Annotated in this window: 53 protein-coding genes and 1 pseudogene (1 of these 54 cut by a window edge); 30 read left to right on the top strand and 24 right to left on the bottom strand. The window is 68.9% G+C overall.

What is annotated here, in order from left to right; translation table 11 throughout:
• Positions 1 to 52 carry the end of a hypothetical protein gene (locus AC1RS9_RS05740; protein ID WP_473957784.1) on the top strand. 629 nt of this gene lie to the left of the window's left edge, so the window shows 52 of its 681 coding nt (coding positions 630-681); the start codon falls outside the window, past its left edge; the stop codon is at positions 50 to 52.
• Positions 53 to 114: 62 nt separating this feature from the next.
• On the opposite strand, the gene AC1RS9_RS05735 is transcribed toward AC1RS9_RS05740, so the two are convergent.
• The 3 genes from AC1RS9_RS05735 to AC1RS9_RS05725 form a co-directional block, all read right to left on the bottom strand.
• Positions 115 to 987: an SDR family NAD(P)-dependent oxidoreductase gene (locus AC1RS9_RS05735; RefSeq protein ID WP_473957782.1), complete on the bottom strand. Its 873-nt coding sequence runs from the start codon at positions 985 to 987 to the stop codon at positions 115 to 117.
• Positions 988 to 1,053: 66 nt separating this feature from the next.
• Complete coding sequence (locus AC1RS9_RS05730; RefSeq protein ID WP_312294364.1) at positions 1,054 to 1,803, bottom strand: class I SAM-dependent methyltransferase; 750 nt, start codon at positions 1,801 to 1,803, stop codon at positions 1,054 to 1,056.
• A gap of 138 nt (positions 1,804 to 1,941) precedes the next feature.
• Positions 1,942 to 5,301 carry a DEAD/DEAH box helicase gene (locus AC1RS9_RS05725; RefSeq protein ID WP_492920793.1) on the bottom strand — a complete coding sequence of 1,120 codons (3,360 nt, stop codon included), beginning with the start codon at positions 5,299 to 5,301 and terminating at the stop codon, positions 1,942 to 1,944.
• Between the two features lie 92 nt (positions 5,302 to 5,393).
• Here AC1RS9_RS05725 and AC1RS9_RS05720 point away from each other — a divergent pair, with 92 nt between their 5' ends.
• Positions 5,394 to 6,050, top strand: a complete 657-nt coding sequence (locus AC1RS9_RS05720) for a 4'-phosphopantetheinyl transferase family protein (RefSeq protein WP_074040443.1) — start codon at positions 5,394 to 5,396, stop codon at positions 6,048 to 6,050.
• A 126-nt stretch (positions 6,051 to 6,176) separates the two neighbouring features.
• Here AC1RS9_RS05720 and AC1RS9_RS05715 read toward each other — a convergent pair whose 3' ends face one another.
• From AC1RS9_RS05715 to AC1RS9_RS05690, 6 genes are all read right to left on the bottom strand, one after another.
• The gene (locus AC1RS9_RS05715; protein ID WP_208065439.1) at positions 6,177 to 6,560 is read right to left on the bottom strand and encodes a metallopeptidase family protein; all 384 of its coding nucleotides are present in this window, start codon (positions 6,558 to 6,560) and stop codon (positions 6,177 to 6,179) included.
• Complete coding sequence (locus tag AC1RS9_RS05710; RefSeq protein WP_208065438.1) at positions 6,557 to 7,399, bottom strand: hypothetical protein; 843 nt, start codon at positions 7,397 to 7,399, stop codon at positions 6,557 to 6,559. The genes AC1RS9_RS05715 and AC1RS9_RS05710 overlap by 4 nt, the downstream gene beginning before the upstream one ends.
• A gap of 36 nt (positions 7,400 to 7,435) precedes the next feature.
• Positions 7,436 to 8,224, bottom strand: coding sequence for an ABC transporter ATP-binding protein (locus tag AC1RS9_RS05705; RefSeq protein WP_136788658.1), 789 nt, complete (start codon positions 8,222 to 8,224; stop codon positions 7,436 to 7,438).
• Entirely contained in the window at positions 8,221 to 9,276 is a 1,056-nt protein-coding gene (locus tag AC1RS9_RS05700) for a FecCD family ABC transporter permease (protein ID WP_492920779.1), read from the bottom strand. The genes AC1RS9_RS05705 and AC1RS9_RS05700 overlap by 4 nt, the downstream gene beginning before the upstream one ends.
• Entirely contained in the window at positions 9,273 to 10,298 is a 1,026-nt protein-coding gene (locus tag AC1RS9_RS05695; RefSeq protein ID WP_492920777.1) for a FecCD family ABC transporter permease, read from the bottom strand. The genes AC1RS9_RS05700 and AC1RS9_RS05695 overlap by 4 nt, the downstream gene beginning before the upstream one ends.
• A gap of 89 nt (positions 10,299 to 10,387) precedes the next feature.
• A complete protein-coding gene (locus tag AC1RS9_RS05690; RefSeq protein WP_492920775.1) occupies positions 10,388 to 11,431 on the bottom strand; it encodes an iron-siderophore ABC transporter substrate-binding protein in 1,044 nt (347 codons plus the stop codon).
• Between the two features lie 222 nt (positions 11,432 to 11,653).
• Here AC1RS9_RS05690 and AC1RS9_RS05685 point away from each other — a divergent pair, with 222 nt between their 5' ends.
• Complete coding sequence (locus AC1RS9_RS05685; RefSeq protein WP_492920773.1) at positions 11,654 to 12,526, top strand: siderophore-interacting protein; 873 nt, start codon at positions 11,654 to 11,656, stop codon at positions 12,524 to 12,526.
• Between the two features lie 57 nt (positions 12,527 to 12,583).
• Here AC1RS9_RS05685 and AC1RS9_RS05680 read toward each other — a convergent pair whose 3' ends face one another.
• Positions 12,584 to 14,626 carry an NAD(+) synthase gene (locus tag AC1RS9_RS05680; protein WP_492920771.1) on the bottom strand — a complete coding sequence of 681 codons (2,043 nt, stop codon included), beginning with the start codon at positions 14,624 to 14,626 and terminating at the stop codon, positions 12,584 to 12,586.
• 203 nt (positions 14,627 to 14,829) lie between these two features.
• On the opposite strand from AC1RS9_RS05680, the gene AC1RS9_RS05675 reads away from it, so the two are divergent.
• Together AC1RS9_RS05675 and AC1RS9_RS05670 are read left to right on the top strand one after the other, a co-directional pair.
• The gene (locus AC1RS9_RS05675) at positions 14,830 to 15,309 is read left to right on the top strand and encodes a DUF2975 domain-containing protein (protein WP_083607281.1); all 480 of its coding nucleotides are present in this window, start codon (positions 14,830 to 14,832) and stop codon (positions 15,307 to 15,309) included.
• Positions 15,309 to 15,518 (top strand): helix-turn-helix domain-containing protein, encoded by a 210-nt coding sequence (locus tag AC1RS9_RS05670; RefSeq protein WP_074046047.1) that lies wholly within the window; start codon positions 15,309 to 15,311, stop codon positions 15,516 to 15,518. Before AC1RS9_RS05675 ends, AC1RS9_RS05670 begins: the two co-directional genes overlap by 1 nt.
• Positions 15,519 to 15,559: 41 nt before the next feature.
• Here the strand turns inward: AC1RS9_RS05670 and AC1RS9_RS05665 are convergent, their stop codons facing one another.
• Positions 15,560 to 15,796, bottom strand: coding sequence for a hypothetical protein (locus tag AC1RS9_RS05665; RefSeq protein WP_170957249.1), 237 nt, complete (start codon positions 15,794 to 15,796; stop codon positions 15,560 to 15,562).
• 76 nt (positions 15,797 to 15,872) lie between these two features.
• Between AC1RS9_RS05665 and AC1RS9_RS05660 the strand changes: the two genes are divergently transcribed.
• On the top strand, positions 15,873 to 16,295 hold the full coding sequence (locus tag AC1RS9_RS05660; protein WP_074046049.1) for a class I SAM-dependent methyltransferase: 423 nt from the start codon (positions 15,873 to 15,875) through the stop codon (positions 16,293 to 16,295).
• 31 nt (positions 16,296 to 16,326) lie between these two features.
• Here the strand turns inward: AC1RS9_RS05660 and AC1RS9_RS05655 are convergent, their stop codons facing one another.
• Complete coding sequence (locus tag AC1RS9_RS05655) at positions 16,327 to 16,812, bottom strand: DUF3995 domain-containing protein (protein WP_074046050.1); 486 nt, start codon at positions 16,810 to 16,812, stop codon at positions 16,327 to 16,329.
• Between the two features lie 615 nt (positions 16,813 to 17,427).
• On the opposite strand from AC1RS9_RS05655, the gene AC1RS9_RS05650 reads away from it, so the two are divergent.
• From AC1RS9_RS05650 to AC1RS9_RS05635, 4 genes are all read left to right on the top strand, one after another.
• On the top strand, positions 17,428 to 18,774 hold the full coding sequence (locus AC1RS9_RS05650; protein WP_074046052.1) for a cytochrome P450: 1,347 nt from the start codon (positions 17,428 to 17,430) through the stop codon (positions 18,772 to 18,774).
• A 150-nt stretch (positions 18,775 to 18,924) separates the two neighbouring features.
• The gene (locus AC1RS9_RS05645) at positions 18,925 to 19,458 is read left to right on the top strand and encodes a GtrA family protein (protein WP_006946334.1); all 534 of its coding nucleotides are present in this window, start codon (positions 18,925 to 18,927) and stop codon (positions 19,456 to 19,458) included.
• The gene (locus tag AC1RS9_RS05640) at positions 19,455 to 20,099 is read left to right on the top strand and encodes an NUDIX domain-containing protein (RefSeq protein ID WP_006946308.1); all 645 of its coding nucleotides are present in this window, start codon (positions 19,455 to 19,457) and stop codon (positions 20,097 to 20,099) included. The genes AC1RS9_RS05645 and AC1RS9_RS05640 overlap by 4 nt, the downstream gene beginning before the upstream one ends.
• Before the next feature lie 183 nt (positions 20,100 to 20,282).
• Complete coding sequence (locus AC1RS9_RS05635; protein ID WP_492920766.1) at positions 20,283 to 21,956, top strand: formate--tetrahydrofolate ligase; 1,674 nt, start codon at positions 20,283 to 20,285, stop codon at positions 21,954 to 21,956.
• A 186-nt stretch (positions 21,957 to 22,142) separates the two neighbouring features.
• On the opposite strand, the gene AC1RS9_RS05630 is transcribed toward AC1RS9_RS05635, so the two are convergent.
• Positions 22,143 to 22,586, bottom strand: coding sequence for a MarR family winged helix-turn-helix transcriptional regulator (locus AC1RS9_RS05630; RefSeq protein WP_074046054.1), 444 nt, complete (start codon positions 22,584 to 22,586; stop codon positions 22,143 to 22,145).
• Positions 22,587 to 22,671: 85 nt separating this feature from the next.
• Here AC1RS9_RS05630 and AC1RS9_RS05625 point away from each other — a divergent pair, with 85 nt between their 5' ends.
• Positions 22,672 to 23,241: a DoxX family protein gene (locus AC1RS9_RS05625; RefSeq protein ID WP_259878557.1), complete on the top strand. Its 570-nt coding sequence runs from the start codon at positions 22,672 to 22,674 to the stop codon at positions 23,239 to 23,241.
• A 222-nt stretch (positions 23,242 to 23,463) separates the two neighbouring features.
• On the opposite strand, the gene AC1RS9_RS05620 is transcribed toward AC1RS9_RS05625, so the two are convergent.
• The 5 genes and pseudogenes from AC1RS9_RS05620 to AC1RS9_RS05600 all read right to left on the bottom strand — a co-directional run.
• On the bottom strand, positions 23,464 to 24,294 hold the full coding sequence (locus tag AC1RS9_RS05620; RefSeq protein WP_170957246.1) for a crotonase/enoyl-CoA hydratase family protein: 831 nt from the start codon (positions 24,292 to 24,294) through the stop codon (positions 23,464 to 23,466).
• A gap of 112 nt (positions 24,295 to 24,406) precedes the next feature.
• Positions 24,407 to 25,378, bottom strand: a complete 972-nt coding sequence (locus AC1RS9_RS05615; RefSeq protein WP_492920763.1) for a low temperature requirement protein A — start codon at positions 25,376 to 25,378, stop codon at positions 24,407 to 24,409.
• A 170-nt stretch (positions 25,379 to 25,548) separates the two neighbouring features.
• Positions 25,549 to 26,031, bottom strand: a complete 483-nt coding sequence (locus AC1RS9_RS05610) for a cysteine dioxygenase (protein ID WP_259878561.1) — start codon at positions 26,029 to 26,031, stop codon at positions 25,549 to 25,551.
• Positions 26,032 to 26,282: 251 nt separating this feature from the next.
• Positions 26,283 to 26,957 carry a nitroreductase family protein gene (locus tag AC1RS9_RS05605; RefSeq protein WP_074040456.1) on the bottom strand — a complete coding sequence of 225 codons (675 nt, stop codon included), beginning with the start codon at positions 26,955 to 26,957 and terminating at the stop codon, positions 26,283 to 26,285.
• Between the two features lie 325 nt (positions 26,958 to 27,282).
• Positions 27,283 to 27,543 (bottom strand): annotated as a pseudogene (locus AC1RS9_RS05600) (DUF4352 domain-containing protein); the annotation flags it as partial.
• A 643-nt stretch (positions 27,544 to 28,186) separates the two neighbouring features.
• Here AC1RS9_RS05600 and AC1RS9_RS05595 point away from each other — a divergent pair.
• From AC1RS9_RS05595 to AC1RS9_RS05575, 5 genes are read left to right on the top strand one after another with little or no spacing between them, the layout of a single operon-like run.
• Positions 28,187 to 30,394: a hypothetical protein gene (locus tag AC1RS9_RS05595; protein WP_147286917.1), complete on the top strand. Its 2,208-nt coding sequence runs from the start codon at positions 28,187 to 28,189 to the stop codon at positions 30,392 to 30,394.
• A 13-nt stretch (positions 30,395 to 30,407) separates the two neighbouring features.
• Complete coding sequence (gene pelF, locus AC1RS9_RS05590; RefSeq protein WP_492920759.1) at positions 30,408 to 31,958, top strand: GT4 family glycosyltransferase PelF; 1,551 nt, start codon at positions 30,408 to 30,410, stop codon at positions 31,956 to 31,958.
• Positions 31,955 to 33,277 (top strand): hypothetical protein, encoded by a 1,323-nt coding sequence (locus AC1RS9_RS05585; RefSeq protein WP_131941815.1) that lies wholly within the window; start codon positions 31,955 to 31,957, stop codon positions 33,275 to 33,277. Before pelF ends, AC1RS9_RS05585 begins: the two co-directional genes overlap by 4 nt.
• Before the next feature lie 5 nt (positions 33,278 to 33,282).
• On the top strand, positions 33,283 to 33,975 hold the full coding sequence (locus AC1RS9_RS05580; RefSeq protein WP_160126260.1) for a spherulation-specific family 4 protein: 693 nt from the start codon (positions 33,283 to 33,285) through the stop codon (positions 33,973 to 33,975).
• Complete coding sequence (locus AC1RS9_RS05575) at positions 33,972 to 34,820, top strand: endo alpha-1,4 polygalactosaminidase (protein ID WP_062256826.1); 849 nt, start codon at positions 33,972 to 33,974, stop codon at positions 34,818 to 34,820. Before AC1RS9_RS05580 ends, AC1RS9_RS05575 begins: the two co-directional genes overlap by 4 nt.
• Before the next feature lie 188 nt (positions 34,821 to 35,008).
• On the opposite strand, the gene AC1RS9_RS05570 is transcribed toward AC1RS9_RS05575, so the two are convergent.
• Positions 35,009 to 35,167 (bottom strand): hypothetical protein, encoded by a 159-nt coding sequence (locus tag AC1RS9_RS05570; RefSeq protein WP_160126261.1) that lies wholly within the window; start codon positions 35,165 to 35,167, stop codon positions 35,009 to 35,011.
• On the opposite strand from AC1RS9_RS05570, the gene AC1RS9_RS05565 reads away from it, so the two are divergent.
• Positions 35,162 to 35,824, top strand: a complete 663-nt coding sequence (locus AC1RS9_RS05565; RefSeq protein WP_492920791.1) for a sensor histidine kinase — start codon at positions 35,162 to 35,164, stop codon at positions 35,822 to 35,824. The two genes, AC1RS9_RS05570 and AC1RS9_RS05565, sit on opposite strands and share 6 nt — an antisense overlap.
• Positions 35,825 to 35,886: 62 nt before the next feature.
• Complete coding sequence (locus tag AC1RS9_RS05560; RefSeq protein ID WP_492920756.1) at positions 35,887 to 36,588, top strand: response regulator transcription factor; 702 nt, start codon at positions 35,887 to 35,889, stop codon at positions 36,586 to 36,588.
• Positions 36,589 to 36,822: 234 nt separating this feature from the next.
• On the opposite strand, the gene AC1RS9_RS05555 is transcribed toward AC1RS9_RS05560, so the two are convergent.
• On the bottom strand, positions 36,823 to 37,770 hold the full coding sequence (locus AC1RS9_RS05555) for an aldo/keto reductase (protein WP_492920754.1): 948 nt from the start codon (positions 37,768 to 37,770) through the stop codon (positions 36,823 to 36,825).
• A gap of 269 nt (positions 37,771 to 38,039) precedes the next feature.
• On the opposite strand from AC1RS9_RS05555, the gene AC1RS9_RS05550 reads away from it, so the two are divergent.
• Positions 38,040 to 39,017, top strand: coding sequence for a hypothetical protein (locus AC1RS9_RS05550; RefSeq protein WP_131941821.1), 978 nt, complete (start codon positions 38,040 to 38,042; stop codon positions 39,015 to 39,017).
• Between the two features lie 89 nt (positions 39,018 to 39,106).
• Here the strand turns inward: AC1RS9_RS05550 and trxA are convergent, their stop codons facing one another.
• Positions 39,107 to 39,562: a thioredoxin gene (gene trxA, locus AC1RS9_RS05545; RefSeq protein ID WP_062256812.1), complete on the bottom strand. Its 456-nt coding sequence runs from the start codon at positions 39,560 to 39,562 to the stop codon at positions 39,107 to 39,109.
• Between the two features lie 145 nt (positions 39,563 to 39,707).
• Between trxA and AC1RS9_RS05540 the strand changes: the two genes are divergently transcribed.
• Complete coding sequence (locus AC1RS9_RS05540; protein ID WP_170957244.1) at positions 39,708 to 40,655, top strand: hypothetical protein; 948 nt, start codon at positions 39,708 to 39,710, stop codon at positions 40,653 to 40,655.
• Positions 40,656 to 40,683: 28 nt separating this feature from the next.
• On the opposite strand, the gene AC1RS9_RS05535 is transcribed toward AC1RS9_RS05540, so the two are convergent.
• Both AC1RS9_RS05535 and AC1RS9_RS05530 read right to left on the bottom strand, forming a co-directional pair.
• Positions 40,684 to 41,769 (bottom strand): CaiB/BaiF CoA transferase family protein, encoded by a 1,086-nt coding sequence (locus tag AC1RS9_RS05535; RefSeq protein WP_492920751.1) that lies wholly within the window; start codon positions 41,767 to 41,769, stop codon positions 40,684 to 40,686.
• 90 nt (positions 41,770 to 41,859) lie between these two features.
• On the bottom strand, positions 41,860 to 43,257 hold the full coding sequence (locus AC1RS9_RS05530; protein ID WP_115296858.1) for an MFS transporter: 1,398 nt from the start codon (positions 43,255 to 43,257) through the stop codon (positions 41,860 to 41,862).
• 276 nt (positions 43,258 to 43,533) lie between these two features.
• Here AC1RS9_RS05530 and AC1RS9_RS05525 point away from each other — a divergent pair, with 276 nt between their 5' ends.
• The 5 genes from AC1RS9_RS05525 to AC1RS9_RS05505 all read left to right on the top strand — a co-directional run bounded on the left by AC1RS9_RS05525 (position 43,534) and on the right by AC1RS9_RS05505 (position 48,527).
• The gene (locus AC1RS9_RS05525) at positions 43,534 to 45,078 is read left to right on the top strand and encodes a glycosyltransferase family 4 protein (protein WP_492920749.1); all 1,545 of its coding nucleotides are present in this window, start codon (positions 43,534 to 43,536) and stop codon (positions 45,076 to 45,078) included.
• A complete protein-coding gene (locus tag AC1RS9_RS05520; RefSeq protein ID WP_259878587.1) occupies positions 45,072 to 45,785 on the top strand; it encodes a class I SAM-dependent methyltransferase in 714 nt (237 codons plus the stop codon). Before AC1RS9_RS05525 ends, AC1RS9_RS05520 begins: the two co-directional genes overlap by 7 nt.
• Before the next feature lie 14 nt (positions 45,786 to 45,799).
• Entirely contained in the window at positions 45,800 to 46,945 is a 1,146-nt protein-coding gene (locus AC1RS9_RS05515) for a prenyltransferase (protein WP_492920746.1), read from the top strand.
• Entirely contained in the window at positions 46,942 to 47,583 is a 642-nt protein-coding gene (locus AC1RS9_RS05510) for a class I SAM-dependent methyltransferase (RefSeq protein WP_062256800.1), read from the top strand. Before AC1RS9_RS05515 ends, AC1RS9_RS05510 begins: the two co-directional genes overlap by 4 nt.
• Positions 47,584 to 47,723: 140 nt before the next feature.
• Positions 47,724 to 48,527 (top strand): hypothetical protein, encoded by an 804-nt coding sequence (locus tag AC1RS9_RS05505; protein WP_074040466.1) that lies wholly within the window; start codon positions 47,724 to 47,726, stop codon positions 48,525 to 48,527.
• Positions 48,528 to 48,613: 86 nt separating this feature from the next.
• On the opposite strand, the gene AC1RS9_RS05500 is transcribed toward AC1RS9_RS05505, so the two are convergent.
• Entirely contained in the window at positions 48,614 to 49,591 is a 978-nt protein-coding gene (locus tag AC1RS9_RS05500) for a TerC/Alx family metal homeostasis membrane protein (protein WP_074040467.1), read from the bottom strand.
• Positions 49,592 to 49,813: 222 nt separating this feature from the next.
• Between AC1RS9_RS05500 and AC1RS9_RS05495 the strand changes: the two genes are divergently transcribed.
• From AC1RS9_RS05495 to AC1RS9_RS05475, 5 genes are all read left to right on the top strand, one after another.
• Positions 49,814 to 50,290, top strand: a complete 477-nt coding sequence (locus AC1RS9_RS05495) for a Fur family transcriptional regulator (protein WP_006946384.1) — start codon at positions 49,814 to 49,816, stop codon at positions 50,288 to 50,290.
• Positions 50,291 to 50,383: 93 nt separating this feature from the next.
• On the top strand, positions 50,384 to 51,670 hold the full coding sequence (gene ilvA / locus AC1RS9_RS05490; RefSeq protein WP_474905438.1) for a threonine ammonia-lyase IlvA: 1,287 nt from the start codon (positions 50,384 to 50,386) through the stop codon (positions 51,668 to 51,670).
• Positions 51,671 to 51,990: 320 nt separating this feature from the next.
• Positions 51,991 to 52,911 carry an alpha/beta hydrolase gene (locus tag AC1RS9_RS05485; RefSeq protein ID WP_006946386.1) on the top strand — a complete coding sequence of 307 codons (921 nt, stop codon included), beginning with the start codon at positions 51,991 to 51,993 and terminating at the stop codon, positions 52,909 to 52,911.
• 354 nt (positions 52,912 to 53,265) lie between these two features.
• On the top strand, positions 53,266 to 55,437 hold the full coding sequence (locus tag AC1RS9_RS05480; protein ID WP_492920742.1) for a malate synthase G: 2,172 nt from the start codon (positions 53,266 to 53,268) through the stop codon (positions 55,435 to 55,437).
• A 380-nt stretch (positions 55,438 to 55,817) separates the two neighbouring features.
• The gene (locus AC1RS9_RS05475; RefSeq protein WP_492920740.1) at positions 55,818 to 56,207 is read left to right on the top strand and encodes an SRPBCC family protein; all 390 of its coding nucleotides are present in this window, start codon (positions 55,818 to 55,820) and stop codon (positions 56,205 to 56,207) included.
• Positions 56,208 to 56,267 lie beyond the last annotated feature (60 nt).

Genomic DNA, 56,267 nt, shown 5'->3' with positions numbered 1-56,267 from the left:
GGGCGCCGCGCCCGGAGGCACGGGCGGAAACGTCGGAACGTCAGGAAGCTGACGCCGGACACCACCAACTGGCGGCCTCAGACTGGCGATACGGGTGCCCGCGCCGGCCTCCCCTCAGGCAGCGCGGCGTTTCACCCACTGCCCGAGCTGGGTGAGTACCGCGGGCTGCGGATCCTTGCCCGCCGCCACGCGTTTGGCAGCGCCGGCCATGGCCGCGTCATAGACGGGCCGGACGAAACGCTTGGCGCCGTAGGCGACCCGGCCGTCCGGGTCGGTGAGAATGATGTGTCGGCGCGCGCCGATCCCGGCGAACGCGGTGCGGGCGACATCGACCGCCGAACGAGGGGAGCCGTTGATGAGCTCGACGGCGTTGGCCTCCATCTCGGCGTCGGCTCCGGCCAACGACTGCGCGAGGTTCGTACGGAAGAACGACGGGCAGATGACGCTGACGTCGATGCCGAACGGCGCCAGTTCGTTCTGCAGCGTCTCGCTGACGGCGACGACAGCGGCCTTCGTGGCGTTGTATGTCGCCATCGCCGGCGCGTGGACGAGCCCGGCGAGCGAGGCGGTGTTGACGATGTGGCCGCTGCGCTGCGTCTTCATCATCGGGGTGAACGTGCGGCACCCCCGCACGACGCCCATGAGGTTGATCGACAGCGCGCGCTCCCAGTCGGCGATCGCCGTCGTGTCGATGCGCCCGCCGACGGCGATGCCCGCGTTGTTGACGAGGATGTCGAGGCGCCCCCAGTGCTGCTCCACCCAGGCGAGGGCATCGGCCCAAGCGGCATCGTCGCGCACGTCGAGCGTCAGGTAGTCGACGCCGTCCGGCACGCTCGCCGGGCGCTCGGCGTGGAGGTCCGCGACGACGACGCGGGCGGCGTCGGCCACGAAGAGCTTGACGAGTTCGAGGCCGAGACCTGACGCGCCACCGGTGACGAGGACGCACTGACCGGCGTGGCTGGGGGCTGTTCGGCGGCTGAGCTTCATGAGTTTCACGGTAGGTCAGCCACCGGCCGGTTCGCGGCGCTTTCGTCGCTTCGGATGCGGGATGCGTCAGCGGCGCACCGCGTCGATCTCGAGACGTACGTAGTCGAGCACCGGCTCGACCATGGCCTCGCGCACCGCCCGGGTGAACTCGCAGCCCTCCTGCTCGCTCATGCGCTCGAGGTAGGAACCGAGGCAGACGGTCGCGAGGTAGCGCTCCATGACGTCGGGGTCGTCGAGGCGGATCGGGCTCGGGCGCAGCGCGACGCGATCGACGTCGAAACCGTTGCGCTCCAAGTGTTCTCGCGTCTCCTCGGGCGAGGCGAAGGCCTTAGGGGCGAAGCCCTCGGCGTTGACGGCCGCGATCGCGCGCTCGACGTTCTCGATGTTGCCCTCGCCGCCGGAGTCGCTCGTCAGCCGGCCACCCGGGCGCAGCACCGCGGCGAGGTGGGCGAACAGCGTCTCGTGATCGCTGATCCAGTGAAAGCACGCGACGCTCATGACGGCGTCGAACGGGCCTGGCCGCGCGCCGAGCTCCGCGACGTCAAGTGGTTCGGTGAGGTCACGGACCGCGAATGCGGCCCCAGACCCGACCCGCTCGCGGGCCTGCGCGATCATCTGCGACGAGCCGTCGATGCCGACGAGGTCGACACCCGGATGGCGCGACAGCAACTCGGCCGCGTCGCGGCCGGTGCCGCATCCGGCGTCGAGCACCCGTTCGTCACCGCGCAGCGTCATGCGCTCGATGGTGCGTCTGCCCCAGCCGACGTGCGGCAGCGGCAACTCGTCGTAGCTCTTCGCATCCCATTCGCGGGTCATGGCTGGCGCGCTCCTCACGGTGTCTGGCCGGCCGGAAGACCAGCTCCCTTGACATCAAGATACTTTACATCGAGATAGATATTGGGGCTCAGCCCGTGCGACCCACCCAAGCCGTGCGACCCGTGACGCCCTCGCGCCCTACCCCTCGAGCAGGCCGGCGATGTCGTCGGAGGTGAGACGACCGCCGCCGGCACCGGCGTCGACGACGTCGTCGAAGAGCTTGCGCTTCTTCTCCTGCAGCTCCATGACCTTCTCCTCGATCGTGCCCGCGCTGACGTAGCGGTAGACCATGACGTGCTTGGTCTGCCCGATGCGATGTGCGCGGTCGATGGCCTGATCCTCGGCCGCCGGGTTCCACCACGGGTCGAGGACGATGACGTAGTCGGCCTCCGTCAGCGTCAATCCCGTACCACCGGCCTTGAGGGAGATGAAGAACGCGTCGGCCTCGCCGCTCTTGAACTCGTCGACGACCTGCTGCCGGTTGCGCGTCGAGCCGTCGAGGTACGTTGTCGAGACGCCGGCGTCGGCTGCGGCCTCGCGCACGATCGCCAGGAAGTCGGTGAACTGACTGAACACGAGGGCGCGATGCCCCTCCGCGGCGATCTCGGCGAGTTGCTGCACGACCGTCTCGACCTTGCGGCTCACCGAACGCCCGGCGAACTCGTCGTCGACGAGGGCCGGGTCGAGTGCGAGACGTCGCAGGCGGGTGAGCGCGGCCAGGATCTCGACACGGTTGGCGTCCGGATCCTTGAGCAGGCCCATGAGGCGCTGCTGCTCGCGCCGCAGGTGCCGCTTGTAGACGCGCTCGTGCTGCGGCGACATCGCGACGTCGACGCGCTGCACCTGCTTCTCGGGCAGATCGGGCGCGACGTCGCCCTTGCGTCGACGCAGCATGAGCGGGCCGATGCGCCGTTGCAGGCCCTTGAGCGCATCTGTGGCGACGTGCCCCTCCCCCTGCTCGATCGGCTTGCGGTAGCGACGGATGAAATCCTCCGGGCGTGGAAACAACCCCGGCGCGACGAGGTTGAACAGCGACCACACGTCCATGACGGAGTTCTCCAGCGGTGTGCCCGAGATCGCGAGCCCGAACGGCGCGCCGATCTTCTTGACGGCCTGGAAGGTCTGCGACGTGTGGTTCTTCACCATCTGCGCCTCGTCGAGGATCAGCGCGCGCCACCCGCAGGCATGGAACGCGTCGGCGTCGAGGCGCGCGACGGCGTAACTCGTCACGACGACGTGCGGAGCGTCCCGCTGGATCTCCTCGGCCACCTCGGTGCCGCGCTTCTTCGACGTCTCGGCGAGCACCTTCACCTTCAGCTCGGGCGCGAACTGCGCGGCCTCGCGCGCCCACACGCCCAGCACCGACGTCGGTGCGACGACGAGTGCGGGCGTCGTGTCGAGTTCGCCTGCGACGCGGGCGCGTTCGAGCATCGCGAGGGTCTGGATCGTCTTGCCGAGCCCCATGTCGTCGGCGAGCACGCCGCCGAGCCCCGCGTCCCACAGGTTGGCGAGCCAGGCGTATCCCTCGAGTTGGTAGGGGCGCAGGGTCGCCCGGAACGACGGGGGCAGCTCGACGCTCTCCGGGTTCCACCCCGACCTCGTCAGCCCCTCGACGGCCGCCTGCCACTGGGAGCGCTGCGCCTCGACGATGCCGAGCCCGACGAGCTGATCCCACAACCCGATGTCGTAGCGGCTGATCTGCAGGCCGTCGCTCTTCTTGTCGGTGAGTTGCTGCGCCTCCTCGAGCACCTGGGCGATGTCGAGCAGCTGCGGAGAGTCAAGGCGGAAGTACGTGCCCGACGGCAGCATCATGACGTCGCGCCCCTTGCTCATCGCCTCGATGAGGTTGGGGTACGGCACCTCCTGGCCGTCGACGCTGATCGTGATCTGCAGGTCGAGCCAGTCGGTCGCGAGGCCGGCCTCGTTGACGCCGACCTGGACGATCGGATCGTCCTCGGCCTCCTCGTAGGCGGGCAACTCGCCCTTCATGACGACGTCGACGCCGTCGATCGCCCGCAGCTCGGGGATGGCGTCGGCGAGACGCACGGCCTCCAGACCGGTCAGTTCGGCGGTCTGCTTGACCCATAGGTCGAAGGCCGGCACGGCGCGCGTCAGGCGCAGACGACTCAACGGCAGCGCCGCGCGCGCGATGACGGCGGCCTCGCTGGAGAACTGGCGCCCGCGCCCCATCGGCGGCGAGGGGAGGCGACGTTCGCCGTACGTGAAGAACGTCTCGACCTTCGCCTTGCCGACGGTGACCGGCTCGACGACGAGCAAGAGGCGCGGTTCGACGGCGTCCGTCAGCGTCTGCGACGCATCGCTGACGCTCGCGTGTCGGCGGATCTGCGGCAGGAACTCGGCCTCGAACTCGGGCACGTCGGCTTCGGGCACCTCGATGACGTCGCCGAGCAGGAGCGGTTGGAGCAGGGCGTGCGGCGGTTCGTGGAACGGCACGAGCTTGAGGCTGCCGCGGTCGAGGATGGCGACGCCGTGGGCCGGATCGCCGACGAGCGTCGCCGTACCGAACTCGGGTTCGAGGTCGACGCCGACGACGTCGGCCGTCAGGACGAGCCCGCCATCGCGTCGGTGGACGCCGAGGCTCACCTCGGCCGCTTCGGCGAGAGTGACGCCCTCGCCCGGCGTCGCGGCGAGCATCAGCGTGACGCCTGCGTCGGTCAGTTCGGCGAGCGCCTGCCAGACGCCGGGGCCCAGTTCGTCGAGGTAGACGGTCTGGCCGTTGCCGACCCGCGGTTTGTGGGGCGTGATGAAGCGGCGCAGCGCCTCGCTCTGGTGCTCCTCGGCCTCGGCGATGCCGGCACTGCTGCGGGCGTCGAGCCACGTCGCGGTGCGCGACCAACGGCCGGTACGCATGAGTTTCGTCGGTTTGAGCTCGAACCGCTGCACGGGCGTCGAATCGGTCAACGACGCCGGCCGAGCCTTCGGCTCGAACTGCAGGCCGACTTGCGCGCGCCATGCATCACTCGACGGGCTCGCCGACCGCGCCGCGGCGCGCTGCGACTCGTCCGGACCGAGGCTCGCCGTGAGCTTGTCACGCCACGAACTCGTCGAGGACGCCGCGGCACCGCCGAAGAGGGGAACGACGTTGGACTCGGCGGCGTTTCGCGTGCCGGACGGGGCCGATGTGCGGCTGACGCTGCCCTCGCGCACCCCCGACGTCAGCGCGCGACGAGCGGCGAGGATCGAGGCGACCGCATGCTTGCACTCGGTCGCGACAGGACATGTGCACCGCGAGACCCACAACGGCTCACCGTTGCCGGCCTCACCCTTGTACGTGACGAGGCACTGATACGGCGCGAGACCGTTGCCGGTGACCGTGCCCATGAGGACACGCCCGCGATCAGCCGTCGCGAGCGCGATGACCTTGCCCCCGATGGCGTAGTCGAGACCGCGCCCGAAGGCGCCGTCACCGACGACGGCAGCCAGGCCGACGTCCGTGCTCGTCAGCACCCACGTGGCCTCGTCCGGCTCGAACTTCATCACGTCCGCGAGGCTATCGCAGCGCGGCGACAGCCTCGGAATTCCGCGGAAAATGACCGCTCGAGCGACGCAGCGAGTCGTAGGGTGGCGGCATGCACACGCCGTCGATCGTCCTGTGCGCGACGTGGGCGCCCCGCACCGCCGCCGACGTCGCAACGCTGGGCCCGGACAGCCTCGACGACGACGAACGCGCACGGGCCCTGGCCGTGCGCTCGGACACCGCGCGCGCCGAGTTCGTCACGCGCCGTGCGCTGCTGCGCAATGAGCTGGCCAACCTCACCGCCATTCGTCACGAGGACATCCGCTACTGGCGCGAGCCGTGCACGGCGTGCGGCGAGCCGCACGGGCGTCCACGCGCCGTCGGTCATGACGGGTTCTTCTCGACGAGCTCGACGCCGTGGATCACCGCGCTCGCCTCTGCGGACGTCCCCGTCGGGATCGACGTGGAGGTGCTGGCCGCGGCGTCGACCGTCACCGACGTCAGCCGGATGCTGCATCCCGGCGAGCAGGCCGTCATCGACGCAGCGGCGAGCGACGATGACGGACGCCGGGCCTTCACGCAGATCTGGACGCGGAAGGAAGCCCTGCTCAAGGCCACGGGTGAGGGGCTCAATGCGCCCCTCGATCGCGACGACGTCAGCGACCGCGCGCGCATGCCGCCCGGCTGGCGCATCGTCGACATCAGCGACGACCTCGAGGGCTACGACGGCCCGTCGACGTTCGGGGCCTGGGCGATGCGGTCGGATTGAGGGCTGCGGACGCCATCGGAGCCGTCGTCCACGTGACGAACGTGGACGCGAATCGCAGCGGGGGACAGGAATCGCGAATGTGGACGAAAATCGCAGATGGACGCGGAGGCATGCAGGGGCGAGGGGTCAGCCCCAGCCCAGCTCGTGGAGGCAGGCATCGTCAAGGCCGAAGTAGTGGCCGATCTCGTGCAGGAGCGTGACGCGGATCTGTTCGATCACCTGTTCGCGGCTGTGGCTCAGCCGCTGGATGGGGCCGGAGAACAGGATGATCTGGTCGGGCAGGGCTCCCCAGCCGTAGCCCTCGCCACGATCCGGTAGCGCGATGCCGACGTACAACCCGAGCAGCTCGCCCTCGCCGTGTGCGACGCAGGCCTGGGCGAGCTGTTCGGGTGACGGCTCGTCCTCGACCTGGAAGACGACGTTGTCGAGACGGTCGAGGAAGCGCTGCGGTACGCCGTCGAGTGCCTCGCCGACGGCGTCCTCGAACTGCTCCCGACTGAGGTGCGTCACATCTTCTGCGCGGTCCCGGCGACGGTCTTCGCGTACTCGGCAGCCTTGTCCGCCGCAGAAGCACTCACCGTCAGCATCGAGTACGACCCGCTGCCGTTCGGGATGACCATGGAGACACCGTGCACGGTGACACCCTTCGTCGTCAGCGTGTACTCCATCTGCTCACCGGCGCCGGCCGGCGTCGTGATGCGGCTGTATTCACCGGTGGTGACCTTCATGTCGCTGGAACTGTTCGACCCGTTCGCACCGCTTGCAGCGTTGAGCTGGTTGAGTTCCTTCTCCAGTTGGGCCTTGCCCGCCAGGCTCGGGCGCGTCACCTTGAGGACGTTGATGTTGTCGTTGAACCTCTGCGCCCCCGTGGCGTCGATCGCGAGGACGTCTGCGGCCGACGTCATCTGCGCGACGTACTTCTCGGGCGACATGCCGGACTTCTTCGCCACCGGCTCGAGCTGCTTCTTCACCGCGTCCTGCTTACCGAGCTCACCGTCGACGACGGTCCACGACTTCGGCACCGAGAAGGACAACTTGTTCGCCGTCGCCTTCGCCAGCTGCGTGTCGGCGGGCAGCGCCACGCTCGACGCGGCGACGGAGCTCGATGCGCTCGACGGCGAACTCGACTCGGACGCAGGGCTCGTCGACACATCGGTCGACGGCGCCGCACTCGACGAACCACTCGCATTCGAGGCCGCACTCGCGGCGGCGCTCGTCGCGCTGCTCGCGGCGGACGTACCGGAGTCGGAGCCCATCGAGCACCCCGTGAGCGTCAGGGCCGCGACGGCGCTCGACGCGAGCATCGCGCGCTTGATCGTCATCCGCCTCGTGGTGCGCTGGCGAGACATGGCAAACCCTCCCGATCGACGTGTGGTGGCTCGAGCCTAGCGCGGCAGCACCACCGGACGTCCGGTGTTCGGGTCAGGATGCACGACGCACGGGATGCCGTACAGCTGCTCGGCGAGCTGCGCCGTCAGCACGTCGGTCGGCTCGCCCGCCGCGACGATCTCACCGTCCTGCATCGCGACGAGATGGTCGGCGTAGCGCGCCGCGAGGAACAGGTCGTGCAGCACCATGACGACGGTCGTTCCGTGCTCGCGGTTGCGGCGGCGGACGACGTCGAGCAGTTCGACGGCGTGGCCGATGTCGAGGAAGCTCGTCGGCTCGTCGAGCAGGAGGATGCCGGTCTGCTGCGCGAGCACCATCGCGAGCCACACCCGCTGACGCTGGCCGCCGGAAAGAGAATCGGCGGTGCGTTCTGCCAGTTCGCTGACGCCCGTCGCCTCCATCGCCGCGGCGACGGCAGCGTCGTCGTCGGGCCCGCCGCGCCCGAGCAGGCCCTGGTGCGGGGTGCGTCCCTGACGCACGAGCTCGGCCACCGTCATCCCCTCCGGCGCAATGGGGTGTTGCGGCAGCAGCGCGAGGGCCTTGGCGACCTCGCGCGTCGGCGTCGCGTCGATGCTGCGCCCGTCGAGAAGCACATCGCCGGCCGCGGGCTTGAGCAGCCGCGCCAGGCCCGCGAACAGCGTCGACTTGCCGCAGCCGTTCGCGCCGATCAGCACGGTTACCTCGTTCTCGGGCACCTCGAAGGTGATGCCTCGCACGATGTCGGGGCCTGCGGAACGCCCGGATCCGTAGCGCAGGACGAGGTCATGGGCGGCGAGGGACGTCACGAGGCACGGCCTTTCGAACGGCGGGGCGGGCGCTGCGAGGTCAGCAGCAGCCAGGCGAGGACAGGCGCACCGGCGAGGCCGGTGATGACGCCGACGGGCAGCTTGTTGTCACCGGGGACGAGGTAGGCGCCGACGTAGTCGCCGCCGATCGTGATGATCGCGCCGACGAGAGCGGCCGCGACGATGGCGGTGCGGCCCATGAGGCGCCGCGAGATCGGGCCGGCGAGCAGCGCGACGAACGAGATCGGCCCGCAGACACTCGTCGTCACGGCCACGCCGATGACGACGGCGCCGAACGTCGCGGCGCGTACGAACCCGTCGGGCACGCCCAGGCCGATGGCGAGCGGGCGCCCCATCTCGAGCACGCGCAGCCAGTGCGCGAGGGCGGCGAGGACGATGAGCACGAGCGCACCGACGACGGCGAGCCGGGTGATCTGCGGCCACGACACGGCCGAGACGGACCCGGCGAGCCAGGCCATCGCGTCCTGCGCTTGATAGGCGTTCGACTCGAGCAGGATCCACTGGATGAGCGACTGCAGCGCGGCGGCCAGGGCGATGCCGACGAGGATCATCCGCGGCGTCTGCCCACGCGCCATCCCGAGGATCACCGCGGAGACGGCGAGGCCACCCGCGATGGCGGCGCCCGTCACGCCCGCGCCGCTCCAACCGAGGATCGTCGTGCAGAACACGGCCGCGGTGCTCGAGCCGAGCGAGATGCCGAGGACGTCGGGGCTCGCGAGAGGGTTGCGCACGAGCGACTGCATCGCCGCACCGCACGCCCCGAACACGGCGCCCGCGAGCAGGCACGCGAGCGCGCGCGGCAGCTTCGACTCCATGACGATGTAGTTGGCAGCCGGCACGTCGACATGCTCGCCGCGCAGGATGCGGACGAAATCGGGGATCGTCACGGTGAAGTCCCCGAGCAGGCACCGCGCGAGAAAGACGCCGAACGTCACGAGCACCAACGCAGCCAGCATGACGCCCCGGCGTCGGCGGCGCGCGGCGTCGAACGTGTTTGGCGTCGTGGCGGCCACCATCGTCGCGCGCTTCACAGCGACCTCATTCGCGCGACGACCCACAGCAGGGCCGGGCAGCCGAGGACGGACGTCATGATGCCGACCTGCACCTCACCGGGCGGCGAGACGATGCGGCCGAGGGTGTCGGCCAGCACGACGATGCACGCGCCGAGCACTCCCGCGGCCGGCACGAGGACGCGGTAGGACGTGCCGATGAGCGGGCGCAGGACGTGCGGCGCGACGAGCCCGACGAACGCGATCGGCCCGGCGATGCCCGTCGCGGCCGCGGCGAGCATGACACCCGCGCCACCGATGACGAGCCGCAGCCGGCCAGGACGCTCCCCGAGTCCGGCGGCCACGGAATCACCCATGGCGAGGACGTCGAGGCGGCGCCCGGAGGCCAGCAGGACGAGAAATCCGATGACCAGGAACGGGACGGCCGGCACGAGATCGCCGAGGTCACGCCCCGCGACGGAACCGACCTGCCAGAAGCGGTAGGTGTCGAGCGACTTGCCGTTCGAGACGAGCACGGCCTGCGCGATCGACGACGTGCCCGCCGTGAACACCATGCCGGACAGCGCCAGCGTCAGCGGCCCCGACTGCGACGCCTGCCCCAGAGCGCGCGCACCGAACGTCGCGAGAGCCATGACGGCGACCGCCGCGACGGCGGCACCGATGAGCGACAGCAGCACGTAGCCGAGCAGGTTCGACACGCCCCACCACGTGATGCCGATGACGACGGCGAGCGCCGAGCCCGCGTTGATCCCGAGGATGCCGGGGTCGGCCAGCGGGTTGCGGGTGATGCCCTGCATCGCCGTGCCCGCCATCGCGACGGCCGCGCCGACGATGATGCCGATGGCGGTGCGGTCGCCGCGCGAGGCGAGCAGCGCCGAGACGTCACCGCCGTGGAACGAGCCCGCCCCGACGGTGAGCGAGACGGCGACGGCGAACGCGAGCAGCAGCGGCAGCGTCAGCCCGCCTGCGAGCACGCGGCGTGCGTCGATGCGCGGCGTGCGACGCTGATCGGTGCCGGCGCGTGGCGCGGCGGGAGTCGACATCGTCACCCTTTCCAGTGGAACGACGATTCGCCCGGCGCGTCACACCGTCTCGCGGTGGCAGCCGGGCGAATCCTCGAACGAGCCTACGCTCAGGCCTTCTTCGCGGCTTCGGCGAGCTTCGGCAGGAAGGTGTCGATCGCGACGGGGATCGACAGCGGCGTCGGGCTCGCCATCGTCTCGGACGCCTTCTGGTCGGTCAGCGCGAGGTAGCTGCCCTTCTTGAACGCGGGGATCTGCGACAGCAGCTTGTCGGACGTGATCTTCTTCGTCGTCGCCGCGTCCATCGCGTCGAAGACGACGATGTCGGCGTCGAGCTCGGAGGCCTTCTCGGCCGACAGTTCCGTGGAGAACGTCTTCGCGCCCTGGCTCGCCTTCGTGACGAACGACGGCGTCTTGAGGCCGAAGTCGGCGAGGCCGCGCGGACGGTTGTCGTTGAGCGTGTAGACGGTGATCGAGTTGAGCTTGGCCGCGTCGAAGTAGACCCAGGCGACGCTCTTGCCCTTGAGTTCGGGGTGCTTGTCGAGGGCGGCCTTGACCTTGGCCTGCGTCTCGGAGATGACCTTCTCGCCCTCGGCCTTCTTGCCGAGCGCCTCGGCGATCATCTTCGTCGACTCCTGCCACGACGTGCCGTAGGGGTACTTCGGGTACGCGAGGGTCGGGGCGATCTTCGTCAGCTTGTCGTACTCAGCCTGCTTGAGGCCCGAGTTCGTGCCGGAGATGAGGTCGGGCTGGTACTGGGCGACCTTGTCGACGGGCGTGCCGTCGGCGTCGCTGTAGCGCTCGGGCGCCTTGCCGCCGACCTCCTTGAGCTTCGCGTCGAACCAGTCGCTCGACTTCGCGGCGTTGCCGCCCCACGTCACCGCCGGCGCGGCGACGGGCACGACGCCGAGGGCGAGCAGGATGTCGGCGTCCGACCAGCCGGCCGTGACGATCTTCGTCGGCGCCTTCTCGAGCTTCGTCGTGCCGAGGGCGTGCTTGATCGTGACGGGGAAGCCCGCGCCGCTGCCCGCCGAGCCGGCCGATCCCGACGTGGCGCTCGAGGCCTTGTCGGACGACGAGCCGGTGCTGCAGGCGGCGAGGGCGCTGGTGGCACCGGCGGCGGCGATGGCGAAGAAGCCACGGCGGTTGATCATGCGGACGACCTTTCGTTCAGGCGCGCGACGGCACCCGTGTCATGACGTGTTGGTTCTCGCGAGGCACTGCTCGACTGCGAGTTAGGCAATGCTAACCTTAGGTAAGTCGAGATCGTCAACCGCGCCGACTGAGGCTCACATCACGTCTCAGACGAGTGCGGGACGGCATCACCACCGGTCAGGGCGCGCGCCGCCCGGCCACCGAGCGGGAAGGCGGGACGCGTGAGCGACCAGCCCCACGACGCGATGACGCCACCACGCACCCTGCTACGGGTCGAGCGCGGCGAGGCAGGCCGTGTGCTGCGCGAACTGCGCGCCCAGGACTTCGTCTTCACCGTGCTCGAGCGCGAACAACCATCTTCGCGGCTCGTGCGGATTCGACTCTCGGGCAACGGTTTTCTGCGTACACACGCGCCGTATCCGACGATGTGGGTGCGGCTGTGGTTCGCCGATCGCTCCGGCACGGGTGCGGGGCATCAGCGGGCGTACACGCTCGTCGACCCCGACGTCCCGACGGACACGTTCTGGCTCGAGTTCGCCATCCACGACGGTTCCGCGACGGCGTGGGCGCTCGGCGCGCAACCGGGCGATCAGGTCGAAGCAAGCCTCTACGGTTCGGAACCGTCGCTGCCGGGCTGCGACGACGTCGACCATCACCTGCTCGTCGGCGACCCCGCGTCACTGCCCGCGATCAACTCGCTGCTCGACGCCCTCTCCCCGGCGCCGACGACCGTCGTCCTCGAATGGACGCACCCTGACGACCGCGCGCTGCCGGTGCGATTGCGCGACGGCGACGCGCTGCGCTGGGTGCGTCGCGAACGTGACGGTGGCGCGCTGCTCGACGCCGTCGACGAGGTGCTCGCCGATCTGAGCCAGTTGGACAACCCGGCGAGTGGGAGTATGTGTCGCGGTGAGCGCCCGAATCTGCTCGCCGTCCCGGCCAATTGCCCGCGCGTGTTCGCGTGGGGTGCGTGCGACACCGTCACGACGCGCGCGCTGACGAAGAAGCTGCGTGCCGCGGGTCTCGCGAAGAACTGCGTCAAGACGCTCGGCTACTGGCTTCCCTCCACGCAGATCGCTGCCCTGACGGGCTGACGCTCGACGCGAGCGATCGGCGCAGCCGCCCGCCGCGCCGATCGTGCTGAGCGTTCCTCACTCGTTCGGGATGTTGCGTTCCAGCTCGACCAGCCAGGCGCGCGACGACGCGTCGGACGGCATGCGCCAGTCACCACGCGGCGACAGTGCGCCGCCGGCGCTCACCTTCGGCCCGTTCGGCAGTGCCGAGCGCTTGAACTGCTGGCTGAAGAAGCGCTTGTGGAACACCTCGAGCCACTTCTTGATCTCGGCGAGGGAGTAGGCGGGGCGCTCGTCGTCGGGGAAACCGCTCGGCCAGCGCCCTTCGTCAGCGTTCTGCCAGGCGTGCAACGCGAGGAACGCGATCTTGCTCGGGCGCGCTCCGTGCGTCAGCACGTGGTAGAGCGTGAAGTCCTGCAGGTTGTAGGGGCCGATGGCGTCCTGCGTCGACTGCGGCTTCTCGCCCTCCTTCGTCGGCACGAGCTCGGGCGAGATCTCGGTGTCGAGGATCGACAGGAGCGTCTCGCCGACGGCGTCGGAGAACTCGTCACCCGAGGCGACCCAGCGGATGAGGTGCTGCATCAACGTCTTCGGCACGCCCGCGTTGACGCCGTAGTGCGACATCTGGTCGCCGACGCCGTACGTGCACCAGCCGAGTGCGAGTTCGGACAGATCGCCGGTGCCGAGGACGATGCCACCCTTCTGATTCGCGATGCGGAACAGGAAGTCGGTGCGCAGGCCGGCCTGGACGTTCTCGAACGTCACGTCGTAGACGGGCTCGCCGCTGCCCGCGGGGTGGTCCATGTCCTTGAGCATCTGCGTCGCCATCGGCCGGATGTCGACCTCCTCGAACGTCACGCCGAGCGCTTCGGCGAGCTTGTACGCGTTCGACTTCGTGTGATCGCTCGTCGCGAAGCCGGGCATCGTGTACGCGAGGATGTCGGTGCGCGGGCGCCCGACACGGTCCATCGCACGGGCGGCGACGATGAGGGCGTGCGTCGAGTCGAGGCCACCGGAGACGCCGATGACGATCTTCGGCGCGCCGATCGAGCGCATGCGCTGCTCGAGGCCCGAGACCTGGATCTCATACGCCTCGTAGCAGTCCTGCGCGAGCTGCGCGTCGTCGGCGGGGACGAACGGGAAGCGCTCGATCTCGCGGAGAAGGCCGCGGTCGCCGTCCGGGGCGCCGAGTTCGAACGGCACCTCACGCAGCGGACGCGCCGGGCCGATCCCCGGACGGTTGTCGTCGTAGCTGTTGAAGCGCATGCGGGCCTGGCGGATGGCGCCCAGGTCGACGTCGGTGATGCTCGTGCGCGGGCCGCTCGGGAATCGCTCGGATTCGGCGAGCAGCGTGCCCTGGTCGTAGATCATCGTCTGCCCGTCCCAGGCAAGGTCGGTCGTCGACTCACCCTCGCCGCTCGCGGCGTAGACGTACGCGGCGAGGGTGCGGAACGACTGGCTCTGCACGACGAGGCTGCGCTGCGACGACTTGCCGATCGTGATCGGCGAGCCCGACAGGTTCATGAGGACGCTCGCGCCGGCCGCGGCGGCCTCGGACGACGGCGGGATCGGCACCCACACGTCCTCGCAGATCTCGACGTGGATCGCGAGGTCGGGCAGGTCGACGGCGCGGAAGATGAGGTCGGGCCCGAACGGCACCTCGCCCAGGTCGCCGAGGTCGATGTACTGCCCGCGCTGGTCGAGACCCGGTGCATACCAGCGCTTCTCGTAGAACTCCTTGTAGGTGGGCAGGTGGCTCTTCGGCACGACGCCGAGCACCTCGCCGTCCTTGATGACGACGGCACAGTTGAACAGCCGCGTGCCCTTGCGCAGCGGCGCGCCGACGGCGAGCACCGGCGTCAGACCTTCGGAGCCGTCGACGATCGTCTTGATGGCCGCGAGCACGTCGTCGAGCAGCACGTCCTGGAAGACGAGGTCGTCGATGCTGTAACCGGTGAGGTCGAGTTCAGGGAACACCGCCGCTGCGACGCCCCGGTCGTGCAGCTCGCGGGCGACTTCGAGCACGCGCGCCGCGTTCGTCGTCGGATCAGCGAGCGCGACGGGATGCGTCACCGCAGCAACGCGCGCAAAACCGTGAGCATAGAGCGAGCGGAAGTTCATGCCGTCAGTCTGGCAGGCACCACCGACAACCGCGAGCATCCGCTCACGCGCCCCGCTGTCATGATCACGCCCCCAATCCAGCGATTCGCCCGCGGTTGGCGGTGCGGCACCAGAACCCACTTTGCCTGACACATTACTTAGATCATGTCGCGCAACAGGATGAACATGTTGACTTTCAATACGTACGGCCTGAGACTCAATCCATGGCACCCCGTTACACGCACGTCACCCTACGACTGTTTCTCCTGATGTCGATCCTGGGAGCACTCCTCCTGCAGACACTGGTCCTGCCCGCCATGGCTTCATCGATGGCGGAGCGGTTTCCGGAGGTCGCAGACCTCGAACTTCCCACCCTGGCCCTCGCCATCTTCGTGCTGGCGTGCTTCGAGATCGCACTCGCGTGCGTATGGATGCTTGCCGGTGCGACGCGCAGGGGTGAGATCTTCTCCTCCGGGTCGTTGCGGTGGGTCAATCTCATCTGCGCCTGCCTCGCGCTGACTGCACTCGCCCTAGCGGGCTTCACCCTGTTCGACCTGTGCGCCGGGATCGGGCCCATCTCAGTTCCCGCGTTCTTCTCGGCCCTGCTGTTCGTAGACATCGGCTGCTTGTCGATCGTGCTTGTCCTACGTGCCCTTCTGATCGGGGCCACCGGGCTGCAAAGCGAACTGGACGAGGTGATCTGATGGCGATCATCATCCGACTCGACGTTCAACTTGCCCGGAACAAGATGGGCGTAGCCGAGCTCGCGGAAAGGGTGGGCCTCACCCCATCCAACGTGTCGATCTTGAAGAACGGCAGAGCCAAAGCCGTCCGTCTGACCACGCTCGATGCCATCTGCACAGTGCTGCAGTGTCAGCCGGGCGACATCCTCGAATGGGTCCCGGACGAGTGACGCCGTCGCTCGCGCCGACTGTCCACCCGCCGACTCAGGCGTCAGGCGCGGAAAACCTCCTGCGCCTGATCTTCGATCCCATGTCGCGACTCCTGCGAGAACCGGCGCAGCTGCAGATCCATGATGAAGCGCGCTTCCGCTTCCGTGCAATCGAAACGGCGGCGCCCCCGCGCATTCAGGTCATCGTCGTCAAGTGAGTCCGCTACGTCAGCAAGGAGGGCGTGGCGATCTTTCAGTGCCGGGAGGAGAAGCTCGTGCATGCGTTTCTGGATCATCATGACGCCAGCGTACGAGCCAGCCCCCGCGACAAGGCGCTGCCTCTTATCCGCCCGCTCAGCCTCTATCCTCATCCATATGGGTGGGCAACACGAGCCGTGGAACCTCAACATTCATCATGATCAGCTCCTCGCAAGACTCGCCCCGCCGGGAAGCCGCGTTCTCGATGTGGGCTGTGGCGACGGGTTTCTTGCGGCCCGGATGCAGGCGAACGGCTGCCGTGTCGTCGCCATTGACGTGGATGCAGGCGTGCTCGAGCGGGCGCGCCGGCGATGGACCGGTCGCGATATCGAGTGGGTTCAAGCAGACCTGATCACCTACGACCCGCCAGGAAACGAATTCGACGCCGTCGTTTCGAACGCAGCGATCCACCACGTCGAAAGGCGTCGGCCGAGGTCTTGCCCGGTCGCAACTTTCGTCGTTTATGGCTCGGTCGCTACCTCATCGAGTGGACGCGCCCCGCCGACCGGTGAGGTCGGTCGGCAGCCGCATCACAAGTGACGGGCGCGGGGCACGGCTCTCACCTCCGCAGCTACACGGGAGGAACAGCGTCGTGGCGCGTCGACCACAGACCCGCGGCGAGGCTTGCGCCCCACACCAGGAACAGCGGATCCCAGATCCAGGCGTGCCCGATCATCGCGGCACGGTCGAAGCCTCCGTCAGGATGAACGGCGCCGAGCAACACGGCGTTGCCGAGCACCGTGTTCGCGCCACCCCACGCCACGAGCACGACGCTCCCTACCCAGCAGACGGGGCGCGTCAGACGACGCAGCGGCCAGCCCCGCCTCGCCAGCCAGAGCGGAGCGACCGCACACACGCCCTTGACCAACGCCACCGGGTACAAGACCCACATGATGCCGGCGAACTGAGCCACGAAGCTGTCACCCATCGTCCACAACAACCCCCGCCCGCCCAGCGCCCAGTAGAGCGTCACCGCGGCATGGATGACGCCCGCGAGTGCGGCGAGGACGAACCAGCACGACGCTGACGAGCGGCGACCTGACGGTTGGACGGTCACGCTCTCACCTGCCCGTCGAAGGGATGATCATGCCCGCTGAGTCAGCTGACGGCATGCGCCGACGCTGCTGCCGGAACATGCAGATGCGCGTCGAAATAGTCGTGGATGCGCCGCCAGGCGTGCTCGGCATCGTCGCGGCTGCCGCCGAAGCCGGCCACGTGCCACAGCGGCGCGAGCGTCGGAATACAAATCGGGCACGATGACGACGTACCCCCACGACGCCATGCGCTCCGCGTGCGCACGCATGTCGTCGTTCACGCCGAAGATCTCCATCACCATGACGTCGCCGGGCCACGGCCCGTCCCCGGCAGGGCGCGCAAGGTGGGCGGAGAGACGCTCAGAGCCACCCTGCTGCCTCGAAGCCTGAGCCAGATCAACGGTGCGTATCAGGACGTCAGCCATGCCGTGACCGTACTCCAGAGGCCCCCACGCCCCGCTACGCCGCGACGTGAACATCGAACGAACACCCGTGCGACGATCGGGCACAGCCGCGTCGAATGCGCCGTGCCAGAGCCGGAGCGGGCGACGTCCGCCGCCGATCAGCCGCGAGGTGTTCCGTCACCGGCCTGCATCTGTAGTGTGACGTGAGACACATCCACAGCTGTTGGAGGCCTCATGTTCGCCCTCACCACTCGGATCCCCCGCCGCCTGGTCGAGCACGCCAAACCCGGCGTGCGCTGGAGCCTGCAGCACGCCATCCCGCGCAGGGCGCTGGTGCGTGTCGCGTCGCAGGGCGACCCGCAGGGGGTGCTGAGCACCGAGACGACGGGCCTGCTGCCGGAGGAGCTCGAGCCGATCCTCGCGCGCATCCGCAATGGCGGAGCCATCGTGACCGGCAAGCTCTCGACGCTGACAGGCGAGCACGACGCCGTCAACGAGGTGCTGACGAGCAACGACTTCCGCACCGGCTTCCCCGGCGACACCTCGCGCGCGGTCCGCGGCGCGCTGACGTGGGCGGCGAGCACGACGATCGGGCCGCTCGAGCCGCCGTCCCTGCTGGCCACGGACGGCCCCACGCACACGCGCAACCGCAAGCTCGTCACCCGCGTGTTCACCGCGCGCGCCGTCGAGGCCCTGCGCGAACGCACCGAGCAGGTCGCCACCGAGCTGCTCGACGACCTCGAGGCCGACGCGCGCGCCGGGCATGACGTCGACCTCGTCGCGCGCTACTGCGAGCAGCTGCCCGTCACCGTCATCGCCGAGATCCTGGGGGTGCCCGAGAGCGAGTACGAGACTGTGCTGCGTCTCGGCGGGCACGCCGCTTCGAGCCTCGACCTGGGGCTCGACTGGGCGACGTTCCGCCGCACCGAGAGCGCGCTCGACGAGTTCGACGCGTGGCTCGAGACCCACCTCGCCGCCAAGCGAGCGCAGCCGGGTGACGGCCTGTTCAGCGCGCTCATCCAGGCGCAGGACGACGGCGTCGGCCTCAGCGACCGGGAGCTCAAGTCGGTGGCCGGGCTCGTCCTCGCCGCCGGTTTCGAGACAACCGTCAACCTGCTCGGCAACGCCATCCGGCTCATGGTCGGCCACCCCGAGCAGCTCGCGGCGCTGCGCAGCGGCGAGGCGTCCTGGCTCAACGCCGTCGAGGAGACGCTGCGTTTCGACCCGCCCGTGCTGCTGACGGCGCGCACGGCGACGTGCGACACGCGCGTCGCGGACGTCGACGTCGCCGCCGGGACGCTCGTCGTCACCGTCCTGGCGGCAGCCAATCGCGACCCGAAGATCTTCGACGACCCCGACGCGTTCGACGTGCACCGCGAGAACGCGCGCGAGCACCTGGCGTTCTCGGCCGGGCGCCACTTCTGCCTCGGCGCGGCCCTGTCGCGGATGGAGAGCGAGGTCGCGCTGCGCGCGTTCTTCGACCGCTTCGACGTCGAACTGCTGCCGGGCGCCACCCGTCGGCCCACGCGCATCCTGCGGGGATACGCGACGCTGCCGGCGCGGTTGGCGGCGCGCGGCTGATCAGAAGGTGCGACGAGAAGCACGCGAGGCCGACCGCGGCGCGATCGTCGCAGGTGCCGCGCACGACCCAGGCGCCCCGACGGACAGCGCGGCCCCCGTCATCACCACCCTAGAATCGAGCGACCCCGACGTCAGCCGAAAGCAGCCTCAGTGACCATTCCCGACGCACCGCCCGGATCGACGAAGAGCCGCCGCATGATGGAGCGGCTGCTGGCCGCTCGTCAGCAGCTCATCAGCTTCGTCGTCGTCGGCGGGCTCGCCTTCGTCGCGGACGCCGGCGGGTTCAACGTGCTTCGCTATGCCGGCCCCGATGGGCACGGCATCATGTACGACCAGGCCGTCACGGCGAAGCTCGTCTCGACGGCGCTCGGCGTCCTCGTCGCGTGGCTCGGCAACCGCTACTGGACGTTCAAGGACACACGGCGCGAGCAGGTGCACCACGAGGTGCTCATCTTCCTCGCCGTCAGCGCCGTCGGCGGACTCATCGCCATGGGCTGCCTCGGATTCAGCCACTACGTCCTCGGCCTGACGAGCAAGCTCGCGGACAACATCTCTGCCAACGGCGTCGGGCTCGTGCTCGCGACACTGTTCCGGTTCTGGGGCTACAAGACGCTCGTGTTCGTCGCGGGCAAGCCTGCTGAGGACGTCGAGGTCGAAGCTATTGACGCACCGCCGGCCGCATGAGTGACGCGCACGGCGGGTGGACGACGACGGGCTCCCGCGAGGTCTACTCGAACCCGTGGATCGCCGTGCGCGAGGACGCCGTCCTACGACCCGACGGCGGCGAGGGCATCTACGGCGTCGTGACGATGCAGCATCCGTCGGTGTTCGTCGTCGCGATGGATGACGACGGGGCCGTGCTCATGGTCTCGCTGTATCGCTACGCGACGCGCGGCATGTCGCTGGAGGTCCCGGCAGGCGGGTGCGACGGCGACGACCCGCTCGACGCAGCACGCCGCGAGCTGCTCGAGGAGACCGGTTTCGTGGCATCCGAGTGGCACGAGATCGGGCGGATGAACGCGCTCAACGGCGTGTGCGATGCACCCGAGTTCGTCTATCTCGCAACGGGTCTGACGATCGGCGGCCGCGTGGACGTCGAGCCGCCCGGCAGCGTCGGCGCCCTGGGTGACGGCACCGTGGCCGACGCAGCCGACATCGCGAGCGCCACCGTCGACGTGGAAGCCGAGCAAGCTGCCGAGGGCATCGACGCCGCCCGCTTCGTACCATGGGACGAGGCGATGAGCTTCGTCCGTGACAGCACCATCAGCGACGGCGAGACCGTCGCGGCCCTCATGTACGCGGCACTCGCGACGGGGCGCATCTGAAACCCGGAGATCGTGTCCTGCGCACCCTCGGAACGCAGCAGCACACTCCAACCCGGCCCACCCGTTCGCATCCGAACGACACCTTGCGTCAATCGCGCCCCAACTCGTCAGTAACGCTCTACCGTCGAGACGGACGCTCGCGCTCGGGCGTCCGACCTGCGCTTCACCAGACCCGAGGAAGACATGCCGACCGACGTCGAAATCGCCGCTGCCACACCGATGCTGCCGATCGAGGAGATCGCCGCGAAGATCGGCATCCCCGCGAACGAGATCTTCCGGTACGGCCCGCACAAGGCGAAGGTCTCGCTGCCATACGTGCAGGGCATGCAGCGTCGCGAGGGCAGCAAGCTCATCCTCGTCACCGCGACGAGCCCGACGCCCGCAGGTGAGGGCAAGACGACGACGACCGTCGGCCTCGTCGACGGCCTCGCCCACATCGGTGAGACGGCCGCGGCTGCGCTGCGCGAACCGTCGATGGGCCCTGTGTTCGGCATGAAGGGCGGCGCCGCCGGGGGCGGCAAGAGCCAGCTCAACCCGATGACGGACATCAACCTGCACTTCACCGGCGACTTCGCCTCCATCGCCGAGGCGCACAACCTGCTCGCGGCGCTGATCGACAACCACCTGCAGCAGGGCAACGAACTGGGCATCGACCCGCGCCGCATCACGTTCAAGCGCGTGCTCGACATGAACGACCGCGCACTGCGCGACATCGTCATCGGCCTCGGCGGCCCGACGAACGGCGTGCCACGCGAGTCGGGCTTCGACATCGTCGTCGCCTCCGAGGTCATGGCGATCTTCTGCCTCGCCACGTCGATCGACGACCTCAAGGAGCGCCTCGGCCGCATCGTCGTCGGCCACACCTACGACACGGAGCCCGTGACGGCCGCCGACCTCGGCGCCCACGGCGCGATGACGGCACTGCTCGCCGACGCGCTCGCGCCCAACCTCGTGCAGACGCTCGAGGGCAACCCGGCATTCGTCCACGGCGGCCCGTTCGCGAACATCGCGCACGGCTGCAACTCGGTGACGGCGACGAACACTGCTCTCGCGCATGCCGATTGGGTCGTGACGGAGGCCGGTTTCGGCGCCGACCTCGGCGCCGAGAAGTTCATCGACCTGAAGTGCCGCTTCACCGGCCTGCGCCCCGACGCCGCCGTCCTCGTCGCGACGATCCGCTCGATGAAGTACCACGGCGGCGTCGCCGTCACCGACCTGACGAGCGAGAACGTCGACGCGATGCGCTCCGGCATGAGCAACATCGAACGGCACCTGTACAACCTGCGCGAGGTGTGGGGCCTGCCCGTCGTCGTCGGCCTCAACCGCTTCCCCAGCGACACCGACGCCGAGATCGCCGCGTTCGTCGAAGGCATCGAGAAGCTCGGCGCGCGCGTCGAGGTGTGCACCCACTTCTCCGATGGCGGCGCCGGCGCGGCGGGCCTCGCGCGCGCCATCGTCGAGGCGACCGAGGGCGGCACGCCCGATCTCCACTTCACCTACGACGACGGTCTGACGCTCGTCGAGAAGGTCGAGAAGATCGCGACGACGATCTACGGTGCCGGCTCGATCGCCATTCCGCCGGCCGCGGCGAAGCAGATCTCGCAGTTCGAGGCCGAGGGCTACGGCCACCTGCCCGTCTGCATCGCCAAGACGCAGAAGTCGTTCACGACCGACGACGCGATGCGCGGCGCCCCGTCCGGCCACGTGCTCGAGGTGCGCGAAGTTCGCCTCGCCGCCGGCGCCGGCTTCGTCGTGTTCGTCTGCGGATCCCTCATGACGATGCCCGGCCTGCCCAAGAAGCCCGCCGCGCTGGCCATCGACGTCGACTCCGAAGGCCACATCACCGGCCTGTTCTGAATCGCCTGATCTGAACCGCCTGATCTGACCAGACGATTCCAGGCCTGCGCCCGGCCGGCCCGCGGCCGCCCCCGCCGTTCCGCGTCGCGTCGCGGCGCGGCGCCGCCCGCCCCTCTCGCGTGCACGTGCACCCGGGTGCACTTGCACGCAGGTGCATGTGGGCGCATGGGGATAGGCGACGCGTCGTCAGGGAACGAGTTTGCGCAGGATCCGCGCGAGGTCGACGCGATCAGCCGCGTCGAGACGGTCGACGAATACCTCGCGCACTCTCGCCACATGAGGGGGCGCGGCCTTCTCGATGGCTGCGCGCCCCTCACGCGTGATGACGACGCGCGCGCCACGCGCGTCCTCGGCCACGTCATGGCGCTCGACGAGACCACGCTTGGCCATGCGCGTCACCTGGTGAGAGACGCGGCTTCGTTCCCACTGCAACCCCGCGGCGAGTTCGGAGAGGCGACGTTGCCCGTCGGGTGCGTCGGTGAGATGAACGAGTACCTCGAAGTCAGGCTCGGAGAGGCCACTGGCCTTGAGGTCGCGCGCGATGACTACGTGCTGACGAGCATGAACACCCAGCCAGGCGCGCCACAACGCTTCCTCGTCGGAGCGCAGCCATCGACCGTCGTGATTCATACCACTCACCCTAGCGCCTGGTTGACACGTCACCTACCGAGCATGCCAAGCTTTAGGTGACACATCACCAACCTTGTGAGGACCGATGCGCACCACCGGCAACCTGTTCACCCCGCCCGCCCCGATCCGTGACGCCGGGCTCCTGCTGGCCCGCGCCCTGCTCGGAGCCGTCCTCATCGCCCACGGATGGCAGAAGCTGCACACGAACGACATCGACGCCACCACCGCGATGTTCGAGAAGATGAGCGTCCCGGCGCCGCACGCCTCCGCATGGTTCGCGGCCCTCACCGAACTCATCGGCGGCGGCATGCTCGTGCTCGGCGTGCTGACGCCGCTCGCCGGCCTCCTCGTCGCCGTCGACCTCGCCGGTGCCTGGTGGTTCGTGCACCGCAGCCACGGCGTCTTCGTCGACGAGAGCGGTTGGGAACTCGTCGCCGCCCTCGGCCTCGCCGCCTTCGTCTTCGCGATCGTCGGCCCCGGCCGCTGGAGCGTCGACGGCCTGCTCAACCGCCTGCGCAGCCGCGGAGCCACCAGCGACGAGAGCCGCACTCCCAACGCCCTCACGCACGAGGACACCGCCGCGCGCGGCGCTCACGTCGCCGGCGCAGCCACCGACGGTACGGCTGACGACACGCGCGCGACGGCGCCGGCCTGAGTCTGCTCCGAGCCGGCGGCCCCACCCGCCGTACCGAAGAGACGAGGCCCCCGACCTGCACGAGCAGGATCGGGGTCTGGCGCGTCAGAGCCCGGCGCTGACGACGATGGGAATACTCACGCAGCGACTCGGTGGCCGATCGTCGAGGAAGACCCGACCCCAGCGGGGACGAGGGCGCTCACAGGTCGGTCAGACATCACGCCACTCAAGGCAGGACGCGGCTCAGGGCAGAACGCGCGGGCTGTATTTCGCCGCGCGAGCTTCGGCCAGCTGCGCCTGCTTGGCGCCGGCCTTCGCGAACGCCGCCTTGCGCGCCTTCGCCGTGTTCTGCGCCATGAGCAGGACGAGCTGTTCGGCGCGCTCGCGCCGGAACGTCGTGCGTGCGGACGTGTTCCATGACCGGTTGAACAGACGCTTGGCGGCGGCCAGCTGGTCGGGAGACTTCTGCGTCAGCTCGTGCGCCAGATCCATCGCCGCGGCGAGCGGGTCGTCAGCCACCTCCGACGCGAGGCCCAGCTCGACCGCGCGTTCACCGGAGAGCATCTCGGCGGTCATCGTCAGCTTCTTCGCGACGTCGATGCCGACGAGTTCCTTGAGCGACTGCACGCCCGACATGTCAGGGATCAGCCCCCACTTGCCCTCGAGCACCGACCACTGTGCATCTCTTGTCGTGTAGCGGTAGTCGCCGGCGAGCGCGATCTGCAACCCGCCGCCGTAGCAGTGACCGTGCACCGCGACGATGACGGGCACCGGCACGCGCCGCCACGCCCAGCACGCCTCCTGGAACGTGTTCGTGCCACGCCACGGACGCGGCAGGAAGACGGGCACGATCTTCGCTGGCTTCGCCATGACCTCACCGAAGTCGAGGCCCGCGCAGAACGACCGCCCCTCGCCCGAGATGACGACAGCGCGCACCCCCTTGTTGCGGCGCACGTGATGCGCAGCGGCGACGAGCTCGCCGAGCATCGGCAGCGTCAGACCGTTCAACTTCTCCGGACGGTTCAGCTTCACGTGCGCGATGCCGCCCGTGATCGTCGTCTCCACATTCGCCATCCCGCCAGCCTAGTGACGCGACCCGCCCGCGTGGGGCGATTCGTCGACGCCGGCACGCGACATGTTGTGCGGGCACGGACCAGGCGCAGCCATCCGAGCACCGGGCCAGACGTCACGACACGTCGGCGCGACGGCCGTCGACCTCGTGCCCCTCGACCCCGCGGCTCTCAAGGACGTGCGCCTCGTGCTGGGCGCCGGCGAAGAGTTCGAACGCGATGACCATGATCCACGGCACGATCGTGCAGATCGCGAGGACGACAGCGAGCGAGACGCCGTGCGCGGCGAGGAACACCGCGAAGCCGAGGACGACGAGGGCGAGCGCCAGGATCGCGGTGTGCAGGCCCGCCCACAGCTGCGTCGTGAAGTAGTAGGCGAGAAACAGGCCGAGGACGAAGACACCGACGGGCACCGCCAAGGCCGCCGCGGCGACGACGGGGTCGACGTGCATGCCCGAGACGTTCTCGAACGCCTGCGTCATGACGTGCAGACCACCACCGACGGCCGCGAGCACCGGCCAGATGAGGAAGTGTGGCTGTACCCGAACCCGAACGAGCGGCTGCGGCGACGGTGCAGCACCGCACCGAAGTTGGGGATGAATTACGCCCACCAGAACCCGAACGCGGCGGCCGCTGATGGCGACGAGCACGGCGCCCGTCCAGTCGATGCCCTGACCCTCGGTGCCCTTGATGCCCTGCAGCGTCAGGACGGTACCCGTGACGATCTCACCCATCGTGATGATCGTCAGCTGGCCGCGCCGTTCGACGATGTGATTCGCGTGCCATGGCGTCCCGGTGCCGCGTTCGGCGACGGCGGGCCCGGAGAGTTCGATGAGCGTCACGAGCGTGGTGATCGTGAAGATGACGACACCGATGATCTGCACCATCGTCAGCAGCCGGTGCAGCCAGTCGTCGGTGTCGTATGCACTCGCGAACCACGAGTAGTCGATCCACGCCCAGATGATGCCGAAGCTCGTGAAACACAACGATCCGACGCCCGCCGCGACGTGCCCGTGCGCGAGCGAGTGCGCGAGCTGCGACGCGCGCGTGGCGACGACGAACGTCAGGTCGAAGAGCAGCTCGAGCATGCTCGCGACGCGTCCACCCTCGCGCGGTCGCGCCCGCTCATGGGGCGCAGACGCGAACGCAGACTGTCGGGACCGACACGAGTGGGCGCGGCTTCACTCCTACGCACCATGTGACGGCAGCGCGACGCCGCCCGCGCCATGCCCACTTCGGCTCCTGGCGCGTCCGCGGCTCAGGCGGCGATCTCGACGAGCGAGCCGTCCACCACCTCGTACCTGCGGGCCCCGACGAGCGACGGCGCGTAGGCGTGAACGCTCAGCGCCGGGGCGTCGCCGACGGGGGCCGTGCGGTGCACGAGATCACCGGCGAACGTGCGGCTCTCCCCCGCCTCGACGATCGCGCTGACGGTGGTGCCGCGCACCCAGCGCTTCTCGCGCAAAGCTCCCTTGACGACGACGAACGCGCCCGTCGCGCGCCCGTGGTCGTGCCATTCGCTCGTCGACCCGGCCGGCCAGCTGATCGCCCACATCTGCAGGTGCGGCGTGCTCGCGAGCTCGACGCGGCGTCGCTCACCGCCGTCGGGCAGGTCGTCGAGGTGCGCGGCGAGCGACTCGTCCGAGGCGAACAGGCGCGCGACGCGCATGAGTTGCTCGTCGGTGAAGCTCGTGATGCCGGGGGCATCGGCTGCGGTGTCGGGTTGCGGGTGGCGGTTCATGCTGAGGCTCCGAGAGCTGGGGGTTGGCGTGAAGGGCGCCTGATGGGGCGCGATGGTGGCCTGATGAAGAGCGGGTAGGGCACGCCGACGGTGCGTCGTGGCCCTCCCCGACCTGACGACTTGTCCCCCCACCGTCTCACGTCGAACGTCGACGGTGGGGGCAGCGCGCCGACGAAGTCGCGTCGACTGCGCGTGTTCGCGGCGAGCGAACCCGAGCAGCACGAGCCAGCGCGTCGCGTCGGGGTCGTCGATCAGTCGAGTTCGAACGCGACGTCCGTCAGCGAGCGGCGGCGACGCGGCTTGTTCTCGCGCTCGATGTTGGCGGTGAGGTCGTATTCCTCGACGCGGCCGGCGAGCGTCGTGACGGCGGCGTGCTCACCGTCGCGTTCGGCGTCGGGCCAGGCGCGGCCGACGGCGATGCCCGCCATCGGCGCCCATGCCTCACCGAACGCGGCTCGCGTAGCGATGGCGTCATGGTCGAACCCGGCGAACTGGTGGACGGCGAGGCCCATCGCGTGCGCCTGCAGCGTCAGGTACGCCGTCGCCTGGCCCGTGTCGTGTGCGGCGGTGGCACCGAAGACGAACTCCTTCGACGTCTCCGGCAGCTTCGCAACCTGCACGAACGAGACGGCGAGCATCGACGCAGCCGGCGCCCAGCGTCGATTGCCGCGCGCGAGCGTCTCGACGATGGCGGTGAACGTCGGATCCCACTCGTCGCCCTGACGGCGACCGACGAGGTAACGGTACGGCTGCGAGTTGCCGGCGCTCGGCGCCCAGCGGGCCGCGTCGAACAGCGTCGCGAGGTCGGTGTCGGAGAGGTCGTACGTCGGATCGAACACGGCCGGGCTGCTGCGGCGGGCGACGACGTCGAGCACGGCGTCGGCCGGGGCCTCGCTCGTCGAGGCGAGAGCATCGTGAAGAGTCATGCCACCACCCAAGCACGTCGCGCTGACAAGCACGGAATCCCGGCGCTGTGGGGAGGCTGAAGGTGCTGCGGAACGGAAGCGCCCGCCACCGCGGATGCGATGACGGGCGTCTCCCTCTTCCCCAAGAGTCCTGCCGCCGATGCGTGCCGGTTCAGGCGTGCAGGGAGCGGGTGCGGCGCCGGCGGGAAGAACACCGGGCGCCGCCGAACGTCGACGCGGGAGGTGTCGCGCGGCGTTCAGGTCGATGGGACGAGGGGGTCCGAGAGCCCTGCGTGGGGCGTGATATGGGGATCACGCTGCGGCACACGGCTTCAGGGGTGAGCCTTCAGAGGGAGGCTTCGACGCCGTTGGAGAACATCGAGTCGTGCAGGCGCACCTTCGTCAACTTCGTGCCCTTCGGCGCGTCGAAGACGAGGATGCCCTTGAGCGTGTTGCCGGGGTTGATCTCGGTGTAGAGGGTGTCGTTGCCCTCGATGTAGATGGCGCCGTCCGAGGTCGCCTCGTAGCCGACCCCGTTCGCGTCGTAGGCCTTCTGACCATCGGCCATCACCGTCTCGGCCTCGGTACCGACGTTCTTCACGGTGACGTGGACGGCTGCCCTGAGCCTTCTTGTTCACGTACTGGCTCCCGATGCTGGGGACGTCGCGCTCGACCTTGGTGATCGTGAATTGGGTTCGAGCGTCACCACATTGGCTCGCTGACGTTCATCACTCCGGCGAGGTTTGACCGTGTTCACCACATCGATGGAGTTCAATCGCCTTCACCACGCGCTCGACCTTCAACCGCATTTCATCCGGACGATTCTTGGAGCTACGACGAGCCGCTCGATCGAACGACCTCTCGCCTGATCATTCACGGGCCGTCACGTAGATCCCTCATGCGCCGCCATCGGTGGCGAATTGGCACATCGAGACCGTCGGCAGATTCCTTGACCCAGGACGAACGTGATTGAAATCTCAATCACAGCCTACCGCTCGACCGCGCGGCGATTCACACGTACGTCCAACTTGGCGCCACAATTGGGCAAACGCCTCGCCGAACGCGCGGACACACCCACCAGCGTCTCGGCGGTGGAGCCCCCACCCGTCTCCGCGCAGCCACTTGATCCCTGTGGGCGAGATCTCGGTCTGATATTTCACATATCATAGGCGCGGGTCTCACCCTCGGTCCGGCCTCAGCCCGACACGATCGCAGCCGTATCTCGGCCAGCCGCAAGGAAGCAGAAGTACATGAACGCTCGCCCGGTTCGCGCACCCCTGCGCGCCACCACGATCACGACGACGGCCGCCATGGCCCTTTTCGCCACGGGAGTCGCCGCCCTGGCCACGCCCGCTGCCGCAGCCACCCGCCCCGTGGAGATCCAGGCCACCGTCCTGGTCCTCGACGACGGACAGCCCATGGTGGGCGCCATCGTCGACCGCCTCAGCAAGGAGGGAGTCGCCTACCAGAAGATCGACCTCACCTCCGCGTCCCGCCCGCAGCTGACGCCGTCCTTTTTCGCGAGTCAGGGGTTGCTCACGACCCGGGCGAAGTTCATGGGTGTCGTGACGCCCAGCGCCGAACCGGCGAGCCTCACCGCCGCCGAGCGGGCCACCCTGGCGCGATACGAGAGCACCTTCAAGGTGCGCGAGTTCAGCGCGTACAACTGGCCCAGCGCGGGCATCGGCCTGGAGAACCAGTACAGCGGCGCCGTCGACGGCATGGCCGCCGACCTGTCCGGCGCAGCGAAGACCAACGGCTTCGAGTACCTCAAGGGATCGGTCACGTTCGACGACCTCTCCCCCGGTGTTTCCGAGAGCTACGGATACATCGCGAAGAAGGCCGCCACGAGCAACGGCGCCACCTATACGCCGTATCTCACGCTCCCCGTGCCCGGAACGGGCAACAGCGGCTCCCTCCTCGGCGTCTACGCCAAGGACGGGCGTGAGCAGCTCATCAGCACCGTCGCGTCCAACGCGTCGCAGCAGCACTGGAAGGTGCTCTCGCACGGCATCGTCTCGTGGTTGACCCGAGGCATCTCGACGTCCTACTCGCGCAACTTCTTTGCGGTCCAGGTCGACGACGTCCTGCTGCCCGACGCCGAGTGGAACGCCGAGGGCAACTGCACCGTCGGCGACGACTGCAACCCCGCCACCTACCCGGAGACGGCGCCCGGCGCCACCTCGCGCATGACGGCCCAGGACGTCGACCAGCTCGCCGCCTGGCAGCGCACCAACGGCGTCAAGCTCGACGTCGCCTTCAACGGCGCGGGTGCGGCCGACCAGAAGGCCGAGACCGGCTCCGACGCCCTCGAGGCGTCGTTGCTGGCCAACAAGAACGAGTTCCGCTGGATCAACCACACGTGGTCGCACCCCTACCTCGGCTGTGTTCACGACGACTCGACGACGCCGTGGCAGTGCGCGAAGACGTCGACGGGTGGCATCAACTGGGCCTCGCAGGCCACGATCGCCTCCGAGATCAGCAAGAACGTCGCGTACGCCAAGACGAACACGCTGCCCAACTTCGACGCCGCGAGCCTCGTCACCGGCGAGCACTCGGGTTTGAAGTCGCTGCCGCAGATGCCGGCCGACAACCCCTACCTCGCGTCGGCCCTGACGCAGCAGCGCATCAAGTGGATCGCCTCGGACGCCTCGCGCGAGAGCGAACCGCGCGTCCTCGGCTCCGCGACGACCGTGCCGCGCCACCCGATGAACATCTACTACAACACCTCGACGAAGGCTAACGCCGTCGACGAGTACAACTGGCTCTACACGAGCCGCGCCGACGGCGGATCCGGGCTGTGCGAGGACAACCCGGCCACGAGCACGTGCATCACGCCGCTGACGCAGGACGGGTTCGACTCCTACATCGTGCCCAAGGAGAAGCAGATCGCCCTGGGGCACGTGCTCGACAACGACGCCCGCCCGCACTACGCCCACCAGAGCAACCTGACGGGCGACCGCATCCTCTACCCGGTCGTCGAGGGCATTCTCGGCTCCTACCGCGGCGTCTACGCCGACAACGCTCCCATCGTCAACGTCACGACGGCCGAAGCGGGCACGCAGCTCGTGCGTCAGCAGACGTGGCGGGCCAGGAGCTCGCAGGTGCAGGCGACGATCTCCGGCACCAAGCTGCAGCTGTTCAACAACTCCTTCTCCGCGATCGACGTGCCCGTGACGGCACCGTCCGGCACCCGCTCGGGCCTTTCGACGTTCGGGCAGAGCTACGGCGGGCAGTCGTCCGACTGGGTGCGCCTGCGCGGCCTCGGCCTCAAGACGTTCACCCTGCCCACCGCGACCGGTTTCGCCACGAGCGCCTCGTGGGACACCTCCGCCGCCGCGACGCCCGCCACCCCGAGCGCGCCTGCCCTCACACCGGGCACGGCGAAGGACGGCACGTCGACGCGAGTGATCGCCCAGCCGGTCGCGGACAGCGACCTGATCGCGGCCGCCGGCTGAGACCCGCATGCACGTGGCGTTGCTGAACGAGGGGACGTACCCGGTCGTGCACGGCGGGGTCAGCACCTGGTGCGACCAGTTGGTGAAGAACCTACCCGAACACGAGTTCTCCATCGTGACGCTCACCGGCACGCAGCACGAGAGCGTGTGGTCGCTGCCCTCCAACGTCCGCTCGTTCCAGGCCAAACCCATGTGGGGTGAGGTGAGGCGTCGGTGGTCGTTCGAGGCGCTGCGAGCCTGGGGTGAGTCGTCGGAGATCGACTCCGCCTACCGCCAGTTGTGGTCGGCCGTGTTGCCACCTGCAGGTCGCTCGGTCGACCTGCAGGCGGCGACGGCAGGGCTGCGCGTCCTCGCTGCCGAGTACGCCCAACCCCTCATGGCGCACTTCACGGGCGGCCTGGGGACGAAGGCGCTCATGGGCGCCTGGGCGTCGCACGTGAAGGGCACGGGCCTACCACCGCTGTCGGGGTCGCAGGCGGCGGACGTCTCGCGGCACGTCGACCGTTTTCTCGCGGTGCTCAACGTGTCATGGCCGAGCGTCGACCTCATCCACGCCACGACGAACGGTCCGGCAGGGCTCATGGCACTCGGCCGGCACTGGCGGGACGGCACACCCATCGTCCTGACCGAGCACGGCGTGCACCTGCGCGAGCGCTACCTCGCGCTGCGCGCCGCGAACTTCCCCTGGACCGTGCGCTACGCCCTTATGGCGATGACGCGCGCCGTCTGCCAGACCGTCTACAACCACTGCGAACTCATGACGCCCGTGAGCGAGTTCAACGCAGGATGGGAGCGCGAGCTCGGAGCGAAGGCGCAGCGCGTCATCACCGTGCCCAACGCCGTCGACGCCACGGCCTTCCCACCCGTCGAGGGCGAGCCGGACGTGCCGACCGTCAGCTTCGTGGGTCGCATCGACCCGCTGAAGGACCTGGCCACCCTCATCGAGGCGTTCGCGATCGTGCGCGACTCGGTGCCGGATGCCCGCCTGCGGCTCTTCGGCCCGACGCCAGCCGGCAACGAGGCCTACCGGGCGGAACTCGACGCGCTCGTCGTCGCATGCGGCCTCGAGGCGAGCGTGACGTTCGAGGGCGCGGTGCCCTCGGCCCGACCCGCGATCGAAGCGGGCCACGTGGTCGCCCTGTCCAGCATCTCCGAGGGGCTGCCCCACACCGTCATCGAGTCGATGATGTGCGGCCGCGCGACCGTGAACACCGACGTCGGAGGAGTCAACGAGTGCGTCGGGCGCGACGAGACGTGCGGGCTGCTCGTACCGCCACGCGACGCCCAGGCCCTGGGTGAGGCGCTCGTGCGCCTGCTCGTCGACGATGCGGAACGGCAAGCCATGGGACGCCGTGCGCGCGAGCGCGCCCTGTCGACGTTCGACCTCGCGAAGTTCACCGCACGCTACCGGTGCATCTACCAGCGCAGCGCCGCCACGGTGCCCGAGGCAGACCTCGACGACGTCCGCCGCGCCCTCGAGGCAGCCGACTCGAGCGCCACACGTGAGGACGCCGCCGCGACCCACGCCGCACCCACCACCACGGAGGCCGAGTCGTGTCGATGACGCTCAAGGAAGCGACCGGGACGAGGGCGACGGGCGACGACGAGACGCACCCCGAGCTCGCCGCCTCGGTCGACAACACCGTCGACCTCTTCGACGCCGCCGCTCACCTCGAATCGATGGGGTTCGGGGGCCGCAGCTCGGTGCGCCACGGCTATGCGAACACCTTCGCGCACGCTGACGCGCTCGTGCGCACGCGCCTGGCCGGCGCCGTCGTCCTCACGGGCCGCGAGCGCACGGACGAGGTGCGCACGTGGAGGCGGGCCTGGAGCCAGGCGCTCGCCCGATCCCTCACGATGCTGTGCGGCGTCCTCATCTGCATCGCGACTGTCACGTCGTACAACACGAACGCCGTCTTCACGGCGGGCGCCGTCGGCTGGCTCGCGGGGCAGCTCGTCAGCGCGACGATGTGGCAGGGGCTGTCCTCTGCGAGTCGCCTCAAGGCGAAGGTGAACGGCGCCTGCGTCGGCTCCGTCTCCCTCCTGCTCTCCGCGGGCGCCTGCCTCGTCGTGGATTCGTGGGTGCCGCTGCTGTGGGCCCTGTGGAGTTGTGCGATCTCGGCTCTCGTCGTCATCGGTTCGCCCGTGCAGCTTCTCGTCGCCGTCCTGCCCTGCGCCGCGCTGACGGGGGTACTGCTCGTCGTCGAACCGGGCGCGGCAACGGTCGTCAGCCGCGTCATCGTGGTCGGGTTCGCCGCGGTGACGGGGTACATCGTCACGAGCGCAGCCCGGGAGCAACAGCAGCGCGCGCGAAGTCTGGCGCGCGAGGTGCTCCATCCCGTCCTGGCGTGGAGCACCCTTCAGACGCTCGCGCTCATCACCCAGTTGATGGTGCTCGTCGCCCACGTCGGCAACGCGTTCACGCTGCCCATGGCGATCGCTGGTCTCGCGGCCTCCGCGGCCTGCGAACCGGTGCTCGACAGTGCCCTGCTCGGCGCGAAGCGCCTCGCGTTCCTCACGGACAGCTGGCGTCAGTTGCGGTGGATGACGGCCGGGCTCGGCATTCTCGCCGTCGGCCTCGTCTGCGGCGTAGGGCTCATCGCCGCGTTCTGCATGCTCGCTGCCGCGGGCGGTGACCGCAACGACGCCCACGTCTTCCTGCCCGCCGTGCTCATCACCGCCCTCGCCACGACCGGCTCCGGCGTTCAACTGCGCACCGGCAACGCCCTCGGCGCTGCCGCAGTGGCGGTGGGCAGCCTCGGCCTCGTCCTCGTCTGCCTGCCCGCCGGCGACGCCGTCGGCCTCCTCCTGGCCTCGCTCGTCCTCTTCGTCACCGTCAGCGCCGTCACGGCCCGACGCACCTCCCACTCCGCGAATTGGTGACCCCCGTGTTCCACGTCCTTCAACCCACCCCGGCCGTGCCCTGGTACATCCACCCCGCGCAGGCTCCGCTCGCCTGGCAGCGCCTCGCCGAGGGCGCGTTCGGTTTCGGCTTCGTCGTCGTCAACATCGAGAACGGGCCCGGCCGCGGACCACAGGATCCCTACTACCGCGAACCGCTCGCGCGCGGGCTCGCCACGACGACGGTCGGGTACGTCAACGTCGGCTACGGCCAGCGCCCCTGGGGTGACGTGCTCGAGCAGGTCGAACAGTGGCAGCGGTGGTACGGCATCCACGACGTCATGCTCGACTGCGTCCCGTCGCAGGATCGTCAGGGCGCCTGGTCGGTCGAGTGGATCGACGCGCTGCGGCGTGCCGGGGTCGAGCACGTCATCGCCAACCCCGGCGTCGTGCCAACGCGACGCCTCGTCGAGACGGCCGACGTCACCTGTGTGGCCGAGGCTGCCTGGCAGGACTACGCCCACCTGCAGATGCCCGAGTGGTTGCAGGCGGTCAGCCCGCACAAGCAGTGGCACCTCGTGCACGGCGTGCCACCCGAGCACCTCGCCTCCGTGCCGGCCCTGGCCGCGAGCCGCGGGGCGCACTTCAGCTGGGCCACCGACCGTGGCCTGCCCAACCCGTGGGACGTGCTGCCCGCGCCGTACGCCGACTGTCACCCTGAACTCGTGAAGGCACGATGAAGACCTCGCTCCCCGCAGCGGGCGCGCTCGTGCTCGCGCTCACGACGAGTGCGTGCGCGGCCACGGACGACCAGGCCCTCCCGCCGTCCGCGAGTGCCGCCGGAACGGCCCCGAGCGCCGCAACGTCGAACGGCAAGCCGGGCGCCACGTGGTGGAAGCCCGCGCGTGGGCAGAGCTGGCAGATCCAGTACAGCGGCGCGCTCGACACCTCCGTCAAGGCATCGGTCTACAACCTCGACTGGGAGGGGACGAGCACGAAGACCGTCACCGCTCTGCACCGGCGCAACATCAAGGTGATCTGCTACATCAACGCCGGCGGGTACGAGCAGTGGCGTCCGGACGCGAAGAAGTTCCCCGCGTCGACGCTCGGCAAGCCGCTCGATGACTGGCCGGGCGAGCGCTGGCTCGACGTGCGCCAGCGCGCCAAGCTGGCGCCGATCATGGCCAAGCGCATGGACGTGTGCAAGGCGAAGGGCTTCGACGCCGTCGACCCTGACAACATGGACGGTTACGCCGCGACGAGCGGGTTCCCCATCAAGCAGTCCGACGCCGTCGCCTACCAACGTCAGCTCATCGCCGACGCGCACAAGCGGGGCCTGGCGATCGGCCTGAAGAACAGCCTGGAAATCCTCCCGCAGTTGCAGACGAGCATCGACTTCGCCGTCAACGAAGAATGTGTCGCCTACGACGAGTGCGACCGCTACGCGCCGATGCTCGCGGCGAACAAGCCTGTCTTCAACGTCGAGTACTCCGGTTCCGCGGCCAGCGTGTGCTCGCGCGTGCCCAAGGGCATGAGCACGATCATCAAGCCCCTCGAGCTGACGGCCAAGCGCACCGCCTGCTGACGTACGCTCGGGGCTGCCTCGGACGTGCGGGCCTGAGCGCACGCGTTATGCGTGCGGGCTGGAGCGCTCACGGCCTGCTGCCGTCGTTAGCGTGAGGATGCGGGCGGTCGGTCGACTCGGCGCACGCCCGGCTGATGCGGCCGGGTCCCCACACCGAATGGGGTGAAACCCGGCCGCGTTCTCGCGTCTCAGGCGCCCACGTAGGCCTTGAGGTGCTCGCCGGTGTGCGTCGTCGCATCGGCGACGAGGTCGGCTGGGGTGCCCTCGAAGACGACGCGCCCACCGTCGTGTCCCGCGCCGGAGCCGAGGTCGATGATCCAGTCCGCGTGGGCCAGACCCGAATGCACGACCTCGACCGGCAGATGGCCGAGAAGGAGGAGCGCGAGGCGCTCGCTCGCGAGGTGCACGACGTCCTGGGCCACCGGTTGAGCCTGCTGTCGATGCAGGCCAACGCGCTCGAGATCGAGGCGCAGGAGGCCGGCGCACCCGACGTCGAGAAGCGCGCCCGGCAACTCCAGGAGGGCGCGGCAGGGTCGATGGACGACCTGCGCTCGCTGCCCGCGATGCTGCGCACCGGCCAGTCGGCGCCCGATGAGCACCACGCTCTCGCCGATATCGCCGAGCTGGTGCGAGAGTGCATCGACGCGGGCACGCCCGTCAGCTCGAACGTGTTCGTCGATCAGTCGCACCCCCTGGACCCCGTCATCTCGCGCAGCGCGTACCGCATCACCACCGAACTGCTGACGAACGCGCGCAAGCACGCGCCGGGCTCTCTCGTGCAGCTCGACATCCGCGGTGACGCGCGCGGTGGCATCACGATCTCGACGACCAACCCGCTGCCCGATGTCGCGCGCGCTGCCCGATCGGATGGTTCGGGAACCGGCCTGACGGGCGTGGCGCAGCGCGCTCAGGACGTCGGAGGATCGTTCTGGGCAGGCCCGTCACCCGACGGTCGCCGCTTCACCGCGAGCGCCACGCTGCCGTGGACGATGCCGCGTGTCTGACGACGGCTCGATCCACGGCACCACACGTGTCGAATGCGACGAGAGTACGAAAGCAGTTGAGCATGAACGACATTGACCGCCCCGACGGCGCATCCCTTCCGGCCCATGACGGCGCTGAGCGCGCGATCCGCGTCATGGCCGTCGACGACGACCCTATGGTGCTCGACCTCATCCGCGTCATGCTCAAGGCCGCGCCCGGTATCGAACTCGTCGCGACGGCGAGCGACGGCGACGAGGTGATCGGGGTCGTCACAGCACATCACCCGGATGTCGTCCTCATGGACGTGCGTATGGAGCGCATCAACGGCATCGACGCGACGCGCGCACTGACGAAGCGGCCGAACGCACCGCGCGTCATCATTCTCACGACGTTCGACGAGCAGGAGTACGTGCCGCAGGCAATGGACGCCGGTGCCGTCGGGTTCATCCTCAAGGCGTCAGCGCGCGAGGCGCTGTACGGCGCGATCCGCGACGCACACGAGGGGCGCAGCCCCATGTCGCCCGCGAGCGCTGCGCATCTGCGCACCGGATACCTCGACGCCGGGGGCGCCGCGCGCATGGACGCTCGCGCGAAGCTCGCACGGTTGAGTGACCGTGAGCGCGAGATCGTCGAGATGGTGGCGCAGGAGATGTCGAACCCCGCCATCGCCGCCGCATTGTTCTTGAGCGAGAGCACGGTGAAACAACACCTGACGTCGGCCGCCACCAAACTCGGCGTGACAGGCCGCGTCGGCATCGCGATGGTCCTGGCCCGGGCGGAATAGCGTCGAGGATGCGGTTCCTCACAGACGGCAGCCACGACCCGAACGGAGGCGCACCCGTGGCGCGGTGCCCGTCCGGCGCGCTCGAGGTGCACGAACACGACGCGATTTCCTGACGGTTTCCTCGGACGCGACGACTCACCGCCTCATCTCTTCATCTCGCGGGCTGACGCACATGAGGAAGCCTGACGCGCTTACCACCCGCACTCGCGCCACCCAGCGCACGAGGGGGGATCGTCAGCGAGCCGAGTCGAGGCGCGCCATATGAGCGTCGCTGAGCTTCGGAGCAGCCAGTGCGGCGTCGAGCTGCGCGAGCGAACTTGCCCCGACGATTGGGCGCATCGACGGGCTGCCCTGCACGAGCCAGGACAGCACGCCCTGCCCGGGCTGCGCGCCCAGTTCGTCAGCCACCGACCGCAGCGCCGAGAGGCGACGCGTCGTCCCCGGGTGGTCGTAGACCTCGGGCAGCGGCCGGTCGTCACGGTCATACGCACCCTGGATCAGCGGGCTGTAGGCCCAGCACTCGAGGTCGTCATGCGTCTCGAGATAGTCGATCGTCTCGTCGCTGACGAACCCGAAACGGTGATCCTTGCCCGGCACCTGCGTGTCGGGGCGCGGGCGGACGTACGACGTCGTCAGCTGCAGCGCCGTGAACGGCTCGACGCCCTGCTCGGCGGCCAGCATGCGTGCCTGCTCGACGCGCCACGTCGGGTGGTTGCTCACACCGAGCCGGCTCACCTTCCCTCGCGCAACAAGGGAACCCAGCGCCGCGACGACGTCGGGCATCGGCGTCGAACGATCCTCACCGTGCGCCCAGTAGACATCGACGACGTCGATGCCGAGACGTTCGCGGCTTCGCTCGAACTGGGTGGCGATGACGTCAGGCGCGAGGCCCTCCCATTCGGTGAAGTCGCCGGCCCGCGCCGGTTCCTGACCCACCTTCGTCGCAATCGTCAAACCTTCGCGGATGCCGGCGTTGGCGCGCAGCCACGCCCCGATCGTCTGCTCGCTCTGGCCGCCCGCACCCGTCGGATTCGCCCAGAACGCATAGCAATTGGCCGTGTCGAGCGTGCGCCCACCGGCGTCGACGTAGCGATCCATTAGGGCGAACGACGTCGCCTCGTCCGTCTTCGTGCCGAAATGCATCGTGCCGAGGACGAGATGCGGGGCGATCCAAGAAGTCATGCGCCCATCCAACACGCAGCTGGCCACGCACCTCAACGTGGAGGGGCGGCCTCGAGACCCCTGATCCCGCCGGCCCACAGGAAACCCCTCGCCGCACACGTCGGGCCAAGAAGTGCCTCGTGCGATCTCGTAGCCCGGCGGCGGCGCGCGAAACACACGAGATAGAGCACTGCCGTGCGGTACGCCGGCACGCCATCACCACCGGCCTCGACGGAACCACCACACCCCGCGCGCACGTCACGCCAGCACACTATCGAGGGAAGCAAGACATGCGCCGGTCCATCATCATCACCCTCGCCGTCGCGGTGCTGGGCATCATCGGCGCCGTTTCGGCGTTCGCGCTGTCGTCCCGAATCGGTGCCCCAGGCGGGCACGGCGGATCGGAGCCCGCACAGCCGGACCGGGCGATCGCGCGCGACATCGAGAATGCCGTGCGCCACCAGCCTGGTGTGGCGAATTCGCGCGTCGTCATGAAGGTGAACTGCATCGACGGCTGCCAGGGCCGTGACCAGGAGTTCACGGTCGACGTCACGCTGACGGACGACGCCAGCGCACGCCACGTGCTCGACGTCAACCGCACGATCAACGAGCTCTACCCGCGCACGGCTCCGCCGGAGTGGGCACGTTCTCCCGGGCGAATCCGCTTCAGCCTGCACTCGCCGCAGGACGGTGCTCTCATCGTGCCGACCTCCAACGGCAGCCACGGCACGGCTTCGTCACCGACCAGGGCCAGCGCGTTGACGAGCACGCAGGTCGACGCGTTCGTGGCGGCTGCCCGCGTCAACCCGTCGTCGTCGGCGTCATGGTCGTCGTCAGGCAGGGACGACGCGCCGTCGTTCGTCGTTCGCTCCACCATCAAGACCAGCGATTGCGCGACGCTCGACGCGACGGCCGCGAACACCGTCACCGCGCTGTCGGCGATACGCCGCAAGGGCACGCCAGCGGAGTTTCACTTCCGGTGCGAGCACGCCGCGGGTGAGGTGCCGATCGGCGCGACGACGCACACGACCGGATGGTCGACGATGACCGACACCCTGTCGCGACTCATGACCCCGCCGGCGGGCAGCAGGTCGTACCGACGTGACGGCGTCTACCTGAAGCACAAGCACCACAGCGCCGTCCTCACGGTGACGGGCCACCCGTCGAATGCGACGTCCGAGGTGAAGAACGACGCGACGACGGTCGTGGCGCAGCTTCGCGCACTCGAGGTGCCTACGCCCACGCTGGACCTGCGGCCCGCACCGTGACCGGCGGCGCTCGACGGTGAACGCATGACGCGTCATGAACACGCGAACGCCCGGCACCCCTCGTCGGGGCGCCGGGCGTTCGTCGAGGCTCAGGCCTGGGCTGCGGTCTCTTCGCTCTCGGCGCGACCGCAGTTGCACCCGCCGCAGCCGCAGCCGCCACCGGCGCCCACGCCAGCTTCGCGGGCCTTGGCGTCGGCCTCCATCTTTGCGCGGATGTCGTCCATCGGCAGCTCACGGATCTGACGGATCAGGTCCTCGACGGCCGCCGCGGGCAGCACGCCCGAGTTGGAGAACACCATGAGGCCGTCGCGGAACGCCATGAGCGTCGGGATGGACTGGATGTTCGCGGCCGCCGCGAGCTCCTGCTCGGCATCGGTGTCGACCTTCGCGAAGACGATGTCGTCGTGCTTCTCGCTCGCCGCTTCGAACACGGGCGCGAACTGACGGCACGGGCCGCACCAGGCCGCCCAGAAGTCGACGAGGACGATGCCGTTGTTCTCGATGGTCTCGGTGAACTTCTCACCGGTCAGTTCGATGGTTGCCACAGGCCTTGCTCCTCGAAAAAAGATTGTGGTTCGTCGGCCATTCAAACAAACACCGGAGGCAATCTCTTCCCGCCGCGCTCGCCCGCCAGAACCGCTCGCCGCGCGGGCCGTGGAACCGGCGCGCGGGCGTTGCCGTCCAAACACCATGACAACGACACGACGCTGGCCGCTGACGGTGGCGCTCGCCCTGGTGGTGGCGCTGATCGCGGCCGGTGTCGCCGTCGTCAACCTCACAAGGCACGATTCCTCGTTCCGCGAACCGACCCAGCCGGCGCCTGCCTACGCACATGCTCTCGAGGAGCAACTCGAAAAGCGGCCCGGCGTGGCACGGGTTCGCGCCGAGGAAGCGATCGAGTGCATCGACGGCTGCAAGGGTCAGCGCTACGGGTTCGACGTCGCCATCGACCTCACGGACGACGCGACGGCCGCGAACGTTCGGGACGCCGCGGCCTTCGTCCGCAGCCGCTACCCCGAGGGCGCGTACCCAATGGCGGCAAACATCCCAGCGTCCATCCACTTCTTCACCGCCGGGTTGAACGCGAGCGGCGACAACAGCCTCGCCGTGACCACCTCCGGCCCAGCCCTGACGACGGCGCAGGCGCAGGCCTATCTCGACGTGGCGCGCACGAACCCGCGGACGGAAGCGCGCTTGCTCCCCGACCGCGCACAGCCCGCGGCGAAGGCGACCTTCGTCGTGGAATCCGACGTCATCGCAACGAAGTGCGAGGATCTCGACCGAGTGACCGCTCCGACGGTCGCCGTCCTGCGCAAGGTGGCCGGCACCGACGGCATAAGCACGCATCTGACCTTCCGGTGTGCGCAGACGTACGCCACCGTCGCCGTGGGTCCGACGACGCGGACCCACGGATGGTCGGATGCCGCGACGGCCTTGAGCACACTGGAAGCGACGCCGCAATCGAGCGCCGCGGAGAGGCCCTACGTTCGCCTCGGCGTGCGAGACGGCGCAACACGCCTGACGGTGAGCGCCCGCTCCGACGACGCGGTGAGCCCGGAAACCCGCCGTCGTGCGGGCGTCGTCATCGAGCGCCTTCGCACGGTGGGCGCGGTGAATCCTCAGCTCGATCTCGACTGAGTCGCCCTCGCCTGACTCGACGTCGACGTCACGCCTCCAGGCGAGGCGGGCGGCGCCGATAGCTCGCTGGCGTCGCCGACATCCGAATCGGGTTGGCGACCTGCGCGACGCCCTCGACGTCGACACGCATGTCGAGGCCGACCGACTCGGCAAGCGCGAACGCCTGCGCGAGATCGTTGACGGGCCCGGCGGGCACACCGGCGTCCGCGAAACGCTCGGCCCATTCCTGCGCCCCATGTGCCGACAGCGCCTCGAGCATCAGCGGGACGAGGTCGTCGCGATGCTCGACCCGCGCGGAGTTGGTCGCAAAGCGGGCGTCCTGCGTCCACTCGTCGTGACTGAGCACCTCTGCGGCGCAGGCGAACTGGCGATCATTGCCGACGGCGATGGCGAGCGGCCGATCCGCGGTCTCGAACACTTCGTACGGCACGAGCGACGGGTGACGGTTGCCCATGCGGCGCGGCACGGCCCCCGTCATGACGTGCGCGCCGGCCTGATTCGTCAGCGCCGACAGCAGGGACGACAGCAACGACACCTCGACGAGTTGCCCCTCCCCTGTCGCGTCGCGATGCCGCAACGCCGCGAGCATGCCGACGGCAGCATGCAGACCGGTGACGACGTCGACGAGCGCGACGCCGACCTTCGTCGGCTCGTCGGGCGGCCCGGTCACCGACATGAGGCCACCGACTGCCTGCACGAGCAGGTCGTACCCGGGCAACGACGACTCACCGAAACCGGTGATCGAGACGTAGACGACGTCAGGGTTCCACTCGCGCACCTGCTCATACCCGAGCCCCAGCCGCGCCATCGTCCCCGGCAAGAAATTCTCGACGACGACGTCGGCGCGCGTCACGAGATCGCGTGCGGCGGCGAGATCGTCCGCCTCGCGAAGATCCCAGAACTCGCTGCGCTTGTTGCGGTTGACCGACAGGAAGTACGTCGCCTCCCCGTCCTCGGTGAACGGCGGACCCCAGGCGCGCGTGTCGTCACCGCCGTCAGGGCGCTCGATCTTGACGACGTCGGCGCCCAGGTCGCCGAGCAGCATCGTCGCGTAAGGGCCGGCCAGGACACGGCCGAAGTCGGCGATGAGCAGGCCGTCGAGAGCGGATGGCACGGAGGCTCCTCGGGGGAAAGTTGGACGAACGAACGTGGACGAGATTCGCCGATGGGAACAGGAATCGCAGATGAGGCGGGCGCGCGACGCTCAGCGACCCGCCGGGCGGGCGTCATCGGACGACGGTGCGTCCGGCGCGTCACCCCAGGCGGAGCCGAAGTCGCGATCGAGTTCAGTCACCGTCTTGTTGCGCAGCCCCCACAGGTACACGGCGAGCGACACTGCGACGCACGCGAGCAGGTAGACGCGGAAGCCCTTCTCGTTGCCATGGGAGGCGAACCAGGTGCCGATGTAGGGCGCGGTGCCACCGAAGACGGCGTTCGCGAGGCCGTATCCGAGTCCGACGCCGAGGGCGCGCACGCGCGTCGGGAAGAGCTCGGCCTTCGCGACAGCGTTGACCGACGTGTAGAACGCGACGATGAGCAGCGCGAACAGCTGCAGCCCGAACGCCGCGAGGCCCGATTCGACCGAACGGATCGCGCCGAGCACCGGCCACGTGATGATGAGCGAGCCGACGCCGAAGATGAGCAGCATGGTGCGTCGCCCGATCTTGTCGGACAGCAGTCCGTACAGCGGCTGCACGATCATGAACACCGTCAGCGCGCACAGGTTGACGATCGAGACGGTGTCCGCGTCGAGCCCCGCCACCTTCTTCATGTAGCTCTGCATGAGGGTCGTGTAGACGTAGAACGACGTCGTCCCGCCGATCGTCAGGCCGACGACGACGATGAACGGCCGCCAGTACTCGCGGAACAGCAGGCCGAGCGAGCCCTTGTTCTCGGTCGAGGTACCTGCCGCAGCGCCACCCGAGGCGGTATCCGCGACGTCAGCCGTCTCGTCCATGCTGCGCCGCAGCCACAGCACGACGAGTGCGCCCGCGGCGCCGATGAAGAACGGCAGACGCCACCCCCAGGTGTGCATCTGCTCCTTGTCGAGCACGTGCTGGAGGACGACCTGCAGCAACGCTGCGAGCACCTGGCCGCCGACGAGCGTCACGTACTGGAAGCTCGAGTAGAACCCGCGACGGTTCGGCGTCGCGATCTCCGACATGTACGCGGCCGTCGTCCCGTATTCACCGCCGACGCTGAAGCCGCTGATCGCGCGCCCGACCCAGAGCAGGACGGTCGCCCAGATGCCGATCCGGTCGTACGTCGGCGCCGCGCCGATCATGAGGGTACCGAGCGCCATGAGCAGCACCGACGTCGTCAGGGCGGCGCGGCGACCCTTGCGGTCGGCGTAGCGTCCGAAGAACCACGACCCGATGGGCCGCATCAGGAACGTGATGGCGAAGACGGCCCACGTGTCGAGCAGCGCCTGCGTCTCATCGCCCTTGGCGAAGAAGTTCGACGCGATGTACGTCGTGAAGATCGCGTAGTTGTAGAAGTCGAACCACTCGATGAGATTGCCGAGCGAACCACGCGCGACATTGCTCATCACCGAGTTGCGACGCTCACCGCCGACGCGCGGGGCGGATGCTGTTGAGCTCATGGGATCCTCTCGGGGCGAACGTGGACGCCGTTCGCCGATGTGGACGAAAATCGCGAAGGGGGACAGGAATCGCAGATGGAGACAAGAGGTGCAGATGTGGACGAGAATCGCGGTGCAGTCAGACGCGAAAAGCCACCTTCATCGACGGCCGATACAACCTGCACCCTATGTGGTGATCGACGCCACGGGTGTGCGTGCCGCCACACGTTGTCGTACCCGCGAGTAGCGTCCGAGTAGGCTGACCACCGAACCACGCCGCTTGCGAAGGAGGGCCCGATGCGCATCGCGCTGTCCTCCTATCGCAGCAAGCCGCACAGCGGCGGCCAGGGCATCTACGTGCGTCACCTCAGCCGCGAACTCGCCGCTCTCGGCCACGACGTCACCGTCTTCTCCGGCCCTCCCTACCCCGAACTGGACGACGCCCGCCTTGTGGCTGGCCGTGCGACTGACCGGGCGACGGGTCCAGCGAGTCGCCAGACGTCGTCAGCCAAGCGGGCCGGCGCGACGGCGAGCATCGAGCCGACGAACCCCGGCAGGCTGCGCCTCGAGAAGCTGGCGAGCCTCGACCTCTACAACGATGACGACCCGTTCCGTCACCCCCATCCGCGCGAACTGCGCGACCGCATCGACGTCGTCGAATACGCGGGGATGCTGTCGGGTTCGTTTCCCGAACCACGCACGTTCGGGATGCGACTGGCGCGCGAGATGCGTACGCGGTCAAGAGAGTTCGACGTCCTGCATGACAACCAGACGCTCGCGCCGGGCCTGCTCGACATCGCGCGCGGCGGCCTGCCCGTCGTCACGACGATCCACCACCCGATCAGCGCCGACCGCCGCCTCGAGATCGAGGCCGCGACGAACCCGTGGCGCAAGTACACGAAATGGCGTTGGTACCAGTTCGTGCCGATGCAGGCGCGCGTCGCCCGCGCGAGCAGCCGCATCATCACCGTGAGCGAGACGAGCCGCGACGACATCGTCCGAGAATTCGGGGTCGACCGCGAACGCATCAGCGTCATCCCCGTCGGCGTCGACGTCGAGACGTTCACGCCCGACGCCGGCGTCGCGAAGAGTGCACCTGGGATCGCCGTCGAGACGTCCGCCCCGGGCGTCGACGTCGAGACGTTCTGGCCTGACGGTTCGGCGCGCCACCGCGTGCCCGGACGCCTGACGACGATCACGAGCGCGAACGTGCCACTCAAGGGGTTGAGCGTGCTCATCGACGCGCTCGCTTTCCTACCGCAGGACGCGTGGCGCGAACTCGTCGTCGTCGGCACACCGAACCGCGCGGTCGAGACCCAACTCGAAGCCCTCGGGTTGTCCCCTCGCGTCCGGTTCGTCAGCGGCATCAGCGACGACGACCTCGCGGGTCTACTCGCGAGCGCCGCCGTCCACGTCGTGCCGAGTCTCTATGAAGGTTTTTCGCTGCCCGCGGTCGAGGCCATGGCGTGCGGCACACCCGTCGTCGCGACGCGCGTCGGCGCGCTGCCGCAACTCGTGCACGGCACCGACGGCGAGACGTCGGCTGTCACCCGCAGCGCAGGCAGGGTTCCCGCCGCCCACGGCGGGAGCGCGGGCCCACGCCCCCACGCGACGAGCGAGCCGGACACGAGCGCTGACGCCGACGGCTCTGACGCCGGCATCCTCGTCGAGCCAGGTGATGCGCGCGCTCTCGCGGGCGGCATCGTCAGCCTGCTCGAATCCGAGGAGACCCGAACACGATTCGGACGGGTCGGTCGCCGTCGCGCCGTCACGACATACTCATGGCGGGCTGTCGCCGAGGCGACGGCCGCCGTCTACACCGAGGAGATCGCCCGATGCTGACCGTCGACTTCAACCGCTTCACCCTGGGCCCGGGCATGACGGTGCTCGACGTCGGGTGCGGGCAGGGGCGTCACAGCTTCGAGGCGCTGCGTCGCGGCGCGGACGTCACGGCGTTCGACTTCAGCCGGTCCGACCTCGACGAGGTGCAGACGATGTTCGACGCCATGGCCGCCGAGGGCCAGGTGCCTGCGAGCGGCGCCTACCGCACCGTCCAGGGTGACGCCCGCGCGATGCCGTTCGACGACGCGAGCTTCGAGCGCGTCATCGCCTCTGAAGTGCTCGAGCACATCGTCGAGGATGACGCCGCCATCGACGAGATCGTGCGCGTGACGAAGCCCGGCGGCCTCGTCGCCGTGACGGTGCCGCGGCACTGGCCGGAGAAGATCTGCTGGGCCCTGTCGACGCCCTACCACGAGGTCGAGGGTGGCCACGTGCGCATCAACAAGGCGAGCGAACTCGTCGGCAAGCTCGAGAAGCGTGGCCTGACGACGCTCGGCACGCACCACGCGCACGCGCTGCACTCGCCGTACTGGTGGCTCAAGTGCGCGGTCGGGGTCGACAACGACACCAACCCCGCCGTCAAGGCGTATCACCGCATGCTCGTCTGGGACATGATGAAGGCGCCGGCGCTGACGCGTCAGGCCGAGAAGGCGCTCAACCCCGTCATGGGCAAGAGCTTCGTCGTGTACCTGCAGAAGCAGTACTGAGCCCCGTCGCGCCGATGACGCCAGCCCTCACCAGTGAACAAGTCTGCGAGACAGGCCTGTTCATTGCTCGCCTCCAGGGCGACGACGGCGCGCTGCCGTGGTTCGTCGGCGGGCAGTGGGACGCCTGGAACCACACCGAGGCACTCATGGGCCTGACGATCGCCGCCCATGTTTCACGTGAAACCGGATCACCACGTGTCAATCACACCGCCGAGCAGCTGAGCGAACGTGCCCGTCTCGGCCTGCAGCACCTGCGCGAAACGCAGCGTGAGGACGGCTCGTGGCCGATGCACGTGCGAGACGGCGTCGTCGAACTGGACGAGAGCGACACGAACCAGTGCGCCTACCCGGCCGTCGGCGTCTGGCATCTCGCGCTCGTCACCGGCGCAGGGCGCGGCGTCGGCCCCGACCGCGGCATCCTCGTCGAGAACTGGCCGATGGTCCGTGCGGCGATCCGACACGCTCTGACGGCCCAGCGCGACGACGGCACGATCGCCTGGGCGATCAACCGTCGCGGCGGCCTCGGCGACCATGCGTTGCTCACCGGCAACGCCAGCATCCTGCAGTCGCTGTGGGCCGCGGCCGCCATCGCGGATACCCTCGGCCACATCGATGACGCTGCATCCTGGCGCGAATCCGGCGCCCGGCTCGCGGCAGCGGTGCGTCAGGTCGAACTGTTCGCCGACCGTCGCCGCTTCTCGATGGACTGGTTCTACCCCGTCCTCGGCGGCGCGCTCGTCGGCGACCACGCTGCCACGCACCTGCGTCGCGACTGGGATCGCTTCGTCATCGAGGGCCAGGGGGTCCGCTGCGTCGACGACCGACCGTGGGTCACCGGCGGGGAGAGCGCCGAACTCGTCATGGCGCTGTGTTGCCTCGACGGCACGCCGCACGAAGATCGCGCGCGACGCGAGGCCCGCGCCGTCTTCGCGGACCTGCAGCACACACGCGACACGAGCGGCGGCTATTGGACGGGGTACGTCGTCGACGACGACGCCGTGTGGCCCGTCGAGCAGACGGGATGGAGCGCCGGCGCGATGCTGCTCGCCGCCGATGCCCTCGACGGCCTCACGCCCGCCGCCAACTTCTTCCACGCCATGACGTGGCCGGCCCGCACGCCGAGCCATAGCGCCGCCAGAGACCACGAGGAGCCCCGATGAGCACCCCGCCCCTTCCCCAGGACGTCCTCGACGCCTTCCACGCGACGACCGGTTTCATGCCCGACGACGAAGGTCAGGCCCTGTACGAGGCGGCCGCGAGAGCCCGTCCCGGCACCTGGCTCGAGATCGGCACGTACTGCGGCAAGTCGACGGTGCTGCTCGCGCAGGCGGCGCGCGTCGTCGCCGGATCGTCCGACGCCGCAACGCAGGTGGTGACCGTCGACCATCACCACGGCAGCGAGGAGAATCAGCCCGGCTGGGAGTGGCACGACACGTCGATGGTCGATGAGCACTCGGGGCTGCTCGACACGCTGCCCGCATTTCGTCGCACGTGGGACGAGCACGTCAAGGACGTCGTCAGCATCGTCGTCGCGACGACGGCGCAGGTCGCGACGTGGTGGCGCACCCCCGTCGAGTTCCTCTTCCTCGACGGCAACCACGTCGAGGAGATGGCGCAGCACGACTACGCGGCGTTCGCGCCGCACGTCAGCGTCGGCGGGTTGCTCGCGGTGCACGACGTCTTCCCCGACCCGGCCGACGGCGGGCAGGCACCGTGGCATGTCGTCGAACGCGCCCTGGGCGACGGCTTCGAGCAGGTGTCGCAGACGGGCTCGTTGCGCATCCTGCGGCGCCGCTGACCCCAGCAACCTAATTTCGGCCTCTCCGCCACCGAATTGTTGCCCCTTGCACAACTTATGAGTCGGATCTCATAATGAATGAATGAACGGGGCGCCTGCGGCCGTCATCGTCAGCCTGGGGGAAGCCGATGAGCAATCCGATGACGAGCTTGGTGCTCGACGAGGGGATGAGCGTCGAACTGCGGGGGCAGTTGGCGCTGTGTGAGGACGAGGTCGTCCTGACGGGCTGTGGGGTGCTGCCGTTCGGTTCGCCGCCGCATCTGACGTGGGAGCAGACGCCCTTCGTAGCACTGGCCACCGACTGCGCGAAGAAGGCGCGGCCGCTCGTGGGGCAGCCCGTGTTCGGGCGTGCGACGTGGACCGGGTACGAGATCAGTGCGTGCGAACTCGAGCCGGGGGACGCTTGGGCGCACGCACACGACATCCCCGGTCCGCTGACGAAGGACCGCACCCCCGTCAGCGCGCACGTGCGCTCCGTCGAGGCCGGCCTGTTCTCGAGCGGCGCCATGCTGCGTCGCGTCCGTTTTCTCGACGACGGGCGACCGCGCGTCATCGCCAGCGCCACTGACGTCGAGCTCACGACGCGACTGCTCACACCCATCTACGGTGATGCGCTCGAGGTGCATCGCAGCCGCTGGAGCGTCAGCGAGGTGCGTGGCCTCGACGACATCCTCAACGATCTGCCCGAGGACAAGGTGCTCAAGATCGAGTACCGCATGGACGGTGACGGCACGATCAGCCGCAAGCTGCGCGTCAACTACGTCGACGATGATCTCGCGCGCTCCCTCGCCCCATTTCCGCCCGAGATGCTCGCCGTCTACGCCGTCGTCGAACCCGAGGGCGCGCCGCAGGATCGTGACCCCTGGTTTCCCGCGCGAGCCCGGCATCTCGTGCGTTCGGCCGGCACCCCCGATGTGCCGGCGCGCGAACACGCGCGCGTGTAGCGCGCGAGTGGCCCGGCACCCGGCGATGCAGACAGCGCGCCGCCGCGCAGGCCTCACAGGCCTGCGCGGCGGGCTTGTCTCGTGATTCAGCGACGACGGGTGGCGACCAAGCTCGTCGCCGTCACCGTCAGCAGCGACAGGACGATGACGCTGAGCGAGACGGCCGTCGACGGCGTCCACACCCATGACCAGACGTCGTGCGCCCAGTGCGCGATGAGCTTGTAGCCGATGAACGCGAGGATGACGGCGAGACCGTAGCCGAGGTGTACGAGCCTGCCGAGGACGCCCTCGACGAGGAAGTACAGCGCGCGCAGACCGAGCAGCGCGAACGCGTTCGTCACGAAGACGAGGTACGGGTCGGACGTGATGCCGTAGACGGCGGGCACCGAGTCGAGCGCGAACAAGGCGTCCGTCGCGAGGACGGCCAGCGTCACGACGGCCAGAGGCGTCAACGCGCGACGGACGGACCGACCGGTGGCGCCGGCGTCAGCATCTTCTCGCACGAGCATCGCGGAGCCGCGGTAGCCGTCGGTGACGGGGAAGAAACGGCGGATGACCTTGACGATGCGCATGTCACCCGGGTCGACGGTGTGGTCGTCGCCCTGACGGGTGTCGCGCCAGACCTTCACGGCCGTCCACAGCAGGAACGCGCCGAAGATGACGAACATCCAGGCGAAGTTCGTGAGCAACTGCGCGCCGAGCGCGATCATGATGGCGCGCATGACGAGGGCGCCGGCGACGCCGATGAGGAGCACCCGCTGCTGGTACATCTTGGGCACGGCGAACGCCGTCAGCAGCATCATGAACAGGAACAGGTTGTCGACGCTGAGCGACTTCTCGACGAGGTAGCCGGTGTAGAACTCGGTGCCCGTCGTCGAGCCGTGCGCGCTCCACAACCAGGCGCCGAACGCGACCGGCAACGCGATGTAGAACGTCGACCAGGCCGTCGCTTCCTTGAGCGATACCTCGTGAGGTTTGCGCGTGACGAGGAAGTCGAGCGCGAACAGGACGATGAGCCCGATGAGCGTCACGGCCCAGAGAGTGGGGGTGGCCAGGGAGTGCATGGAACTACCTCAGATCGCATGAGTGACGAACTGAGGTCTCCTTCGCCGCGGAACGATCCGCCGCTCTCGAACCGGGAGCGCGCATGATCGCGCTCGTATTGACCGGAGCCGAGACGTGGGAAGTACTCCCCTCGCCAACCATCATAGCCGATCTGCGGACCCTGCCCCACTCGACGAGCAGACTTTCTTGATTCGTTCCAGAAATCGCGGCATCATGGAGGCATGACGACGACGCCCGCCACCGATCCGCGCACCATGCTGCGTCAGGTGAACCTGCGGATCACCGGCCCGCGCGTCGCCATCCTCGACGCCCTCGAGACGCGCCCCCACTCGGATGCGGAGACCGTCATCCAGGCGGTGCGCGACAGTTACGGCAAGGTCTCGACGCAAACCGTCTACGACGCCCTGCATGCGATGACGGCGCACGGCATCATCCGCCGCATCGAGCCGGCCGGCCAATCCGCGCTCTACGAACGACGCGTCGGCGACAACCACCACCACCTCGTGTGCCGACAATGCGCGACGATCGTCGACATCCCCTGTGCCGTCGGCGACACACCGTGCCTGACGGCGGCGCACGAGTCCGAACTCAGCGAGGGGTTCGACATCGACGAGGCCGAGGTGACGTACTGGGGCGTCTGCCGCGCGTGCCGCGAGGGCGCTGCCGCAGCTTCCGCTGCGTCACCCGTCGTCGGCTGAGCCGCGCCCGAGGTTGCCGGGTCGCACGCGGGAGAACAGGGGGGCATCCGCGATCCGGTTCATCCCGACATTCGCGGGGTCGCCCGTGAGACGGTGGCTGACGTGACGAGCACACCCACCCTGCGTCCCGAGGTCGATGCGTCCGACGTCGAAGCCGCCGCCGAGCGCCTCACCGACCTGCTCAACCCCACGATGCTGTTCGAGAGCAGCCGCCTGTCGACGAAGTTCGGCGCGAGCGTCGTGCTCAAGCGCGAGGATCAGCAGCCGGTGCGCTCGTACAAGATTCGCGGAGCGAGCAACCTCATCGCGCAGCTCGACGACGACGCGCGCGCGGCGGGCGTCGTGTGCGCGTCGGCCGGCAACCATGCCCAGGGCGTCGCATACGCGTGCTCGCGCCTCGGCGTGAAGGCCACGATCTTTTTGCCTCGCACGACGCCCCGTCAGAAGCGTGAGCGGGTTCGAGTGCTCGGCGGGCCGTGGGTCGAGACGGTCGTCCAGGGCGACACGTACGACGTCGCCGCTACCGCTGCAGGAGAATTCGCTGCGACGACCGGGGCGACGCTCGTGCCCGCGTTCGACGACGTCCGCACCATCGCGGGGCAGGGCACCGTCGCGCTCGAGGCGTTCGCGCAGTGCGAGGCGCAGTACGGCAAGGTGCCGGACGTCGTCGTCGTGCCCGTCGGTGGCGGCGGGTTGCTGGCGGGCATCACGGCGTGGGTGCGGGAGCGCCATCCGTCGTCGCGCATCGTCGGCGTCGAACCGGTTGGGGCGCCGTCGCTGCAGGCGGCGCTTGCTGAGGGACGCCCGGTGGCGGTGCCGGTGACCGATCCGTTCGTCGACGGCGCGACGGTCGGCCTGCTCGGCGCGCACACGTACCCGATCATCGCTGCCGGCGGCGTGCCGTGCTTCAGCGTGCCGGAGGGGCAGATCTGCACGGAGATGCTCGACCTGTATCAGAGCGACGGCATCATCGCGGAGCCTGCCGGCGCGCTCGCGCCCGCAGCGTTGCCCGGTGTCGACTTCGCCGATGGCGAGCTCGTCCTCGCGATCCTGTCGGGCGGAAACAACGACGTGTCGCGCTATGCGGAGGTCGTCGAGCGTTCGCTCGTGTTCGAGGGCCGCAAGCATTACTTCATCGTCGAATTTCCGCAGGAACCCGGGCAGTTGAGGCGTTTTCTCGACGGGGTGCTCGGGCCTGACGACGACATCACGTTGTTCGAGTACACGAAGCGTTCCAACCGCGAGACGGGCCCGGCGCTCGTCGGCCTGGAGTTGGGCGACCCGTCGTCGTTGCCCGATCTGCTTGCGCGGATCGATGCGTCGCCGGCGCGGGTTGAGCGGGTGGATCCCGACTCGCCCCTGTTTCGGATGGTTCTCTGAGGATCTAGTGAACGAAGGTAGGACCGCAGCGTCGTGTCCGTCGAGTACGGCATGGGTGGGGTCACCGCAGCGAAGCGAGGATTGCTCCAGCCATGCCGGGCGCGGGCGGACGCGCATGTCACAGCGAGGATCCTGCCGAAGTGAACGTTGACGAAGAGAACCGAGAAGAATGGTTCTGTAGTTCTCTGACGATCACTCGATGTTGCCCGGGATCTGGGGCACGGGAGCCCCGAATCCCGGGCAACATCGCGGGTCGGCGTGGTTCGATGGGGTCTTCACGCCCCATCCAAGAGCGTCGCGGAATCACAGCGGAGGTCAACATGGCAGCAGAGCAGTTCGAGGTCGCGGCGAGTGACGGCGTCGTCATCCGCGGTCAGCGGTGGTTGCCGGACGGAGAAGCGCGCGCCGTCGTGCAGATCGCTCACGGCATGGCGGAGCATTCGGCGCGCTACGAGCGGTTCGCGCAGGAGTTGAACGCGGCCGGGTACGCCGTCTACGCGAACGATCACCGTGGGCACGGGCGCACCGCCGAGGGTGGTGTGCTCGGTCATTTCGCTGACGATGACGGGTGGGCGCGCGTCGTCGACGACCTGCTCCAGGTGACGCGGCGCGCGCAGGCCGAGGTGCCGGGTCGCCCCGTCGTCCTGCTAGGGCACAGCATGGGTTCGCTACTGGTGCGTACGTTCGCGGCGCAACACGGCGATCTACTGGCGGGTCTCATCGTCTCCGGAACGCCCGCCGATCCTGGGCTGCTGGGCCGCGTCGGACGTCAGGTCGCGCGCGCCGAGGGCCGTCTGCGGGGGCGCACGCACGCGAGCAAGCTCCTCGACACGATGTCGTTCGGGGCGTTCAACAAGCAGTTCGCGCCTGCGCGCACGGACTTCGACTGGCTCTCGCGCGACGAGGCCGCCGTCGATGACTACGTCGCCGACCCGTTGTGCGGGTTCGTCTGCACCGCCGCGTTCTACGCCGACATGCTGGGCGGGCTGCGCCTGGTCAACCGGCGTTCATTCGCGGCCGGCACGCCGTCGGATCTGCCGGTTCTCGTCATCTCCGGCGAGGCCGACCCGGCCGGCGACAACGGCAAGGGCGTGCGACCCGTCGCCGATCTGCTGCGCGGCGTCGGGGTGCACGACGTCACCCTGACGCTCTACCCCGGCGCGCGCCACGAGATCCTCCACGAGACGAACCGCGACGAGGTCGTCGCCGACATCCTCGCCTGGCTCGACGCCCACGTCTGAGCCGCCGCGGGGCGAGAGGTCGTCACCCCGGCAGTCGCCTGCGTCACCGGTCGGCCTGGCCACCATCTTCAGTGATCTGTTCGTGGCGTGGCTTGCGAAAGTGGACGACACTCGCCGATGGGGACAGGAATCGTCGATGTGTCCGGGAATCGCGGAGGGGGCCGAGATTCGCAGATGTGGACGCAAATCGCACAGGGGCGCGGTGGAGCGGGCACTCGATGCGGCGGGGCGGGCGCACGATGCGGCACGACGCAGACGGGCGTCGCGGAGGGCGGCTTGGAGGATTTGCCCCACAGAGACGTTACCGACCAGTAACGTAGGGAGCAGCATGCCCCCGCGAGGAAGGAAACGCTCATGGCTGACACGCAGCGCACCGAGGTGAACGGTCTGCAGGTCGCGACGATCCTGTACGACTTCATCAACGACCAGGTCCTGCCCGGCACCGGTATCGACGCCGACACGTACTGGAAGGGCTTCTCCGACGTCGTCGCCGAGCTCGGCCCGAAGAACCGCGCCCTGCTCGCCGAGCGTGACGACCTCCAGGCCAAGATCGACGAATACCACCGCGCCAACCCGGGCAAGCCCGACTTCGACGCGTACAAGAGCTTCCTCACCGAGATCGGCTACCTCGTCGATGCTCCGGCCGAGTTCAGCATCACGACGCAGAACGTCGACCGTGAGATCACCGACCAGGCCGGCCCGCAGCTCGTCGTGCCGATCCTCAACGCCCGCTTCGCGCTCAACGCGTCGAACGCCCGCTGGGGTTCGCTCTACGACGCGCTCTACGGCACCGACGCGATCGACGAGGCCGACGGCAAGGAGAAGGGCACCTCGTACAACACGGTGCGCGGCGACGCCGTCATCGCGTTCGCGAAGAACTTCCTCGACACTGCCGTCCCGCTCGCCGAGGGTTCGTACACCGACGTCACCGGCTTCGGCGTCGACGGCGGCGAGCTCGTCGTCCACCTCGACGGTGAGCGCACGACGTCGCTGAAGAACACTGACGAGTTCGCCGGCTACGTCGGGCTGCCTGCCCAGCCGGAGGGAATCCTGCTGAAGCACAACGGTCTTCACCTGGAGATCCAGATCGACGCCGAGTCCCCGATCGGCGCGACCGACCCGGCCGGCATCAAGGACGTCCTCGTCGAGTCGGCTGTCACGACGATCATGGACCTCGAGGATTCCGTCGCCGCCGTCGACGCCGAGGACAAGGTGCTCGGTTACACGAACTGGCTCGGCCTCAACAAGGGTGACCTCGCCGAGGAGATCACGAAGAACGGCAAGACGTTCAAGCGCGAGCTCAACCCCGACCGCGAATACGTCTCCCCCGGCGGCGACACGTTCACCCTTCCGGGCCGCTCGTTGCTGTTCGTCCGCAACGTCGGCCACCTCATGACGAGCGACGCCGTCCTCGATGCCGACGGCAACGAGATCGGCGAGGGCATCCTCGACGCCCTCGTCACCGTCCCGGCTGCGATCCACGGCTTCGCCGACAAGGACGGCGTGAGCAACACGCGCACCGGCTCGATCTACATCGTCAAGCCGAAGATGCACGGCCCGCAGGAGGTCGCGTTCGCGAACGAGCTGTTCGAGCGCGTCGAGAGCGTCGTCGGGCTGGCGAAGAACACCGTCAAGATGGGCATCATGGACGAGGAGCGCCGCACGACGGTCAACCTCTCCGCCTGCATCGACGCCGCGAAGGAGCGCGTCGTGTTCATCAACACGGGCTTCCTCGACCGCACCGGCGACGAGATCCACACGTCGATGCTCGCGGGCCCGATGATCCGCAAGGGCGAGATGAAGGGTTCCACGTGGATCAAGGCGTACGAGGACAACAACGTCGACGTGGGCCTCGCTGCCGGTCTCGCGCACAAGGCGCAGATCGGCAAGGGCATGTGGGCGATGCCCGACCTGATGAAGGACATGCTCGAGCAGAAGATCGGCCAGCCGAAGGCCGGCGCGACGACGGCGTGGGTGCCGTCGCCGACCGCCGCGACGCTGCACGCGCTGCACTACCACCAGGTCGACGTGTTCGCCGTGCAGGAGGAGCTCGCGAAGCGCAAGGCCGCGTCGGTCGACGACATCCTGCAGATCCCGCTCGCGGAGAACACGGACTGGTCGGACGCGGACAAGCGCGAGGAACTCGACAACAACTGCCAGTCGATCCTCGGCTACGTCGTGCGCTGGATCGACCAGGGCGTCGGCTGCTCGAAGGTGCCCGACATCCACGACGTCGCGCTCATGGAGGACCGGGCGACGCTGCGTATCTCCAGCCAGCTGCTCGCGAACTGGCTGCAGCACGGCATCGTCACCGAAGACGAGATCGTCGAGTCGCTGAAGCGCATGGCGCCGGTCGTCGACCAGCAGAACGCCGGTGACGCGAAGTACGAGCCCATGGCGCCGGGCTTCGACGGCATCGCGTTCAACGCGGCCAAGGAGCTGATCCTCGAGGGAACGAAGCAGCCCAACGGCTACACCGAGCCGATTCTGCACCGTCGTCGGCGAGACAAGAAAGCCGCGCGCTGAGGATCAAGCGAGCGGAGTCGAGGGTGTGGATGCCGAGCTTGCGAGGCGTTCACACCTCGGCGTAGGGAGCGTTGACGAAGCGCGCCGTGGGCTCAGTGACGATCAAGCCCGACCGAGGTAGGTCCGCGCCGGAGCGTGCGACGGCCCGGCCCTGACGAATCGGGCGCTGAGGAACTGAGCCAAGGAGTAGTCCGCGCGCAGAGGATCAAGCGAACGGAGTCGAGGGTCGCCTGACCCTCACGATGGCGCGTAACTCACAGGTAGGCACGCAACTGCACGCCTGCGCGTGAGTTACGCGCCATCGTGCGTGCTGGGGTCGGCGCGGGGCGCCCGAGGGCTGTGCGCGACCTGGGTTCCGTTGAAACGCCTAGCATTCGGACATGAAGCGCATCGACGTCCATGCTGACGGGCCCGCGAGTGTCGACGCGGCGTGGCACGCCTACGTGCACGTCGATCGGTGGCGTGACTGGTCGCCGCACATGCCGCCGGCCGAGGCGGATGCCGTGGTGATCCGTCCCGGCACGCAAGGACGATGGCGTCTCGGGCCGGTGACGGTGGGGCGGTTCGTCATCACCGACGTCGATGCGGTGGCGAGGACGTGGAGCTGGCGCGTCAGCGTCCTGGGGCTGACGACGACGGGCGAGCACCGCGTCGAGGTTCGTCGGGGCGGGTGTCGCTGCCACATGGCGATGGATCTGCCGCCCATCGTCGGGCAGGCCTACCGGCCGCTAGCGTGGTGGGCCCTCCATCGGCTCGCTCGCAGCTCGTGAGGCATCGAGGGACACGAAGGGGGTGTGGAGAAACGCGTCATCCGTGACGCGTTTCTCCAC

The organism is Dermacoccus sp. MPR-E5 (assembly GCF_058809565.1).
The sequence above is the reverse complement of the archived record's forward strand: the minus strand, read 5'-3'. Positions and strand labels throughout refer to the sequence as shown.

Coding starts and splice junctions, on each gene's coding strand:
- AC1RS9_RS05735 (WP_473957782.1), bottom strand. CDS start 987: ATGAAGCTCAGCCGCCGAACAGCCCCCAGCCACGCCGGTCAGTGCGTC.
- AC1RS9_RS05730 (WP_312294364.1), bottom strand. CDS start 1,803: ATGACCCGCGAATGGGATGCGAAGAGCTACGACGAGTTGCCGCTGCCG.
- AC1RS9_RS05725 (WP_492920793.1), bottom strand. CDS start 5,301: ATGAAGTTCGAGCCGGACGAGGCCACGTGGGTGCTGACGAGCACGGAC.
- AC1RS9_RS05720 (WP_074040443.1), top strand. CDS start 5,394: ATGCACACGCCGTCGATCGTCCTGTGCGCGACGTGGGCGCCCCGCACC.
- AC1RS9_RS05710 (WP_208065438.1), bottom strand. CDS start 7,399: ATGTCTCGCCAGCGCACCACGAGGCGGATGACGATCAAGCGCGCGATG.
- AC1RS9_RS05695 (WP_492920777.1), bottom strand. CDS start 10,298: ATGTCGACTCCCGCCGCGCCACGCGCCGGCACCGATCAGCGTCGCACG.
- AC1RS9_RS05690 (WP_492920775.1), bottom strand. CDS start 11,431: ATGATCAACCGCCGTGGCTTCTTCGCCATCGCCGCCGCCGGTGCCACC.
- AC1RS9_RS05680 (WP_492920771.1), bottom strand. CDS start 14,626: ATGAACTTCCGCTCGCTCTATGCTCACGGTTTTGCGCGCGTTGCTGCG.
- AC1RS9_RS05675 (WP_083607281.1), top strand. CDS start 14,830: ATGGCACCCCGTTACACGCACGTCACCCTACGACTGTTTCTCCTGATG.
- AC1RS9_RS05670 (WP_074046047.1), top strand. CDS start 15,309: ATGGCGATCATCATCCGACTCGACGTTCAACTTGCCCGGAACAAGATG.
- AC1RS9_RS05665 (WP_170957249.1), bottom strand. CDS start 15,796: ATGATGATCCAGAAACGCATGCACGAGCTTCTCCTCCCGGCACTGAAA.
- AC1RS9_RS05660 (WP_074046049.1), top strand. CDS start 15,873: ATGGGTGGGCAACACGAGCCGTGGAACCTCAACATTCATCATGATCAG.
- AC1RS9_RS05650 (WP_074046052.1), top strand. CDS start 17,428: ATGTTCGCCCTCACCACTCGGATCCCCCGCCGCCTGGTCGAGCACGCC.
- AC1RS9_RS05640 (WP_006946308.1), top strand. CDS start 19,455: ATGAGTGACGCGCACGGCGGGTGGACGACGACGGGCTCCCGCGAGGTC.
- AC1RS9_RS05635 (WP_492920766.1), top strand. CDS start 20,283: ATGCCGACCGACGTCGAAATCGCCGCTGCCACACCGATGCTGCCGATC.
- AC1RS9_RS05630 (WP_074046054.1), bottom strand. CDS start 22,586: ATGAATCACGACGGTCGATGGCTGCGCTCCGACGAGGAAGCGTTGTGG.
- AC1RS9_RS05625 (WP_259878557.1), top strand. CDS start 22,672: ATGCGCACCACCGGCAACCTGTTCACCCCGCCCGCCCCGATCCGTGAC.
- AC1RS9_RS05620 (WP_170957246.1), bottom strand. CDS start 24,294: ATGGCGAATGTGGAGACGACGATCACGGGCGGCATCGCGCACGTGAAG.
- AC1RS9_RS05615 (WP_492920763.1), bottom strand. CDS start 25,378: ATGCTCGAGCTGCTCTTCGACCTGACGTTCGTCGTCGCCACGCGCGCG.
- AC1RS9_RS05610 (WP_259878561.1), bottom strand. CDS start 26,031: ATGAACCGCCACCCGCAACCCGACACCGCAGCCGATGCCCCCGGCATC.
- AC1RS9_RS05605 (WP_074040456.1), bottom strand. CDS start 26,957: ATGACTCTTCACGATGCTCTCGCCTCGACGAGCGAGGCCCCGGCCGAC.
- AC1RS9_RS05595 (WP_147286917.1), top strand. CDS start 28,187: ATGAACGCTCGCCCGGTTCGCGCACCCCTGCGCGCCACCACGATCACG.
- AC1RS9_RS05585 (WP_131941815.1), top strand. CDS start 31,955: ATGACGCTCAAGGAAGCGACCGGGACGAGGGCGACGGGCGACGACGAG.
- AC1RS9_RS05575 (WP_062256826.1), top strand. CDS start 33,972: ATGAAGACCTCGCTCCCCGCAGCGGGCGCGCTCGTGCTCGCGCTCACG.
- AC1RS9_RS05565 (WP_492920791.1), top strand. CDS start 35,162: ATGCACGACCTCGACCGGCAGATGGCCGAGAAGGAGGAGCGCGAGGCG.
- AC1RS9_RS05560 (WP_492920756.1), top strand. CDS start 35,887: ATGAACGACATTGACCGCCCCGACGGCGCATCCCTTCCGGCCCATGAC.
- AC1RS9_RS05555 (WP_492920754.1), bottom strand. CDS start 37,770: ATGACTTCTTGGATCGCCCCGCATCTCGTCCTCGGCACGATGCATTTC.
- AC1RS9_RS05550 (WP_131941821.1), top strand. CDS start 38,040: ATGCGCCGGTCCATCATCATCACCCTCGCCGTCGCGGTGCTGGGCATC.
- AC1RS9_RS05540 (WP_170957244.1), top strand. CDS start 39,708: ATGACAACGACACGACGCTGGCCGCTGACGGTGGCGCTCGCCCTGGTG.
- AC1RS9_RS05530 (WP_115296858.1), bottom strand. CDS start 43,257: ATGAGCTCAACAGCATCCGCCCCGCGCGTCGGCGGTGAGCGTCGCAAC.
- AC1RS9_RS05525 (WP_492920749.1), top strand. CDS start 43,534: ATGCGCATCGCGCTGTCCTCCTATCGCAGCAAGCCGCACAGCGGCGGC.
- AC1RS9_RS05520 (WP_259878587.1), top strand. CDS start 45,072: ATGCTGACCGTCGACTTCAACCGCTTCACCCTGGGCCCGGGCATGACG.
- AC1RS9_RS05515 (WP_492920746.1), top strand. CDS start 45,800: ATGACGCCAGCCCTCACCAGTGAACAAGTCTGCGAGACAGGCCTGTTC.
- AC1RS9_RS05510 (WP_062256800.1), top strand. CDS start 46,942: ATGAGCACCCCGCCCCTTCCCCAGGACGTCCTCGACGCCTTCCACGCG.
- AC1RS9_RS05505 (WP_074040466.1), top strand. CDS start 47,724: ATGACGAGCTTGGTGCTCGACGAGGGGATGAGCGTCGAACTGCGGGGG.
- AC1RS9_RS05500 (WP_074040467.1), bottom strand. CDS start 49,591: ATGCACTCCCTGGCCACCCCCACTCTCTGGGCCGTGACGCTCATCGGG.
- AC1RS9_RS05495 (WP_006946384.1), top strand. CDS start 49,814: ATGACGACGACGCCCGCCACCGATCCGCGCACCATGCTGCGTCAGGTG.
- AC1RS9_RS05485 (WP_006946386.1), top strand. CDS start 51,991: ATGGCAGCAGAGCAGTTCGAGGTCGCGGCGAGTGACGGCGTCGTCATC.
- AC1RS9_RS05480 (WP_492920742.1), top strand. CDS start 53,266: ATGGCTGACACGCAGCGCACCGAGGTGAACGGTCTGCAGGTCGCGACG.
- AC1RS9_RS05475 (WP_492920740.1), top strand. CDS start 55,818: ATGAAGCGCATCGACGTCCATGCTGACGGGCCCGCGAGTGTCGACGCG.